Here is a 57,351-nt window from a genome sequence, read left to right on the forward strand (position 1 = left end):
GGTGCCGCAGGTCGTCCGCCGGATCAACAACGCGCTGCTGCGCGCCGACCAGATCGCCAAGGTCGAGGGCGACACCTCCATCGAGAACTGGCTCGCGCCGATCGTCGCCGACGGTGAAGCGGGATTCGGTGGCGCACTCAACGTCTACGAGCTGCAGAAGGCCATGATCGCCGCCGGTGTCGCCGGTTCGCACTGGGAAGACCAGTTGGCCTCGGAGAAGAAGTGTGGCCACCTCGGTGGCAAGGTGCTGATTCCGACCCAGCAGCACATCCGCACCCTGACCTCGGCCCGTCTCGCCGCCGACGTCGCCGACGTGCCGACCGTCGTCATCGCCCGTACCGACGCCGAGGCCGCCACGCTGATCACCTCCGACGTCGACGAGCGTGACCAGCCGTTCACCACCGGTGAGCGCACCTCCGAGGGCTTTTACCGGGTCAAGAACGGCATCGAGCCATGTATCGCCCGCGCCAAGGCCTACGCGCCGTACTCCGACCTGATCTGGATGGAGACGGGCACCCCGGACCTGGAGCTGGCGGCGAAGTTCGCCGAGGGCGTCAAGAGTGAATTCCCGGACCAGCTGCTGGCCTACAACTGCTCGCCGTCGTTCAACTGGAAGCAGCACCTGGACGACTCGACGATCGCGAAGTTCCAGAAGGAGCTGGGCGCGATGGGCTTCAAGTTCCAGTTCATCACGCTGGCCGGCTTCCACGCCCTGAACTACTCGATGTTCGATCTGGCCTACGGCTACGCCCGCAACCAGATGAGCGCTTACGTCGAGCTGCAGGAGCGCGAGTTCGCTGCCGAGGAGCGCGGGTACACCGCGACCAAGCACCAGCGCGAGGTTGGCGCCGGCTACTTCGACCGGATCGCCACCACCGTGGACCCGACCTCGTCGACCACCGCCCTGGCCGGCTCCACCGAAGAAGGCCAGTTCTAAGCTAAGTTCGTCTGACAGAAGCCGATTGGTGATGTCACCCCCCGTCGTGCTCGGGCAAGAAGAGGGTGAAAGTTGTGGGCGAGCGCGAGGTGAGGAGCAGGCGCCCGCCCTCGGCTTCGGCCAGGCTGCGGGCCAGCGGGAGCCCGATTCCGTGTCCGTCTGCGGGTCCGTCGGCGGCTTGGTGGTCGAACCTTGAGCTGTGCTCGATGGTCGGAGCGGTTCCCTCATCGGTGACGTCGATTGCCACGGTGTTGCTGGCTTCTCGCGCATGGACGGTGACTTGACCGGTCCCGTGGCGTACGGCGTTGTCGACGAGTACGGCCAGGATCTGGCGGACCGCGGCGGCTGATCCGCCCGACCGGCGAAGTTGCGGGTCGGCGCTGACCTGAAGAGACCGCCCGACCGCGGCGAGTGGACCCTGCCACGCGGTTTGGAGCTCGTTGAGCAGCGCGGCGATGGCTAGCGGCTCGGTCCGGTGTTCGTGGGCGCGGGCCAGGGTGACGAGGTCGTTGATGGTGCGCTCTAAACGGTCTGCGGCTTCGAGCGCTTCGCGGGTAGCTGTCTGGTAGTCGGCGCCGGGTGTATCGAGTGCTGTTTCCAGGCGCAGGCGCAACCCGGCCAGGGGGGTGCGGAGCTGGTGTGAGGCGTGGGCGGTGACCGCACGTTCACGGTCTACCAGGGTCCCGATTCGGGCCGCGGCCCGATTGAGGGCCGTTGCTGCAGTGTCGATTTCGGGGATACCGGTGGGGTGGGTCCGCACGGTGAAGTCGCCGTCGCCCAGCCTCGCGGCGAAGGCCGCGAGGGTTTCGACCGGTCCGGCAAGGCGGCGTGCCTGTCGGCGGGCGATTTGCCAGATTGCGACTAGAATGACCACTTCCAGAGTCGCCATGGACAGCCACGTGACGGCGATTCTGGGATAGACCATCCGGGGGGAGGCGGCAGCGCGCACGGCGTAGGAGGCGCCGGGGGGGCCGACGATCGGCACGGCCACGATCAGGTTGTCGATGTCGGAGTCGCTGTGGACGGCGTTATCGGCGAAGGACCGTCGGACGAGTGGGTCGGCATTGTTGGGGCCGCGGCCTTTGACGAGCCGGCCGTCTGCGCTGTACAGCGCGACGTCGGTGCCGGGCGTGTGACGCCCCACGTCGCCGGGCGGGCGGTCGTTGACGAGGTCGGTCGCGACATCGACGGCAGCGATGTGTGCGATCCGGTCGAGCTCGGTGGACTCGTCGATGAAGAAGTAGCGCGCGGCGGCGATCGCCAGCGGCACAGCGAACAAGCTGGTGGCCAGGGTCGCCGACAGCACTGCCAGGGTGACGATGCGTTTACGCATGCTCTGGCCGCTCGGGCGGGTCGTCGGCGTGCTGCGGCGCCGTCGGCGGCCGGGCGGGTGAATCGAGGCGGTACCCGTACCCGCGCAGTGTGGTGATCGTGGGAGTCGCGTCGGGCGTGGCGGCGTAGCGGGCCGCCGCATCGGCGAGTTTGCGGCGCAGGATGCCGATGTGCACGTCGAGGGTCTTGGTGGGCCCGTACCAGTTCTCGTCCCAGACCTCGGCCATCAGCGTCTCGCGGCGCACGGCGGTGTCGGCATCGGCGGCTAACCGGGCCAGCAGGTCGAATTCGCGGCCACGCAGCTCAAGGCGGTGCCCCTGGTAGGCGGCGGTGCGGGCAGCAGGGTCGACGACCAGCTCACCCACCACATGGGCCTGCGCCGGGTTGGCCTGGGTGGGGCCGCGGCGCAGATGGGCCCGAATACGGGCGAGCAGTTCGGTGTAGCGGAACGGTTTGGTCAGGTAGTCATCGGCTCCGGCGTCGAGACCGACAACGATGTCGATTTCGGCGTCGCGGGCGGTCAGGACCACCAGGACGGCGCCGGGCAAAGCGCTGCGCAGTTGTCGGCACACCTCGACACCGTCGAGGTCGGGCAGCCCGAGGTCGAGCAGCACCAACTCGAAGTCTCCGGCGGTCGCCTCCCGCAACGCGCCGCGTCCGGTACGGGCCCAGCTGACCTGGTGACCATGCGAGCGCAGGCCGTCGACGAGGAGCTTGCCGATGGTCTGGTCGTCCTCGACGACCAGCAGTTGAGCCATTCCTCCAGTCTATCGACGGCAGGTCACCGGCTTTGATCTGTGATGAGCGTGGCGGCACTGCAACCGCTTCGACGCGGCATCGCTGCGTCCACAACCGCCCCGGTACACGCCGATCCGACAAGCGCGGCAACCCGAGTCGACTGATGAACTGGGCGCGGCCGTTGTTGTTTACCGTGGGCCGTTGCGGCAGCAAGTTCGCTGCTCGAGTCGCACTTTTCCGAGCGGCCACGGCCGCGACGGTGTTGGTATCCGGCGGTGGCCGCGACTGCGGCGACCGGGACCAGCATGAACAGCGGCACGGCGGCCGGGACGGTAGACAGCACCAGGGCCCCGCAGGCAGCCCCGCCGATGAGCGCGATCAGCGCGGCGACCGCGGCTCGGTCGGTACGTGTGCGCGGTGAGCCAGTGAGCGCGGCGATCACGCCGGTCAGGGTGCCGGTGAGGTAGGTGGTTGCCACCGTCACGCCGAGCCCGCGCATGGCGGCGCTTTGCAAACCCATCGCCGCTGCCGCCGCGCCCAGCAAAGCCAGCTGCCCGGTACCGGCCGGTGCGGTGCCCGTGGCTTCCCAGCCGACGGCGAAGCCCAACAGCACGCCGAGTTGGACGGCGAGCGCGGCGGTCACCGACCGTGGCCACGACGACCCATCTGACCCGCGGCGGCCGGTGATCCGGGTGCCGGCAGCGACGCCAAACACATAGCCCACAAGACCCACCGCAGTGTGGGTCAGCAGGGCGGCGTCCAAGCGGGCGAAACCGAGTCCGGTCAACGCGAGATTGCCGGTCATCACACTGGCGAAGACCCCGCCGAGATGGGTCAGCGTGGTCACATCCAGGACCCCGGTGCCAAAAGTCAGCACCGCGGCCACCATGGCCGGCCACCGCGGCGGCAGGTGGCCGGCCCTGGCGGGCACCATCGTCCCCGACACGACAGCCACTACTGGTGGGCTGCCGTGACCAGAGTGAGCGCCTGCTCGCAGCGTTGCGACGCCGCCCGCAAGATATCGCCGCTGCGTTCCAGGGCGGCACGCTCGTCGGGGCTCATCAGTGGTTCAACGACCCGCTCAACCCCATTGGCTCCCACAATGGCAGGCAGCGACAGCGTGGTGCCGTACTCGGGCTGATACACCGCGACCGGCAACAGCGCCCGCTCGTCGCGCAACACCGCTGCCGTCAGCCGCGCGGCCACCGCCGCGATACCGTAGCGGCTGGCCCCGGTGCCCTCGATGATGGCGATATTGGCGTAACGGACATCGTCCTCGATCTCCCTGCGAACCTCCTGCACTGGTCGGCCGCTGCGGGCGAGCAGGTCAAGGACGGGCCGGTCGGCGACCGTGGCCGTCGACCACAACAGGACCTCAGAGGTGCCGTGCTCGCCCACCACCATGGCTTGCACATCGCAGGGCTGTACATTCAACCGTTCGGCCAGGTGCACCTGAAACCGGAGACTGTCGAGCAGCGTGCCGGTAGAAAACACCCGGCTGTGACCAGCCAGTCGGCGAGTGATCTCAGCCAGCGGATCGGGCGGGTCGGTCACCACCATCAGTACCGCCAAGGGGGCCGCATCCACGATCTGGGGAACGATATCGGCGTAAATGAGGGCGTTTTCGGCGGCCAACCGCAACCGTCCCTGCGGATCGGCGCGGTCGACGGCGCCACCGGCGCGTTCGTTGACTCCGGCTGTGATGATCACCAGCGCCGCGTCAGCGAGGTCCTCAAAGCCGCCGGCCCGAACCTGGGTGCCGGGCGTCAGCGGGGCCCCGTAACGCAAATCCAACGCCACCCCCGCCGCTCGCGCCCGGTCACGGTCGACAAGCACGATCTCGCCACCCAACCCGTGCTCGACCAACGCCAGGCCGGTTGCCGCTCCCACTTCTCCCACTCCAACAATTCCAACCTTCATCTCTGCCTCCAGTTCAGTGGAACGCGAATTTGCTTACGGGTCCGACGCTAGGCAGCGCTCGGTTATCGGCTGCCGAGGAACGGGTAAGGGGTTGCTTTACCTTCTGAGAGCACGATGCCGTTCGACAGGCACTGGTAATGCGATTCATGCCCGGACTGGTCCGACAGCCCGAATGACCGGCCCGATCAACACAGCCACCGCGAATCGGTTACCTGCCAAGAAATGGCGTCGGCGGCCTGCATCACCATCACGACTTGAACTGAGTAATTGCAACGTGGATCGGGGCTTAGCGTGACGGAAGTGCAGGTGTTGAGGTAAGGCTCCGCCTCTCGGCGGCTACAAGTACGTCGCTGGCAGTGAAGCCGTCGGCAGCTCAGCGAGCCGGCCAACCTCATCGCGCGTGGCCCGCCGTTGGCAGTAAGTCGTTGTCCACCGCCCTGCCTCACCGCGTCGGACGGCTCGTTGCGCTCGTGGTAGATGGCGTTCCTGCGGGCAGGCCGCTAGTACCGACGTAGATCAGCAGCTCCGCGCGTTGGTGGCCCCGCGCGCACAGACGCCGGTCACCCTGCGGCAGATGAGCCTGGCCGTTTCAACGAAGACAACGACGTCGGCGCTCACTAGCGGCGCATAGTGGACCGATCGCGGCGGCTGGGACATCGATTCATGCCGTCACCAGCCGCCATAGGCCCGGTGCGTTCGCGCGGCTTTGCGAGACGGTAGGTACCCGCATCCCTTGTGCGACCGAAGGAATCACGTCCGGCGCGATCAGCGAAGTCCTCGCTGACAGCGGATTCGACAAATCGCCGTCCGAAACCCTCGACGACAGCGCATTCGACCCGGCGAGCAGGCGCCGAACACCACGCCAGCCAGGATCCCTGGGCAATGCCGCGAAAGAGGCTCGCGGAAGTTGAGGATGGTCAGTCGAACAGACCGTGCATGAAGCCTCGACGGCGGTACCCGTGATGCCCGTAGTCCTCGTCGTGGTCGTGGTCGTAATAACCGTGATGCTCGGAATAGCCGGTCGTGGGGTAACCCTGCTGGGGCGGATAGCCTTGCGGCGGGTAACCCTGCTGGGGATAGCCGGGGGCTGGTTGAGGTGCAGGCTGCTGGTAGTGGCGCTGCTCAGCTTCCATCAACTTTTCGAGCTCGCCGCGATCGAGAAAGACGCCGCGGCAGTTCTGACATTGGTCGATCTCGATGTCGGATCGTTCGTAGGTGATCATGGTTCCGGAGCATCTGGGGCAAGTGAGCGCGGTGTCAACCATCGATTTCGCCTTCCGATTGTCGATAGCCAGGAAAGGAGCGCCAGCGATTATGAACTAATCAGTGATGTCCATTGTGACCGTAGCCGCCGTGGTGACCGTGGTCGCGTTGACCCCGCGGCCAGGGGGACGGGGTGTAACTAGCTGCCGAACTCGGGCGCGGTGCGGCGGCAACAGCGGGTTCCGGGACAGCGGACAGCTTCGCCAACCGCGGTCGAGCCACGACCTGGCCGAGATAGAACGCGGTCGTTATGGCCTCCCGCAACGCCCGCTCTGCTCCGTCGTGCACCACGGTGGCCGAGGAACCTCCGGCGAGCATGGCGCCGGCATAGTCGAGCAGGCTACGCACGTCCACCGCGTAGCCGTGCAGCCGCGCCGAGTCCGGGTGTTGCTTGGCCGACGGTAGCCGGTCGAGATCCGCCAGGGCTGCTTCAATCCGTTCGAGCATGATGGCGCCGGCCGACCGCATCGCCTGCAGGTGTGACCGGGGACAGGGCTCGACCATCACCCATTGCGGCAGCGGCGCTGGCAGCGCCACCTCACGGGCGACGTCCAACCCGGGGTCCATCGCGGCACGTCGTGCTCGGGCCGACCACTTAGGCACCTCGCGCAGGAACCGCAGCGCCTGATCGGCGGTCACTCGGGGCAGGAAGCCAGCAGTGCCCGGTGCCAGTCCCTCGGCATCGACGAATGCTTGCCCCAGTGACTGCAGTGCGTATGCGTTCCAGGTGGCCAGCAGCTGACTACTCTCGGCCGGCGAGGTGGACCACGGATCGATTGCGGCCCGGGCGAGTTCCTCCCGCAGCTGATCGGCTGCCAGATAGTCCTGGTAGGCGCCGCCGCCAACCGACAACAGCGCAAGTACCTCATCGGCGGGCACCTCGCCGCGCAGCTTAGCACCGATACGGGCGCCGAAACCGGGCTTGGGTAATGGCATACGACCACGTTACGCCAGAACGCAGGCGGTATTCGGGTGCACCGCGCCGCCCGCCCTCTCCACCAGAACCCGTTATCTTGCCAGCAGATTACGCCGCGCTGCTGGCTGCACGAGCGGCTGCGGCCGCCCGCTGGCACACTCGCTTTCCGCGTTAAACGGGTGCTCGCCGCCCAGCGGCGCGGTGATCACCCCTGGTGAGTGCCGGCCGTGTCAGCGGCAGCTGACCGATTCCCGTAAGGGCTGACCGCTGCAAGTGGTGGTGGCTCCAGCCAACCGGCGAGGCTGTCTGCGGGCTCGGGTGTAGGCGCCGCGTGTGCCGCGAGCGTGCGACGCCGGCGGTCGTGCCGGATGCTGGCGACCGCGACAACCACGCACGCGACGGACGCAGGGATCAACGCATGGTCGCCGAGGCGACCGCCGACTATCACCCCAACGGCAGCACCGGCGACGAACAGCACCACCGTCGTGGTCAGCACCGCGGCCTTCCACTTGTCCACACCATGACGGAACCCGCGGGCCACCAGGAGCCCGAGGTCGGTGATAGTTCCGGTGAAATGTGTGGTGCGAATCGCCATCCCCGGAAAACCTGACGTCATTCCGTTCTGCAACCCGCACGCGGCGGCGGCAAGCGGGGCTCTGACCAACGGATGTTCGAAACCGGCGGCGGCCACCAGCAGCACTGCCTCGGCGAGCAGCACCGCGGCGTGGCGCGGGCCGGTATGGCTTCGCGCGGCAGCCAGCACCACACCGGCAACCATGACACCGGCCAGAAATCCGACCACGATGACCGCGATCATGCGGCCCGAATACAACAGCGGATTAGTGCTGTGCATGCCAACCTGCGTGGTCAAGGCGGTGAGGTTGCCCACCGGGAACACCCAAACCAGTAGCGCCACCGAATTCACATAACCAGCGACCGCCGCGAGTACCCCGCTGTAGCCGAGCACGACAACTCGCGCATCCCGAGCCTGTGCGTCGATTGTCTGCGCCATGGTCCGTCCCTTCCGTCCAGATCATCGTTGCGGGCGCGAGGCTACACGGTGTTTGTAACAACTCGTGGATATCGATTGAGGCCACCGGTAAATGATTAGAGTTCGTGGCGGCCGACCGGCAAGCTTGTAATCATACGCGTTGGGCTCACCCCACACCGATCGGCGTTCGGTGTGCGGAATCGTGGCCGACGTCAGCACTGTGCTGAAGTACTACAGCCCAGCGAGCCGGTTCCAGCGACGGTCGCGCCATGTCATAACCGACGCCTCTTGGCAGGCCAATCCCACAAGCGGCCGAGATCACTGAAAGTGAATGTTGGATCAGTTGCTATGTCTTTCATTGCGCACAGAACATCTCGGCGCCGAACTTTTCGTCGCGCCCGGGTGTTAAACGCAATCATCGCTCATTCGGTTCGGCACGAGTTGCTCGACGAGGCAAAAGTTATCGTCACTATGGTGGCACCGCGATCAGCGTCTGACGGGCTTCGCACCGTCAGGTGCAATCGCCCCCTTACCGCTCGCCATCGGGCTCCCAGGTGCCCGGCACCATCGGCATAGTCGGACCGCCGCCGAACTCGTCGCCCGCCAGTGAGGTCAACCCCGCCGCCTCGGCGGCGGTCTCCTTGCGAACCATGCCGGCAAACCCCAACGGCCCCGCAACCCAAGCGGAGTCCGATCTCGATGCCGCGGCCTCCTCACCCGGCGGCGCGCCCCAGTCCGGGTCGAGCTCGATATTCATATCCATGAACTCGTCGCCGTGGCCGCGCAGCTTCACTGGCCGGCGTCGGTGCGCCCGCGCCTGCCTCCGCACGGCCGCCGCAGCCGCGGCCGTGGTGGCATCGGGTTCCGGGGCCTTGCTTCTCGCGCTGAAGCGGGCGCTGGTGCGCATCCCCGATTTGAACTCGACGCCGGGGCCGACCAGGTAGGGGTAGCCGAAACCGCCGGCGCCGGTGGCAGGCGGCGGCGCCTGGGGCGCAGGCGGCGGCGCGGAGCTGGCGACCGTGCTTGTGGCGGGTGCGGTCGTTGGTGTAGGGGCCGTCGCAGACGCCGGCAAGGGCGCGGCAGGAGTCGGGGTCATCCCAGCGGCCGACAATATCTCGGGCGCAGCTGCGACCGGTGCCAGCGCCGGCGCGACGGGTGCCGGTTCCGGCGCGACGGTGGTCGGGGCAGTTACTGCGGCGACCGGCCCAGCCAGGCCCGCCGAGACGCCCACAGATGTGACGGAGCCGATGGCCAGGCCGGCGGAGGCCGGCAGAATCGCAGAGCCGGCCGGGAAGAACGCCTCGTCGCCGTCGAAGAACAGTGAAAGCGGGTTATTCAGCGCCGCTAACGGATTCGCCAAAAGTCTTTGGATTGCCTGCGCGGTGAGCTGCTCGGTGAACCCGATCGGATTGTTGAAGTCATATATTTCGTGGAAGGCGTACGGATCCTCCAGCGACTTCAGCCCCAACTGTTCCACTAGGGCCTGTAGCCGGTCGCCTAGCCCCGTCGAAAACTCGGATTGGGCGGCCTGGGCGGCGTTGCCAGTCTGCGAGGTGGAGCCTGCGGATTTCGAGATCTGCGGTGCCGGGTCGGTTGGTGGCGTCGACGCGACCGCAACGCCGGAGACCGCCTGGTAGGTCGCCATGGTGGTGGCGGCCTGGATCCACATCCGCACATAGTCGGCTTCGTTGAGCGCGATCGGAATAGTGTTTATCCCAAAGAAATTGGTCCCTACCAACACTCCGTGGGTTCACATGGTTGCCGGCTAGTTCTGCCAGGGTCGGCATCGCGGCCAACGCGGCGGTGTAGGCCGCCGCCGCCGTTTCATGCTGGGCGGCCGCGGCCGCGCTGTTCGCGCTGGCCTGCATCAGCCACGCCAGATATGGCGCGTGCGCGGTCACGTACGACTCCGCGCTGGGCCCCTCCCACGCGCCGGCCTGCACGGCCGCCAGCATCGCATTGAGTCCGTCTGCGGCCGAAACATATTCAGCGCTCAGTGATGACCACGCCTCCGCCGCCGCCAGCAACGACGCCGGCCCCGGCCCGCTGCTCAACAAAGCCGAATGCACCTCCGGCGGCAACGCCATCCAGGTCGGCGCCGGCATCACTAGCCACGCCCCATCACATACGCCGCCGTCGCGTCGCCGATCGCATTGCTAGAGAGTCGGGCTCAGACATCTCGACCCCCGCCAGCGCGCCGGTATCGCATCTGTGCGCGCTTTGCTCCTAGGTTGCTAAAGGTTACGTTGGATAGCTTACGTTAGCATTGCCTAAGCTACCTTGGCAGGGGGCTGAGTGCTACTGCGGCGGGAGGCCTAGGACGCCGCCAGCCCGGCCGCGCGCGTGGACCTACATCGCTGGACCTGTCGGAGGTTCATTGGTTGGGTAGCACGTTGACGGTGTGCAGGCGGATCTTGCGATCAGTCCGCAATGTCACTGGCACATGCGCGTCGGGAGCGCACCTTCGAGAGCTGTCAAGGTGGGGTCAAGCACCGGCAGATCGGGCAGGTGGCTTTCGGTTGAGCCGGGATCTTTCAACCCGGTCGACGTCGACAACACCACCACGCTCTCATCGGGATCGATCCACCTCCGCGCGGCAAGATGTTGCGCGGCCAGCACCGTCAACACGGACGCCCCTTCTGCGTAAATGCCTTCGGCCGAGGCTAATTGGAGTTGCATGCCGGCGATCGCGTCATTGCTTGGTTCGGCGACTGCCGTCCCGTTGGTGGCTGTCAAGGCGTCCAATCCCTGATAGGTGGCTCGCCGCGCGGCCACTGAAAACGCCATGGACGGCTGTGTGGTAACCGTCGGCTGCCCGCCTTCTTGAGCGCAAAGCCCGGCGGCGTAGGCGCCGAACGGGTCGACCGCAACCAACCTGGGCATGCGGCGGGCAAGGCCCAAACCGACGAGGTCGGAAAATCCCCGGCAAAGACCGGCTAACCCGTCACCGTGGGCGGTTGGGACCACGACCACGTCGGGCGTTTCGCCGAGTTGGCGCCACAGTTCGTAGGCGATCGTCTTGTATCCCTCGATGCCAAACGGATTGGAGCCGATCGGGGGAGTGACAAGTCCGGATATCGGCATCCAGTCGAACGCCTCAACCGCCGCCCGCAGAACCGACCACCGGTCCGGCCCGCTGTCGTACGCGACGACGCTGGCGCCGTAGGCCTGCATGAGAATGCGCATCTCGCGTGGTACCGACGAGACGGTGAGCACTACGCAGCTAAGCCCGGCGGCGGCGGCGTAGGCGGCGACGGCTGCGCCGTGGTTGCCGGTGGAGGAGACGACAACGGTTGACGTCCCAGACGTCGCCGCCTTGGTGATGGCAAGCGCTGCCAGCCTGTCCTTGTATGACCATGTTGGATTGCGCGTTTCGTCTTTGAGCAGAAGTCTGTGCAAGCCCAGTCGAGGCCCCAGGCGGTTCAACGGAACCAGAGGCGTCCCGCCTTCGCCCAGGCTTACCGGAACCTCGTCGGGCGCCAACGGCAGCAATTCGCGAAAGCCGAAGATGCCAGGCTGGGAGTCCTCCCACGGCAACGGGCCCGGCGTCAGCGCGTAGGCAGGCGCCAGGTTGACTCCGACACCGTGGCGGGCGCAGTCGGGGCATCCCATCGATGCCCGCTCTTCTGGTGCATGTCCTCCGCACCGGGGACAATAGAGACTTCTGAGGTAGCGTCCGGTCATATTCTTGCGATCGCGAGTACTCGGTCGAGCATTGTTGAAGGTTTAACCCACCTTAGGTGACCAACCGTGCGTATTCACCAATCACTCGGGTGCGCCGGCGGCGTCGAACCCAGCGGATGGGGACATCCGCTCGACCGTCGCGCGGCAAGGGTCGAATTAGGATTTCGATTCTGAAAAAAGCGACTACTTGCATACCCTAGGGGGGTATGATACAAAGGCATTGTCCCACGGCACGGCTTGATACGAATAGGAGAGCGATACGAGCACTGTGACAGTCAGCGTTGCTGGGATGACATGCGCTCACTGCGCGTCCTCAGTACGCGAAGAGGTAGGCCATATCGCCGGCGTCCAAGGTGTGAACGTGGATCTGGCCAGCGGCACGGTGAGCATTGACAGCGACCGCCCGATCGACACGGATGCGATCAAGGGCGCGGTCGAAGAGGCCGGTTACCGACTCGTCGGCCAGTAGCCCTGCGTCACGCGATTTTCAATACTGAGAGGAGTCCCGTTGTGGACGTCGTGACCGAAGCTGCGCAGCGGATCGAGCTGAAGATTGCCGGGATGACGTGTGCTTCGTGCGCGGCCCGAATCGAGAAGAAGCTCAATAAAATCGACGGGGTCAACGCCTCGGTCAACTTCGCCACCGAGAAGGCCAGTGTCGCGTACGTCGGGGATGTTTCACCGGATCAATTGGTGGCGACGGTCGAGCAGGCCGGCTACACCGCAGAGCTGCCCAAGCCGAGTCGGTCCGCCGCCTCCGATAGCGACTCGGTGCCGCCAGATCCGACCGCGTCGTTGCAGCAACGGCTGCTGGTTTCCCTGGCACTGACCGTGCCGGTGATTGCGATGGCCATGGTCCCGGCGCTGCAATTCGCCAACTGGCAGTGGCTGTCGCTCACTCTGGCCGCCCCCGTGGTGGTGTGGGGTGGGCTGCCGTTCCACCAGGCCGCGTGGGCTAACCTGCAGCATCGCGCCGCCACCATGGACACCCTGATCTCGATGGGTACAATCGCCGCGTTCGGTTGGTCGGTCTATGCGCTGTTTTGGGGGACCGCGGGAATGCCTGGCATGCGGCACTCATTCGAGTGGGCCATCACCCGTAGCGATGGCAACGGCAATATCTATCTGGAGGCCGCCGCGGGAGTCACGACTTTCGTCCTTGCCGGCCGGTTCTTTGAGGCCCGCGCCAAGCGGCGTGCCGGCGCGGCGCTGCGTGCGCTGCTCGAGCTCGGCGCCAAGGACGTCGCGGTGCTCAGAAACGGCGTAGAGCAACGAATTCCGATTGACCAGCTTGCCGTCGGCGACGAGTTCGTGGTGCGGCCTGGGGAGAAGATCGCCACCGACGGTGTCGTGATCGAGGGCGCCTCGGCCGTGGACGCCTCGATGCTCACCGGGGAGTCCATGCCGGTCGAGGTTGGTCCCGACGACCAGGTGGTGGGCGCCACGGTCAACGTCGGCGGGCGAATCGTGGTGCGCGCCAACCGGATCGGCTCGGACACCCAACTGGCGCAAATGGCAAAATTAGTCGAGGAGGCGCAAACCGGCAAGGCTTCCGCGCAACGGTTGGCCGACAAGATCTCCGGAATCTTTGTGCCCATCGTGATCGCGCTGTCGCTGGCGACGCTCGGGTTCTGGATCGCCGCCGGCGGATCGATCTCGGCGGCTTTCAGCGCCGCAGTGGCGGTGCTGATTATCGCCTGCCCGTGCGCCCTCGGATTGGCGACTCCGACCGCGTTGATGGTCGGCACCGGCCGCGGCGCACAACTGGGGATCCTCATCAAGGGGCCTGAGGTGCTGGAATCCACCCGACGCATCGACACGATCGTGCTCGACAAGACCGGCACCGTCACCACCGGCGCAATGACCCTGCTCGACGTGATCACCGCCGACGGTGAACATCCCGACGAGGTGCTGCGGTTGGCGGGCGCGCTCGAAGACTCCTCGGAGCACCCGATCGCCAAGGCGGTCGCCAAGGCGGCTCGCGACAAAGTCGGTGGGCTGCCGACCGTCGAGGGTTTCGCCAACCTGGAAGGGCTGGGCGTGCAGGGCATCGTCGACGGTCACGCGGTCGTGGTGGGCCGGCGGCAACTACTGGCCGATTGGTCGCAGCAGCTACCGGAGGATCTGGCGCGTCCAATGCGCCAGGCCGAATCTGAAGGCAAGACGGTAGTCGCGGTCGGCTGGGACGGCCGATCGCGGGGGATACTCGTGGTCGCGGACGCGGTCAAGCCGACCTCAGCCGAGGCCGTCGCGCGGATGCGGTCGCTGGGTTTGACACCGATCATGCTCACCGGCGACAACGAGGCCGCGGCCCGCACCATCGCCGGGCAGGTCGGCATCGAGCAGGTCATCGCCGAAGTCTTGCCGAAAGACAAGGTAGAAACCGTCAAGCGGCTGCAGACCGCGGGCAAGATGGTGGCCATGGTCGGCGACGGCGTCAACGACGCCGCGGCCCTGGCCCAGGCCGATCTCGGACTGGCGATGGGCACCGGCACCGATGTCGCCATCGAGGCCAGCGACCTAACACTGGTACGTGGTGACCTGCGCGCGGCGCCCGAGGCGATCCAACTCTCGCGCAAGACGCTCGCGACGATCAAGGGCAACCTGTTTTGGGCCTTCGCCTACAACATTGCCGCGCTGCCGCTGGCGGCCGCAGGGCTGCTCAACCCGATGCTGGCCGGTGCGGCGATGGCCGTCTCATCGGCGTTCGTGGTCAGCAACAGCCTGCGACTGCGCCGATTCAAGCCGCACACGTAACTTCGTCGCGAAGACAACGGCACCGGCGTCCGCACTGACAAAAAGGGCAGGGCCGCGCGCGGTTTGGACGCCTGCCTGGGTGAGGGATCAAGTAACCGCGACTGGAGGAACATCTGCGAGAACACCGGCCGTGTCGGCCCGCGGCACATAACGCCAACCTGGCCGCAGCAGTGCTGGATTGCCTGCGCTGAAACGTGCTGAGGAGCGGCGGCTCAGCTGATCACTGTGCGACGTCGGTCCTCGACCCGCTCCTGCACCGCCCGGCAGCCGTTCAAGCAAACCCCCAACCTGATTGATCAGGACGTCGCGTCGATGGCGTTGCCGCCCAGCCCGATCGACACCGACCCCGGCGGCAGGCCCAGCGCCGCCAGGCAATCCCGGATCACGTCACCATCCTGCGGAAAGTAGCGCAGTGTGGTGGTCAGCGCCGTGGTCAGCTCGTCGGTCGACGTCCTGATCTCGTGCGGTCGCAGCCGCGAGATCGACCCGGCTCCGCCGGTCACGGCCGGGTCGGCCACGCGTACCGGGTCGACCCGCGAGGATCGAAAGCGGCACACCCGCCATTGCGCCACCGTGGGGACACCCGCGGACAGATAGGCGGCCAAGGCTCGTCGCGCGCCGATCCGTATCGCGCTGAATACAGGTCGGTCAGGACATCGTTGTCGTCGGGCCGAAAATCCCGGGTGCTCACTAGCCGCGCAGAACCCAGACCATCCAGCCGCGTAGCAGTCCGGTGATCTCGTTGTAGGGCACGAACCCGCCGGCCTCGCCGAGCGCCGGGCCGCGCACGATCAGGTTGCTGCTGTGTGCGATCGACTCCGCGTGGTACCGAAACTTCTCGGCCTGCTCCGGAGCTACGGCGAGGGCCGCCTGGCGGCGAACGAACTTGGCGGCAAGCAGTGCGCGCAGCGCGTCGGCCGCGCAGAAAACCGGCATGGTCGGGGCGGGCGCCTCGGGGCTGTCGAACAGCACGGGTTCTGCCGCCAGGTCCGCCCGGCGCCAAAACACCGTTGCCCGGCCAGCCGCCCCAGCGCGTCGTCGAGCACGGCTCGGTTCTGCTCACCGACCTCGACCGTGGGCATCAGCACCGGCAACGCGGGGCCGGGCGGGAGCTGGTCGGCCAATTGGTCCACGACGTGCTCCAGCGACGCAGTACGGTCGGGCCCATGGTCGGCTAGACGGCCGGTTCCGTTTCCCGTCATCGGCCATCCTCCTGTGGCTCGCCTACAAAGGGCGCGGCGATTCGAGCGATCTGGTCGGCGCGTACCACTACCTCGCGGAAGGTGTCGGGTGACATCGGCTTGCGCAGCCCGTCGCGAACCGGGTCCCACCGCGGGTCGCCGAAGGGGCGGTTACCGACGCCCGTCTCGGCGGTGGGTGTCAAGGCGGGCGCCGCGGCAATCACCAAATCCCTGACCGTGCACAGCATCTCGACCTGGGCGGCCTGCTGGCGGGACAGCACCGGGATGCTGGTCCAGCCAAACAGTTGTTCCTCAGCGTCCTCGACGAGCACCGTGACGGTGAGCAGCCCCGGCTCGTCGGGGACCGTCACATCGCACCGCAATCCACCGTCGACCGGTTCGGCGGGCCGATCGCCCACCGACAACGTCCAGCTGAACCGGGTGCCATCGTCGACCGGCCGGGCTACTGCGACGTAGAAAGTGGCGGGCTGCCCAGCCACCGCCAGGCAGTGACGATGCCGGGCCGCGGAAGGCCCCAGCACCCGGACTCCGCGGTTGACCAGTCGGCGCAGCACGTTACGCGTCACCCCGGCCACCACTTGATTGCCCCGGTCGAGGACTCGGGGCCAGTCGGTGGTTCCACAGGTGACGACCGTCCCGGTGGCACTGTAGGCGCCAAGTACGGCGTTAGCCTCGGCCCCCGCCGGGCGGTCCTGCCAGCCCTCGCCCAGATGCGCGACGCCCAGCACCGCCAGCTGCGGCGGAGTGCCGTCAGTGCCGGCCGCCCGCAGCTGGCCCCCTGGTCCCCGGTCAAGTATCGCCCCGTCGCACTCGTAGCCGACCAATCGTTCCTGCGCGCCGAACGTGTCTCCGGTGTGCAGACCCAAGCCCTCGTACACCCAATGTCCGGCGTGCTGGACGGTGAATCCGACCGGATCTCGGGGGCCGTCCCACCAGCCGCCGCCGTGCCGGTAGCTGACACCGGTCATGGCGTTCTCCGGCGCACGCCGCCACCACTGCCCGCCCTGTGGATGGCTGACCGGCGGATGCACACAGGTCATGTCGCCGTTGTCGGCCAGATCGATACGCCACCAGCTCGTGTTGCCGCTAAAGAACGCGACGTTGCCGCCAGTCGCGACGAACTCTTGGACGGCCTGACGCATCGGCGCGCTCCAGTATTCGTCGTGGCCCACGCTGAGCAAAAGCCGGTAGCCTGCCAGCAGATCGGGATCGCGGTCGAGGTCGAGGTCGGTGCAGAAATCGATCGCGACGCCTTCGCGCTCCAACCACCGAATCATCGGCAGATCCCAATGCGCGAATCCTTCCCGCGGGCTGCTGGGATCGTAGACGTCGACCGCCCCGGGAAACGAGAGCTGACCACCGGTGCCGCCGCCCGGGCGCCGCGTGGTCAACCTCGTCGTCGTTGTCGCGGGCACGAACGATGCGGTGTGGTACATACTGCCGCTGCCCGACGCGTTGTAGGCGTGGTAGGTGGCCCAGGCCAGCTTGTATAGAATCGGTGGCGCATCACCGGCATCGCGGCGGACCACGAACAGCGTCCGGCCAGATCGTGCGTCGATCGGCGGTGGCGCATCCGGCGGCGGTTCGATTTCGGCGTCGGCAGCGGTGATCACCGCCAGGTAAACGCCGTTCGGCCAGGAGTGGGGGATGTCGAATTCCTCCGGCGGCCAGCCCCAGTCCAGGTCCGATGGCCCTGGGGGCACGTCGTACCCGCGGCGCGCAGAACTAGTGCCCATGTGAACGGTCTGTGATCCGACCCTGAAAAACGCCACCCGGTAGCGTGATTCGGTGGTAGACACATGCAGCACAAGCGGCTCGTCGACGCGGACCGTCGGCTGGCAGGGGTACACCCACGCGGAAACCTCGGCCGTCCAGCCGCCTCGCGCTGCTGCCCCGTCGAATTTTCCCTCCACCGCGTACCCTCCCCTATGCGGACCTTAGCCCGCCGCTGACCGATCGGCGGATCATCCGACCTGCCGGGTCAACTGCAGTCGTACGCGGAACCGATTCGCCAACTCCGTCTACAACGATACCGGGGCCGGGTATGAGTTGAGAGAAGCTCGCCGAAGAGACGAAGGAACGAAATGGGTGACACCGCCGACGTAGTTGTGGTGGGAGCCGGACTGAGCGGTCTGGAATGCGCCAGTGCGGTCGTGGCGGCAGGGGTGCACGACGTTCTGGTCGTGGACGCCGCCGGCGCGGCGACCGCAACCCCGCCGGCATGGGGCAGCACCGCGCCGCCGCATTATGTGGGCGTTGGGCGCACGCCGGAGGTCGGCGGGCGATCGCTGCACTGGCACGGGGTGGTCCTGCGACTCGAAGAGTGGGCGCTTTCCGACCCGGCCTGGCCGGAATCGGCTCGGTCAGCGCTGCGCGGAGATGCAGCCGGTGCCGCAGGTCTGTACGAACAGGTTGAGCGAGAGCTCGGCGACTGGGCGGGCGGCTCGCTGATTCGCGAACGCGCCGACGGCTTCGGGGTCCTAGCTTCCGGCCGGCCGGTGCCGCAGGCCGTGCGGCCCGACGGCAACGGCGGCCGGCGCGCCTACACGCCGCTGGACCGGTGCTTGAGTTGGGTGGCGCCGGGCGAGCGAGCGGGTCGGCCCCGGGTGCGCGCCGGGTGCCAGGTGCTGAGCGTGGTGGCCCGGGCGGGCCGGGTTAGCGGGATTGTGGTGCGGGATATGGGCACCGGTGACACCGCGACCATCACCACCCAGACCGTCGTGCTTGCCGCGGGCGCCTTAGACAACACCAGACTGGTGGCGCAACTGTCGGGGACCGACCGGCCGCCGACCTTCAGTGGCCTGAACGACCACCTGGTGCAGGGCTTTGTAGTTCGTCTGCCGGCCGCCGCACTGGGCTGGCCGCGACCAGTGGACGCATTCGAATACGTGCCCGACGATGGGAGCCGCTTCAGCGTGTTCGCCCGCACCCGTCTGCTGCCCGAAAGCCCCGACGAGGTGCTCCTCGACGTCTGGGCGATGGGCGAGCAGGTCCGTTCGGAAGGCAACGTTGTCTCGTTTCCCGACACCGAACGGGTTCCCTGGCGCGCCATGGTGACGCCGGCCCTGACGGAATCAGACCGAGAAGTGCTGGTCGCGCAGCGACGTGAGCTGACCGAGCTGTGGGCACGCCTGGGCGGACGAACGGGAACCCGATTGCGTTTTCCGGACTTCATGGGCGCACCGTTGGCTTTCGATCGGGCATTGACTCGGTTGAGGGGTGAACCGCGCGGGGCTCCGGTCGGGTACTGCTGGCCGCTGGGCACGGTCGAGCACGAATCCGGCACGCTGCCGCTGGGCGGGGCGGACGTCGGCGAAACCGGTGAACTGGCGGCCGCGGCCGGCGGGTATGTAGTCGGGCCTGCGACGTTTCCGCGCTCGGGTGCGGCGAACCCGTCGCTGACCACCCTGGCCCTGGCCCGGTGGACGGCGGTCAGGCTACTAGCAGGGTAAAACTCTGCGTCATAATGACTCTGCGTGTCTGGCGACCTTGTCGAACGCGGCCACGACGGCCTCCAGCCCCGCCGCAGTGCTCAACAGCACCCGGTGCGGCAACAGCATCAGGGTGTCGTACAGCTGTTCGGAGTGCGGAAAGCGCGTGCCCGGCGGGGGCCGCAGTCGGTCGCGCAGCCAGCGGTAGCGTGGCTTGGTCTCGGGGCAATACAGCGGGTTGTGGTGCAGGGGACGGTCGGCGCGGTGCACCCGCACACCCAGTTCGGCGGCCACGGCGGCACACACCTGCTCGGTGGGCGCATCGGCGAAAGCCTCGGAATCTCGCCGCACGCCGTAGGCGAACACGCTGGGCAGGTCGAGTTGCGCTGGCCGCGCCAGCGGCCGCAAACCTGGCAATCTGGCCAGCTCGGCGTCCAGCAGGTCACTGGCGTGGGCTCGCTGTTGCAGCTGCGCCGGTAGCCGCTCCAGCTGGTCGAGCAACAGCGCCGCTGATAGCTCCGGCAGGCAGTGGTTGGTGCCCATCACCTCACAGGCCTCGGCGAGGTAGGGGTAGCCGACCGCCGGGTTGGCCTGGGGGTAGCGCCGGGAGTCCGCCCGCAGCTGCTGCAAGCGGTCGTACAGCCGCGCGTCCGACGTGCTTACCGCGCCGCCTTCTCCACAGGTCAGCACCTTGCCCTGCTGCATGCTGAATGCGCCCACGGTGCCCAGCGAACCCGCGGCGCGACCCTTCCAGCGGGCGCCGTGTGCTTGTGCGCAGTCCTCGACCACGGCTACACCGTGCCGCTGGGCAAGCGCGCCGACGGCGTCCATGTCAGCCATCCGAGAATGCAGGTGCACGACGATCAGCGCCTTGGTGCGTTTGGTGATCGCCGCCGCAATGGCCGCCGGGCTCACACAGCCGGTGTCGGGGTCCACGTCGGCGAAGACCGGCACCGCGTTGACGTTGAGGACCGCGCTGGCGGTAGCGACCCAGGTGAACACGGGCACCACCACCTCGTCTCCGGCGCCCACCCCGACGGCTTCCAACGCGATGGCAAGGCTGCTGGAACCGTGGTCGGTGCTCACGCAGTACGGAACGCCGAGGAACTCGGCGAATCGGTTTGCGAACCGGCGTTCGTAGGGCTCGACTCCGGTCCAGCCGCCGGTCAGCGTCCAGCGGCCGCTGGTCAAGGCCGCAGTGACGCGCTCGATGGTGGCTTGGTCCTGCTGCGGCCACTCGGGCCATGCGCCCGACCACACCGGGGAGCCCCCGTGTAATGCCAGTTCCGCCACCGCAGCTCCCGCCAACTCGATACGGCCACTTTACGTTCAGCGGCAGGGACCGTCGTCGGGCCCTGTCAATGTCCCGCTGGCGCACGGAGGAGCGCCAGGATTCTTGCCAATGAAAATCATAGTCGTTAGCATATCGATGTTCAGGTTGGCCCATCAGCGCAGGGAGCTTCGCTATGACATTGTGTGCGGCGAAGCGTGACCGAGTGCAGTGCTTACGGCGGCCAGCATGCGGGATCCGTCGTCGCTGTGTCGGAGGCGGATTGATTTGACCGCACCCATCTGGATGGCCCTTCCCCCAGAAGTGCATTCGACACTGCTCAGCAGCGGACCGGGGCCGGGACCGTTGCTGGTCGCTGCCGGCGCTTGGTCGTCGCTGAGCGCCGAATACACGAATGTGGCCGACGAACTGAGCATGTTGTTGCCGATGTGCAAGCCGCGATGTGGGACGGTTCGGCCGCGGAGTCGTACGCCGCCGCAAATGTGCCGTATGTGGCGTGGTTGATGCAGGCCAGCGCTGATAGCGCGGCCGCGGCCACCCAGCACGAAACTGCCGCTGCGGCCTACACCGCTGCGTTGGCTGCCATGCCGACCATGGCCGAACTGGTCGCCAACCACGCGACCCACGGAGTGTTGATAGGGACCAATTTTTTCGGGATCAACACCATCCCGATTGCACTCAACGAGGCCGACTATTTGCGGATGTGGACTCAGGCCGCTACCACGATGAGCGTCTATCAAGCGGTCTCCGGAGCCGCGGTGGCTTCGACGCCGCTGACCGGCTCGACACCGCGAATCCAGAAAGCCGACCCACAGCCGGCGGCCTCATCGCCCTCCGATTCCCCCTCCGGTTCGTCCGAAGGCAACCCGAACCCGCTGGGGCTCCCGCAATGGCTCGTGCAAGTTTTGCAAAACCTCGGCATCGGAGACAGCCAGCTCACGCACGACCCGATGGTCGTCAACCCATTCAATGACTTCGTGGCGAACATCCTGCAGAACTTCGGGGTGAATTGGAACCCCGGCGCGGGCACCGTCAACGGACAACCTTACGACTTGTACACGGATGTTAGCCAACCAATCTGGTTGGTTGTCCGATCCGTCGAACTTCTTGAGGATCTTGAATATTTCGGCGAGTTGCTGATGCAAAATCCGGTGCAGGCTTTTCAATGGCTGATTAGCTGGCAACTGTTCGACTTTCCGCTTCACGTACAGGCCGTTGCCAGCTTTCTGAACGTGCCCTTTCAGGTGCTGTACGCCCTCCCCGCCGCAGTCGCGGCGGCGCCCTTTGCGTCGGTGGGCGGCTTGGCGGGGCTGGCCGGATTGACCGCGCTACCGCAACCTTTGGTCCTACCGGCACCCATTGCGGCTGCGCCGATTGTTTTGCCGGCCGCCGGGATGGCCGCGACTTTCGCCGCGCCGACCACGGCCCCCGCCTCGGCACCACCTCCTGCGCCCACTCCGACGGCAAGCACAGTGACCAGTTCCGCGCCGCCGCCACCGGCCGCGGGCGGGCCGAGTTTCGTGCCCCCCTACGCGGTCGGACCTCCCGGCATCGGATTCGGCTCAGGGATGAATACCAGCGCGGGTTCTGGCGCCAAAAGGAAGGCGCCAGGGGCCGATACCGCCGCGGCGACCGCCACAGCAGCTGTGGCCCGAAAGCCGGCCCTGGCAGGCCGTCGCCAGCGGGCGGGGCAACGCCGGTACGGCGATGAGTTCATGGCCATGAATGTTGACGTCGATCCCGACTGGGGCAGGCCGCCGGGGGAGCAGCCCGCCGCACCAGCGGTGGCCTCCGATCAGGCTGCGGGACCGCTGGGATATGCCGGCGCCAGGCGTAGAAACTCTCTCGCCGAGGCGGCGGGATTAATTACGCTGGCCGGTGATGAGTTCGGCGACGGGCCCGCTGCACCGATGCTGCCCGGCAGTCGGTAGCACGACCAGATCGATGGCCGAAAGCTCCGGATGAACCATTTAACGCCATCGTCAGAGCCACACCTCGTCACGTCTCAGCCCCGCTTTTCTCCGGGCACCAATTCTGCTCAGCCCGGCCTTCGTCGAACGGATTCACTTCAGCGCGCGGCACGCGCCGAATCACGGCCACGCGTCAAAGCTCACGCATTTGAGGCGGGCGGTCAGCCGGTTCCGGTGACAACCAGCGACCTGACAGGATGCGGGCGCCGACGAAGACCAGTCGCAGCACCGTGAATGTGGTCAGGCCGGACCAGATCCCCACGAGCCCCCAGCCGAAAATCAGCGACAACCAAATCAGCGGCAGAAACCCGACGGCTGCGCTGATCACGGTGGCGTTGCGCAGGAACTTCGCGTCCCCGGCGCCGAGGAGCACCCCGTCGAGACCGAAGACAATCCCGGCGATCGGAAGTTGGGCGGTCAGCAGCCACCACGGCACGTGGACCGTCGTGAGCACCGAGTGGTCGTGGATGAACAGCCCGGGAAGCACCGGTTCCCCGACGCCGAGCAGCACTGCCAGCACCGTCGCCGCCAGCAGTGAGATCGCCGCGATGCGCCACGTCACCGACTTCGCGTGCGCGGCATCGCGCGCACCTAACGCGGCGCCGACCAGCGCCTGTGCCGCGATGGCCAGCGAATCAAAAAGCAACGCAAGGAAATTCCACAATTGCACTACCACTTGATGCGCGGCGATCGCTGCTGTGCCGAACCTGGCGGCGACCGCCGCGGCCGAGACGAAACAAACCTGGAAAGCGAGAACGCGGACGAAGAGGTCGCGTCCTAGCTTTAACTGCGCTCGCAGCACGGCATGATCGATGCGCAGCGAGAGTTGCTCAGCCAGCAGCGCCCGGCCAAACAGCAACGCGGCCAGCCACTCACCGGCCAGGTCGGCCACAGCCGAGCCCGGCAGGCCCAAGCGGGGAAATCCCAGCCAGCCGTAGACCAGCAGCGGACACAGCAGTGCCGAGAACCCGAAACCGGCGCAAACATAACGCAGCGGGCGCACGGTGTCCTGCACGCCGCGCATCCACCCGTTCCCGGCGAGCGAGACGAGAATCGCCGGGGCGCCCAGGATGGCGAGCCGCAACCAGGGCAACGCCGCGGCCACGATGTCACCGCGGGAGGCGATCATCGACACCAACGGCACAGCAGCAGCTTCCACCACGATCGTGATTACCGCGCCGAAGGCCAGCGCCAGCCATGTCGCCTGTATCCCTTCACGGACGGCCGCCGCGCGATCGCCGGACCCGAAGCACCGCGCTGCTCGCGCCGTGGTTCCGTACGAAAGGAACGTCAACTGCGATTCGCTGAGCACCAGCCCGCCAATGGCCAGACCCGCCAGCGGCAGCGCGCCCAGGTGGCCGATCACCGCGGTGACGAATAGCAGATAGAGCGGCTCGGCGGCCAGTACGCCGAGCGCTGGCAACGTTAGGTCAGCGATCTGTCGGCTCCCGGCGCCGCGCCGGGTTGTCTCAGGCAACGCTGGCGGCGTGTCCCAGGCTGGTCTTTTCGCCTCGCTCACACGGTACGGTCCGAATCCGGACTGCGCCCACGAAAGCCCAATGCGCGGACGACCGCGACACGAGGCAGATGCGCAGCGCTTGGCGCGGATAAACGGGAAAGAGCGGCAATCTCACACCGCCGCAGTGGAAGAGCCCCTGCGGCGGTGTGAGAACCGGAGAGCCGCGCAGCTGCGCACACTCCGGATATTTCGCGTTGACTCGTAAAGTGCGTGTGCACCGCGCGACACACTCAGGTGGTGAAGGCCGTGTAGTTGAGGGCGGTCATCATGCCGGCTTCCTGGTGATAGGAATTGTGGCAGTGAATCATCCAGGTGCCGGGGTTGTCGGCGATCAGCAAAGTATCGACCTTTTGTTTGGGCAGCACGTTGACGGTGTCTTTGCGCGCGCCCAGGCTGCCGTCGGCCTTGATCACCTGGAACGTGTGGCCGTGCAGGTGCATCGGGTGATACATCGTCGTGGAGTTGGTGAAGGTCAGCGTGCCGCGCTGCCCTTGTTTGATGCTCAGCGTTGGGCTCTTCGGGTACGGCTTGCCGTTGAGGCCCCAGTCGAAATTCGTCATCGAACCGGTCAGCTCCAGCGCCAGGTCGGCGTCTGATTTCGTTGATCCGAAGCTGGCGGCCGGGGTGGCGGTGAACATGTCGACCGTTCCGACGCGGCGGTTGAGTTCGGGCGGCGCGAAGTTGACGTCGGGTGCGCTGCCGGCACCGGTGGACAGCAGGGCCCGCCCGGGCTGCGCCTTTTTGCCTTCCGGCATGGCGACCAGTGGGAAAATACCGTCACCGGCGGTGACGACGACGTCGTAACGCTCGGCCATCCCGAGCAGCAAGGCGTCGACGACGGTGGGGACGACCGGAAAACCGTCGGTGTGAGTGACGGTCATGGTGTGCCCGGCCAACGCGACCCGAAAGGCGGTGTCGGCGCCAACGTTGATGAACCGGATACGGATCCGCTGCCCGGGTTTGGCGTCGAAAGTGGTTGGTGCTGTGGGAACGCGGCCGTTCACCAGGTAGTACGGGTATTCGACGTCGCCGGAGTCTCCGCCCAGCAGGCTGCTGCTGCCGACGGCGGTCATACCAGGCATCGCGCTCATGCCAGGCATCTCGGCCGGCATGCCTTCGCCTTTCTGCTCGTCGTAGATCTGCTGGGGGCTTTTGCCGATTCCGTCGGTCCAATCGTCGAGGACGACTATCCATTCGGCATCGTAGTGAGCGGCCTCGGCGGGATCGTCGATGATCAACGGCAGGTAAAGCCCATAGTCGGCTTGCAGGCCGACGTGGGGATGGGCCCAGTAGGTGCCGGGATGAGGGGAAGAGAACCGGTAGGTGAAGTCGCTGTTGGCGGCGATGTTCGGGGTGGCCGGGAAGACGCCGTCCATGTCGTTGCGCAGCGCGATTCCGTGCCAGTGCACCGAGGTCGGGGCGTTGAGCCCGTTCTTGACTGTAATGGCGAGTTCATCGCCGACGTTCGCGCGGATCAGCGGACCGGGAATGACGTCGCCGTAAGCCCAGGTGCGCGCGAGCTGACCGCCGAGGTCGACCGTTGCTGGTTGCGGGATGAGTGTTGCGGTGACTGTACGGCCGGTGTGCGGGCGGGCTGCCTCGACGGCAGCGATGGCCTGCGCCAGTTTGGGCGCGGGTTCAGTCGTCCGACCGCACGCGGCCAACGCCATACTCACCCCGCCGGCAACCGATGCGGCGACGAATTCTCGTCGATTCAGGTGGATGTTATTCCATGCGGATTTAGACACCGGAGTCCGTTCGTCCATAGTGCTGATGGTGTCACAGCTTCAGGTCGGGCCGCTCATGTCACAAATTAGGTTAGGCATACCTATTGTCTCTTAGTTGGCTCTCAGTTAGTGTCGAGCCCTTGTCGTGCTCGTCCGCCGCCGTTGGCGCTCACTTAGGAGATGCTGTGCAGCTAGCCCTTGGTTCCGATTCAACCGCCGACGTCTGCGGCTCTAGGCAGTCCCGGTCGACTACCGGCTTACACCCTGTCGTGGTCGCTGCCGCCGCCGTAGCGGGTGCCGGCCTCATCGCTGTCAATCCGGTGGCACCCACCTGGCCGACACTTCAGGAGCGAGCGGTCCAATTGGTCAACAGTGCGGCCACTATTGAGGATTTGGTCAGCAGTTTCGGTCAAGTGGCCGGCACGGTGAGCGATCCCGGCGGATCGTTGAGCGAATCCGTGGCCGGAGCATTGCCAAGCGCCGGGACGGCGCTGTTCGGGCCCCTCGGCGACCTCAGCAGCCTGTCAAGCCCAGCCGACGAGCTGACCGACGTTCTCATGACAGCGTTCAACAACATCAACACGATCGGCCAGCAGCTTGCCGCCGACCCCTTCCCGGTCCTGACGCAGTTTCTCGCTAACCAGCTCGGCTATGGCCAAACGATCGCCACCGGATTTCAGGGCGCCGCCAACGGCTTTGCGCAGTTAGTGGCCGCAATGCCAGCGGCACTCCAAACCATTTCGGACGGCCTGGCCACCGGGAACGTCACGGGGATTGTGCCGGCTCTGGGCGAACTTTTTGTCGGCGGCGGGGAGGATATCGTCACCCCGCTGTTTCCTATCCTGGATATTCCCGGACAGATGGCGCAGAACTTCGCCGACGTCGTCAAGGCTGTGATCAACACAACGACGTTCCTGGGTCTCACTGATGGAGCCCTGAGCCCTCCGGTCAGCGCAGCTCTTGCTTTTGCCGACAGCGTTCAAACGATTATTGACGCGGTCGGGGATGGGAACACCACGGTCGCGGGCGACGCCCTCGCCAACGTACCCGCCGCACTCCTCGGCGCCGTCCTCAACGGCTTCGGCGGAAATCCGGGGCTGCTTACTCCGGGCACCGGCCTGGAAGGATCCGGAATTCTTGCCGGCCTGCTCGTGTACTTGCCGCAATCGATCGCTCAGGCGCTGGGCGCATCCTCGACGGCCAGCTCCGCTGCTGCGGTACCGGAACTGGGCGCACTGCTGGATCCCGCGACGGGAGCCGCGGGCTTGAGTGACCTGTTGAACCCTGGCGCAGCATTGGCCGATTTGACCGCGGTGCTCGACACCAGCACTGTGGCAACGGATCTCACGTCGCTGCTGGATCCCGGCGCGGTCTTTGGGAACCTTACCGCACTGTTCGAGTCGAGCGCCGTAACTGACGTGACCGCCTTACTAACGACGGATCTCGCACCGAATCTGAGCGGATCGCTGCTCGATGTATTGCAGTTCTGACTGGATCAAGGAGCGACGGTATTCTTCTCGATTCTTTCGGAGATGGCGTAGGTGGAAGGACTATGAGCCGATTTCGGGGCTGGCGTGAGGTGACCTGAGCCGTCTCGCTTGAGCGAATACCGACAACGTCAAGTTTTACACACTGCAAGCATCGTCTGCAGCGGTCTACATGGTGCCGGTCGGCTCAGCGGCCGCCTTCGGTATGCCTCTAGACAATGACGGCTCTAGGGGTTTATCCAACGGTCGACCAGCTCGGCACCATCGGTGGGCGTTCGAGGAATCGGGCATCAGGTACGCCGCCAGGTATGCCGCGCGGGGCCGCACCCGCGAGTGGCAACCCGCCCAACATTCCTCCCGGATTGGCTGCGAGGCTGTCCGGGACAGCACCCGCGGTGGTGCCCGGCAACCCGGTAGCGGCAGGGCTGACCGCTGGGACTGCCGCGCCCCAGCCGTGTGGCACCGACAGCGCGCCCATCGACGCTGCCCGGCCCATTTCCGCGGACACCGCCGCACTGGTACCGCCGGCGCCCAGGCTCGCTAAACCCACGGGACTTGCCGTTCCCAGCGCGCCCACTCCCGAGCCGAGCCCTTCAGCCAGGGCCGGCGCTGTGTTGGCGGCGCTTACGGCCGGCACCAGATTTTTCAGCTGGTTGGCGTTCGATAGCAGCGAGCTCGATAGATACCCGATCGAACTTGTCACGGATAAACCGGGACTTAAGGAGCTCAGTGATGAGCTCAGCGACGATAGCGGCGACTCGGACGACGTCGTCGACGCCGATAATAGCGGCGACGCAAGCACCTGCAGCGCAGTCGGCACCGTCGAAGTCACCTGCGACAGTGCCGCCTGCGTATTCGTTGCAGCGGAGGTGCCGGTGGCCTGCGCGACCGCTATTCCCTGCGCCGCCAGCGCGGTTGGATTGGCCGTCTGGGGGGGCGGGGCAAATGGCGTCAGCGTCGCCGCGGCCGCCGACGAGCCGGCATAGCTGTACATGGCTGCGGCGTCCTGGGCCCACATTTCGCCGTAGTGGGCCTCGGTGGCCGTAATCGCCGGTGTGTTTTGACCCAAGATGTTCGTCGCGATCAACGACATCAGCAGGGCCCGGTTGGCGGCGATCACGGGTGGCGGCACCACGGCGGAAAAAGCCGTCTCGTAGGCGGCCGCCGCGGCGCGTGCTTGGTTGGCCACCTGCTCGGCTTGGGCGGCGGTGGTGTTCATCCAGCCCACATAGGGGTCGGCTGCCGCCGCCATCGAGGCCGACGCTGCGCCTCTCCAAGGGCCGGCGGCCAGCCCTGAAACCACCGATCCGTAATTTGTTGCCGCCGAACTCAATTCGGTGGCCAATCCGTCCCAGCCGGCCGCGGCGGCCATCATCAGCCCCGAGCCGGGACCGAAATATATTCTGGCCGAGTTGATCTCCGGTGGAAGCGCCCCAAAATCCATTTCCTTTTCTCCGTTCGCCTTAACCGGTCGCGGTCGCGTTGGCGGCCTCGGTGGCCGCATACGAACCAGCGCCGGCCGCCAAGGTGGCGACAAACTGGTCATGAATTGCGCTGGCCTGGGAAGCCACTGCCTGATATATCTGAGCGTGCGCGGCGAATTGGGCCGCGGTCAGCGCCGACACCTCGTCGATAGCCGCAGGAACCACCCCGGTGGTCGGGCCTGTCGCGGCAGCGTTCCCGGAGCTGATCGCTGAGCCGATGCCCTGCAACGTGCCGGCCGCCGACGCGAGCATTTCCGGCTGCGTGGTCACGAATGACATATGTTGTCTCCTATAGCAATATCGTCACTAGCTGCAGATGACGGTGTTCTGACGCGATGTTGACTTGTCTCGAGTTGTCGCACTTTGCGATGTGGCCCCAGTAATCAGTTCGGCTGAACTGCCGCTGCGGACAGGACTTTTCGCAGCCGTCGGTGTCGACGATGTCGACGTAGCCTTTGCGGAGTGACGTTCGGGCGCATGCCGGGACCGGAAGTAATTCATGTGATCGTCGCTTCATCATCAGCGCCGCAAACGAAGGCGGCAGTGCCGGTAGGTCAGCAGTCACCGGCCGTCGTCGCAGAAGACAACGACCTGACGCTAACCGGTCAGCGACGAGACAGACAGAACCGCGTCAAGAGGTCTTGACCGGTCAGAACAGCGGCCAGTCCGCGAGGCGGGCCGCGCCCAGCTGGCACCACCAGTAGAGCCAGCAAACCGGTGATAGCTACTACTGCCGCTGCGGCGCCGAACGCAATCAGGTCAGTCGTGGCCGGCGGCAGCGATGCGGTCCCAAACACGTGGTTGCATGCGGCAGATGGGCGGCCGGGAAGGGGTGCTTGTTTGGCGTTGACACCGAACTCACCGCCCAGCGATGAAAACGACGGCTGGGATGAACGAAGCACCTGCCGCTCGTATGGCTGCGGCCCGCAGTGGTGGCCAACAAGCACGAGCAACAAGGCCGCAGCCGCCACGGCGGAAAACTGGTCGCCACCGTGGCCGTTTGCCTGCGTCGCTCATCCGCTTAATGCATCGATCCTAGCAGCACGCACCCCGGGGGGGTATACCGAAAGTTCAGGCGGCGAAGCGGTCCGCGTCGGGCTGCGAACAGACCGATGAGGCCGGCGTTCATGGTCCGCGAAATGAAATGGAACAACGGTCAGGATCGGCAGCCAAAGTCTGCGGCGCGGCAAGGGCGGTCGATCAAATCACGAGCGCACGAGTCGAGCGATGGCGTCGGCGGCTTCTTTCATCCTGAGGTCTGCGTCTTCGCCGCCGCGTTGGGCGGCGTCAACGACGCAGTGCTTGAGGTGATCGTTCAACAGACCGAGGGCCACAGCTTGCGCCGCGCGGGTCAGTGCGCTCACCTGCGTCAAAATGTCGATGCAGTACTTATCGTTTTCAACCATCCGCTGGACTCCACGAACCTGCCCTTCGATGCGCCTAAGCCGGTCCAAGTAGTGGTCTTTGTTGGAGATGTAGCCGTGCGGCTCTGCGTGCAAGCCCGCTGCTTCCGATTTGGTTGGCATATTCGCCATTATTGCTTTCTTTGTGATCGCCGGCTGAGTATTTCCCGGCAATGGCAGCACCCGTGGCACGGTTTTGCCGGCATGACCCTCTGGAGCAGGTTATTGGCAATTGTCTTGCAAAACCGACTGGTGTAGTGGCAGAGGTTGCCCTCGAGAGTCGTCGCCTTCGGCGTCGGCCCGGTGAGCAGTGGACGTCCGGTCGTAAGACGGGATTCTCTAGTCAATACCAGTGGGGGGTAGACCGGATGGTGATGCGAACAGGGCGGTAGGTCGTCCGCCGGTGATGCTTTACTCGACCGTGGCGGTCAGGCTAGATCGGCGTCGCGCGAAGACATTGGCTATTGCACACGGGTATTCGACTGACTCAAGCCTGGTTGATGGCGGCCGGGTATCGCTGGTCGATCTTGCGGATTTTGTAGTAGAGCACGGCGCCGATCCAGACCACGAAGAAGATGCCGACGATTGCCCGGCCGGCGAGGTTGATGTCGATCGCGTCAAGGGTGTCCCAGGGCGGGCCGGTGAAACCGGCCTCCTTGCTGAGCAGGCCGAGGAGTTCGATGGTGCCGATGACGAACGCGACGAAGATCGACAGTCCGGTGGTGGTGATGTTGTAGTAAATCTTGCGGATCGGGGTGACGAACGCCCACCCGTAGGCCTTGGACATGAACACCCCGTCCAGGGTGTCCGCCAGTGACATGCCGGCCGCGAACAAAAGCGGCAGCGCGATAATCGCCAAAGGTGGCAGCCCACCGGCGATTGCGCTGGATCCAGCGATGGCGATCAGGCCGACCTGGGTGGAGGTGTCGAAGCCGAGACCGAACAGCAGACCGACCGCATACATCTGCCACGAGTTGTTGATGAGCTTGTTGTAGCGGCCTCGGAATATCCGGTTCATGAAACCGCGCTTGGCCAACAACGCGTCGAGAGCTTCCGGGGAGTACTCGCCGCGTTTGGCTTGGCGCCAGGCCCGCATGATGCCGGCGAGCACGGCGAAGTTCAGTGCCGCGATGAGATAGAGGAAGCCGCCCGAGACGAGCGTGCCGATAACACCGCCGGTGCCCTGGAACGCCCGCTGGAAGCCAGTGGCTTTCGCGGCCACGAGCGCCAGGGCCGTCACGAATGTGAACACCACGGTCGAGTGGCCGAGGGAGAAGAAAAACCCAACCGCCAACGGACGTTTCCCCTTCTGCAGCAGGTAGCGGGTGGTGTCATCGACGGCAGAGATGTGATCGGCGTCAAACGCGTGCCGTAACCCGAAGGTGTAGGCCAGGGCGCCGGCGCCGGCGTAGACCAGTGTGCCGTCCCTGCTGGTCAGGTCGTGCAGCTTGGGGATCGAGTTGTAATGTGCGAACAACCCCCAGCCCAGCAGGTGCAGCAACGCGATGAAACCGAACATTCCGAGCAGCCGGGGCACTTCGTCACGAGTGAAGCGAATCCGCTGCTTGTCGCTGACTGAGCCCTCGGGGACCAGCCCTGAACGGGTGTCCGGCTTCATCGCATCTCCTCGGGAGCCCGCGCACAAACACAACGCGCTGACGGTAAACCCGTATCGAATGTATATGCAATCACTTCGCAATACAGCGGCGACTGATCCGCAAGGAGTGCTTGGCTATGGACACCGATCGGCGGGACATGCCCAGCTGGTACCACCGGCGGAAGAGGATACCGACAAGACCTGCCGTGAACTCGACCTCCGCATCCGGTCGATGCTTCGCGAGCACGAATTACGGTGCATCACACCACGCATAGCGGTACTCGCAGCCCTGCTCACCGATCCCGACGCCAGGCATCGCAGCGCCGCGCAGATCCAGTAGCAGCTCGCGACCGACCGCACGGCGTGGTCGCCGCTGCAAATGTGTAGGCCCCGCCGTTTTCGGCCTTCGCTACATGTAAACTCTGAGCGCGATCCTCGAGCAGATCGCACATGCTTGATCGGGTTTGTGGCCCTCTCCGCCTCGATCACCCGGTAGGCCTCTACCGGTTGTGTTCGGAGACGAAGAAGGCCGCGGCATTTTTTCAAAGACTCACGGTCTAAACGTAATTCAGCGTTCTCACTGAGCAGACGCTCGAGCTCCGCGCCCTCATCGGCACCCAGCACCGTGCCAGTATCGCCAGGCCGCTTGGCGTTGAAGGCGCACCCAACGACCCAGCACCTGTTCGCCAGCACCGATCTCTGCAGCCACATGGGCGACCGGACGGCCAGTCTCAATCACCAGGCGGGCAGCCTGCTCCCGAAACTCCGGGGTGTATTTCCGACGCTTGCCCGACATAGGAACATCCTTCCCGTGAGACCAGCAGTCCCACCAGTCAGCTGTCCACCATCATGGAGTCAATCCCAAATTCGAGGGGCGTCAGGTATCGTTCGCGAAGCGAGCTGCTTGTGGAAACATCGAACACCACGATCGTCAACCAACTGAGGTGATGCGGTAATGGCGTTCATCGCGCGGTTTCGCAGTTGCCCCAGAGCTATTCGGGTACTGATGGTCAACCAATTTGTCATCAATGTCGGCTTCTACATGCTGATGCCTTACCTGGCCGGGTACCTCGCCGGCCCGCTCGGGCTCGCAGCGTGGGCTATCGGGCTGGTCATGGGTATCCGGAACTTTTCCGAGCAAGGCATGTTCATCATTGGCGGCACGCTCGCCGACCGAGTCGGCTACAAAGCGCTCATCGTTACCGGATGCCTGTTGCGCACCGGCGGGTTCGCCTTGCTGGCGATTACCCAGTCATTTCCCGCTGTGCTAATCGCTTCAGCGACAATCGGTTTGACGGCCGCGCTGTTCAACCCCGCCATCCGCGCCTACCTCGCCGTCGACGCCGGTGATCGCCGCGTGGAAGCTTTCGCGATGTTCAACATCTTCTACCAGGCAGGGATTCTGGTCGGTCCGCTGATCGGGGTCGCACTGGTGGCCATCGATTTTCGGATCAGCGCGCTATCCGCGGCGGCGTTGTCCGCTGTGCTAACGGTAGCCCAACTGCTGACACTGCCTAAGCGAGACGCTGATCCCGACACGGTGCAGACGTCGATACTGCGGGAATGGCGGGCCATTATCGGCAACCCGCCCTTTCTGCTGTTCGCCGCAGTGATGACCGGCTCCTACATATTATCGTCCCAAATTTTCCTTGCGCTGCCGCTGCAGGCATCGTTTCTCTCGCCTGCCTACGAAAAATACTTAGTAGCAGCGCTTTTCGGCGTTTCAGGTCTGGTCGCGGTCGCCGCCCAGTTGCGAATCACCCATTGGCTCGCCGCGCGTTGGAACCGCGGACGCAGCCTGGCCGTTGGCATGACCATCTTGGCCGGTTCATTCCTGCCGTTGATCATTGCACCTGACGCTCAACGTTTCGGTATTTTTCCAGCACTGGCCGCGCTCCTGGTGTCCGTCGCCATGCTGGCCGTTGGGGCAGCCGCGGTCTTCCCGTTCGAGATGGACACGGTCGTCTCGCTAGCAGGAGGCCGGCTGGTGGCGACCCACTACGGGTTCTACAACACCATCGTCGGGACCGGAGTCCTTGTCGGCAATCTGGCCACCGGCGCCCTCATGGGTGCCGCACGCGAGGCTGGCTCCAGCGAACTCATATGGGCTGGAATGATTCTCGTCGGCATCATCGCCGTGTTGGCGCTGCGCGGCCTTGACCGCCGTGACTATCTGGAGGCGCCGACTGGCGCCCGACGGTGAAGAGATCAAAGCTTTCGGAGCGTGATTCGATCGTTTTCCGGGCTGCACCGACGAGACACCAAGCTGGCCGCAATGGCGGCGGCCGAGGCCGTGGCAGCCCATTTTCGGCGGCGAGTGCCCACGCGTGAGCGGACCCAGCGATACCGCAGCCGTCGCACGCACGGCCGTTCCACAGCGACGCAATACCGTCGCGACACCGGTACCGGTGACAACGTCCGTGCGGTGCTGATCAAAGACCCTGTGCAGCTTGGTATGACCGTGCGCAACGCGGGCGAGCCGCGCCAGGATCGCAATGCTGGACGGGCCGATAGCAGCGATAAACACCCGCCCACCGACCGCAAGACGCGAAACATCACGCAGTTCGGTGGGGTGCGCGGCAGCCTATCCAGCGCCGCCTGTGATAGATCGATCCAACGACCGCACCAGCAGGACGGACAACGAGGGCGATGCGGCGAGCGAAATAGCGGGTGCCGCACCCCACATCGAGTGCCCGCTCGCCAGCTCCGGGCACTCGATGCAGCGACGAGCTGTTCCCATATTCGGGCGCGCCACCCCCAAGTACCAGACTTTGGCCAGCACTTCATAGTCCGCTGGATACAACGTCATCCTGGCGCAGCGCGGAGGTTGTGGACGGGAAATTTGCGTGTCAATCCCGGCGGTGGGCTCCCTGAGTTCGGGTCGATCAACTGTGATATCGCTGGTACGTCATACCCGTACGTAGTATCTACCGGGAAGGCCGAGCGCATCGTGGGCCGCGGGCGAGGAAAGGAAAATTTGATGAGGCGACGGTTACTGATTTTGGCTGCCGCTGCAGTCGCGGCGCTGCTGAGTATGACCGCGTGTGGCGGCGCAGCCGATCAGGGACCCTCCAGCGTTACCGAACGGACCTCCGGCGTATCGCGTTCGCCGGCAGATGCACAAGCGCACAACAGTGAGGACGCCAGGTTCGCCCAGCGCATGATTCCCCACCACCAGCAAGCGGTCCAGATGAGCGACATCATCTTGGGTGAACAGGGCATCGACCCTCGCGTGGTCGATTTAGCCAACCAAATCAAGGCGGCGCAGGGACCCGAGATACAACGGATGCAAACCTGGCTGAGCCAGTGGGGTCAACCGACAATGCCGACCATGCCGGGCAGCATGACATCTGCGATGCCTAACCAAGGTGGTATGCCTGGCATAACCGGAATGAACGGGATGATGTCCGAACAGGACATGCAGGCTCTGCAAAACGCGCAGGGCATTGACGCCAGCAAGCTATTCCTGACTCAGATGATTCAGCATCATCAAGGCGCAATCACCATGGCTCAAGACGAAATCAAAGCCGGTCAACATTCGCCGGCCGTTGCCCTCGCGCACTCGATCGTCACCGACCAGCAGCGCGAAATCAACACCATGCAAGGCATTTTGAGGACGCTGTAAAAGCTCACTGACCCCGGGGCGGCGCCTTGAGCGCCACCTGACCCCAGCCCGAGCCCGTCAGCGGAAGACGAACGTCGAAGCAACGCAGAACCGCCAGCTGACTTGAAGAAAACTATCGTGTACCTGAGCAACCATCACGATTGCGTGACAGGCAGCGTCAAGCGAGCCGCTCCGCGTGACGCGGTACGGCCCGGGGGTATAGACTCAGCCGCGTGGACATCCCGCACGTGGCATCCGGCTTCGCAACGCGCGTTGCCAGCGATGCTCGTCCCAGCGCGGGCCGCCTTGCTAGGCCCACCAACGCGGGTTGGTCTTGGTTGTGGTCGGTGTTAGTGGCGGCGGCGATGGTGTGGGGGCTTACGGCTGTGGCCGCTCACGGTGGATCGTTGTCGGCGGAGCACCATAAAGCCCACCAACCACATGCGTTGTTGACGTCGGTGGGTGCTGAGTTCGCTGTCGCTGTCGACCACGCGCATCTTGTGGACGGGTCGTCGCATGCTCCTAAGCAGTTCGCGTCCGCGGTGTTGCCGCGGTCGGCTACCGCGTTGACCGCGTTGGGTGTGGTGGTCGCAGTGCTCGCCGCCATCGGTGCGCTCGGCGGCTATGCGGTGTCGGCCGGGCGGGGTCCGCCGTCTGGGCTGGCGTTAGTTGTTACGGGTCGAGATCGGTTGACCCGGCTCTGCCTCGCACGTCGCTGACTGGTCAGCGTTAGGCCGTTGTGTGCTCTTGGCACCGATGGCCGGTGACCGCTGACCCAAGTCAATTGCCGCCCCTATCTTGCGGCGCCGACGCTCATGCGAGGAACTCCATGACTCACGTCCTGTCCATCGACACTTCGCACATCTCGCGAAATCACAACTCCTGCCGGTATCCCGTTGCCCCCGATAGGTTTCGTCCCACCCCGCAGCAGTGTCGCCACGCTCCGGATCGGTATCGCCGGGTGGGCGCCATGGTGGGTAACACACCAGTGCTGTGGATCGATGAACCGTTCGGCCGCAGCGACCGCGGATTCTGGGCGAAACTCGAAGGAGCTAACCCCGGCGGCATGAAGGACCGCCCGGCCATGCACATGGTCGAACGCGCCCGACTGCGGGGCGAATTGCTGCCCGGCGCCCGCATCGTCGAATCCACCAGCGGCACCTTAGGTTTGGGGCTGGCCTTAGCGGGCATGGTGTATCGGCATCCGGTCACTTTGGTCACCGACCCAGGAATGGAGCCGATCATCCAGCACATGCTGGCCGCCTATGGGGCACAGGTGGACGTGGTCACAGAGCCCCATCCCACCGGGGGCTGGCAGCAGGCCCGTAAAGATCGGGTGGCGCAGCTGTTGGCCGCAGATCCCCAGGCCTGGAATCCCGACCAGTACAACAACCCCGACAACACCGACGCCTACCGGCCGCTAGCGCTGGAGTTGCTCGACCAGCTCGGCGGTGTTGACGTGCTGGTGTGTTCGGTGGGTACCGGCGGGCATTCGGCCGGGATGGCCCGTGTGCTGCGCCGACACAACCCGGAAATGCGATTGATCGGCGTGGACACCGTCGGCTCGACGATCTTCGGGCAACCCGCCGCCTCACGGCTGATGCGCGGACTGGGGTCGAGCATCTATCCGCGCAACGTCGACTACGGCGCCTTCACCGAGGTGCATTGGGTAGCCCCGGCCGAAGCGGTGTGGGCGGCACGCACCTTGGCCGCCACCTATTACACAAGCGGCGGATGGAGTGTGGGTGCGGTCGCCCTGGTCGCCGGCTGGGCCGCGCGAAACTACCCGCGTGGCACCCGCATCGCCGCGGTATTTCCCGACGGCCCACAACGCTACTTCGACACCATCTACAACGACGACTACTGCCGCCAACACGGTCTACTCGACATGGCGGCGCCCAGCGGGCCCGAGGAGATCAGCGCACCCGCCCAGGCCGTCGTGCAACGCTGGACCCGCTGCACCACCGTCGTCGACCCCACGACAACTACGCTCCACGACTACAACAAAATCCCCGCATAAAGGCGAACTCAACACTGAAACAGTCCAAGGCGCTTGTTTAAGATTTGACCGTGAACGATATGCAGAACGGAACCCGACATATGCAATCTCCCGCAGCAAGCCAACCGGTGCAGCAGATCCTCTCGCGTGAGGATGTGACGCTGCCCGTGCTTACCCGCAGCGACATCGATGACCTCCCAATCACTCCCCGCGACGTCATCGAAGCCGTCCGGGGCGCGTATCTGCGAGTGGCACAAGGCTCTTCTGTAGCCCCGGCGAAAATAATGATGCGGTCACCGCACAGAGATTCAGCATCGTATGCGATGCCCGGTTATGACGGCGGTTTGCAAATCTTGGCCTTCAAAGACTATTACATGCAAAATGACGAAGGGAAAAAAGAATACATCACCATCACTCTGTACGATGATAAGTCCGGCGTGCCGTTAGCGTTTATGGATTGCACCCGAGTCACCACGTTGCGCACTGCGGCCAGCACCGCACTGATCGCCGCCGCATGCGGCCCCGAGGGGGCGCGGACCGCGCTGGTGAGCGGTTCTGGTGCGCAAGGAAGGGAAACTTTTCCGTTCCTGCTCAGCGCTCTCCCCGACTTGGAACGGCTGCTACTGTTCGCCACCCATCCCGACGGAATCGCCTCGGTGCGCGCGTATGTTCGCGAGCAGCACCCGGACCGAGACATCGAGGTGGTGACCGATCCGGAGCAAGCCGCCGGCGAAGCCGACGTGATGGTTGCGACGTCGGCCGGCCCGGCCACCGACGTCAAGCTGCGCACCAGCTGGCTGAAACCCGGGGCGCTGTTCATCTCGGTGAACGGCACAGGGGTGCATCCGTCGTCGCTTCGCGACGCCGACTACGGAGTCGCGACCACCGCGGGTCAGCTTGCAGTAACGGGTACCCGCTTCGCGAACGAGGACGGTTCGCTGCCGCTGGACGCCGAACTGCCCGACATCCTTGCCGGGACAGCGCCCTCCCGGCGGGACAAGACCGACCGGGTCTTCGTGTTCAACAGCGGCATGGCCATCACCGACATCCCGGTGGCCCATGCCCTAGCCACCCAGGCGATCGCGCTGGGGCGCGGACAGGAGATCCGACTGTGGAGCTAGCACCTGATCCCTTGTCGTTGCCCGCTATTGCGCCATCATGGTTCGGGCAGCTCGCCGCCCATCCTTCGTTGTTAGCCGATATGGCTCATGCGATAGGCGGGCCGTTTCACGTGCTGTTCCCTCCGCGCTTCGAGCGCAACCTAAAAGCCTTCACCCACGCTTTTACGTCATCAGGGGTAAGTGGACAAGTGCTGTTCGCCAAGAAGGCGAACAAGGCGGGATGCTGGCTGTCGGTGTGCGCCGAGACCGGCGCGGGCGTCGACGCGTCCAGCGCCCCGGAACTGATACAAGCGCTGTCGCGCGGTGTGCGCGGCGCCGATATCGTCGTTACAGGCCCGGCCAAAAGCGAGCGTTTGCTCTGGCTGGCATCTCGACACGGCTGTTTGATCGCCGTCGATGCCCTCGACGAGCTGGACCGGGTGATCGCGCTAGCCCGTCGTGGCGAGGGTGCCCGCATCATGCTGCGGGTGCTCCCGGACGCCAACCCCAACAGCCGATTTGGCCTCGACTCGGCCGAACTGGACATCGCTCTGCAGCGATGCGCTCAGCAGCGGTCCCGCGTGTCCATGGAAGGATTCTCCTTTCACCTCAACGGATACGAGGTCAAACCGCGCGCCCAGCTAGCGGCCCAACTGGTCGACCGTGTCGTGCAGGCGCGAGCACAAGGGCTGGCGGCGACGTCCATTTCGATCGGCGGCGGCTTCGCGGTGAGCTATCTTGATGCCGACACGTGGGCCCGGTTTTTACGCGACGCTGATGAGGCCGACTTTCACAGCGGAAAGACCTTCAGCCATTTCTATCCCTATCATCAGTCGCCGACCGGCGCGGAAATGTTGGCCGCGATCTTGTCCAGCGAAACGGACTGCGGCGCAGGCACAGTCGGCGAAAAATTCGCGAAGACCGAAACCACACTGCTCGTTGAACCAGGACGTGCGTTGCTGGACGGGGCAGGGCTTACGGTTTTCCCGGTCCAGGGTTTCAAGCGGCGAAGCGACTACGGGATCGTCACCGTTGACGGGTTGAGCATGAGCCTGTCGGAGCAATGGAAGTCCAGTGAATTTCTTCCAGATCCGATGCTGTGGCCACAAAAAGACACCGACGAGCTCGATCCGACAAACACTGTGCGGGCCTGTGTCGGTGGGGCCAGCTGCCTAGAATATGACATGCTGACCTGGCGCAAAGTCGTGCTGCCACGGGAACCGCGTCACGGCGACCTGTTGATCTACCCCAATACGGCCGGCTACCAGATGGACAAAAACGAATCGGAGTTTCACCGACTCCCGTTACCTCCCAAGATCGTGGTGAGCACCGACGACCGAGGCCGGTTCCGCTGGCAGCTTGACGAAAACGGCTCTGGTCAGTGAGTCATCCGCCCGTCGCTGAGACTCGCAGAGCGCGCCTTGGTTACTTGGTGCGTACCAGTCGGCAACTGACTGCGTTGGCGGCACCGATCGCCGGCGTCCAATTCGCCCAGGTCGCCTTGACTGCCACCGACTTGGCCATCATGGGGCTCATCGGGGTGCAGGCCATCGCCGCTGGTGGGTTGGCCGCCACCTTGTACAACCTGATGCGCACGATGTGCGTCGGCGTCGTCACCGCGGTGGGAAACCTGGTTGCGGGTGCGGCGGGTCGCGGTGAAGCACGCTCGGGCACTGATCGCCCGGATGAGCAGGCGCAGAACGAAATACGCCAGATCACCCGGTCAGCTTTCTTGGTGGCGACGGTGGCCGCTGGGCTCCTCGGAGTCGCGCTGATCGGCTTGGGTTACGTTTTGCCACTCTTTGGGCTCGACGAGGGTGTGCTGAGACTCGCGCGACCCATGATGATCGCGCTGGCTCCCGGGCTTGTTCCGATGGTGTGGCTGAACGTTTTACGCCAGTTCAGCGTCGGGATGCGCCGACCAGGCCCGCTATTAGCTGTCAGCATCGCCGCCATCGCGATGAACGCCGCACTAGACCTGGTGTTCATCTACGGTCTGCTAGGGCTTCCCAAGCTCGGACTCGCCGGAATCGGGCTGGCCACAACACTGGTTCAGGTCGCTACCGTTGTCGCGTTCTACTGGATCGTGAGGCGCGACAGTCAACTTGCCCCGCTGTTATCCATCCACGGCTGGAAAGCAGACGCTCAAATGGCGCGCAACATCGCACGGCTGGGCATCCCGATCTCGCTGACCTACGGCTCCGAAGCCGGCATCACCTCGCTGGCTGCCGTGGTGATGGGGACGTTCGGCCCGATCGCGCTAGCCGCCTACAACGTGGTGAACCAACTGACACGCATCGCCTTTCAAGTCAGTATCGGCTTGTCTCACGGGGCATCAATTCTCATCAGCCGCGCCGTCGGCAGGGCCGACAAAGAACATGCCCAGCAGATCGCCACCGCAGCGCTCGTCCTGGGATGGCTGACCACGGCCCTTATCGGGCTGGTGTATGTGTCTGCGCCAAACCTGGTGTTGCGGCCATTTCTCAATCCGGCCGACTCGTCAACCATGATGCTGGCCAAGCTCTTTCTGCTCTTCGCAATAGTTCAGCAGATCGTGGACTTCACGCAAAATATTTCGGTCGGCTTGCTACGAGGCATCGGAAACACTACGAGTGGATTTCGTGTCACGTCGATCGGCTATTGGATGGTGGGCTTGCCGACGATGCTGTTGCTCGCCTTCCCAGCGCATCTGCACGGTCCAGGAGTGTGGATCGGGCTCAGCACAGGCTTCGCCGCGACAGCGGTGTTGCTCCTGCGCCGGTTTCATCGGGACCTGCCACAAACTGTCTGGCCAGCGGCACGCGAATTTTGAACGCCCTTCAGGATCTCTGATCAGGCGGACAAGGGGCGGCCTGCATTGTCTGGTGGCCCGGGGGGCCGGTGCCTTGCATTACTATCTACGTACGGAGCAAGTATGTTGATCGAGGTCGGTTTCGGCCTTTACGTCGGGCGACGGTGACCCGGCACCGGTACGCGGGAGGCCCAGGGTGCGGATTCGAGGTTTTGGGGAGCTCGAGGCGGTCGTCATGGACCGCATCTGGAGCCGCGATCCGGCCACCGCGACAACGGTGCGAGAGGTGTTCGACGGCTTGGCGGCCGAGCGGACCATCGCCTACACCACGGTCATGTCGACGATGGACAACCTGCATACCAAGGGCTGGCTGGCCAGGGAACGTGAGGGCAAGGCGTACCGCTATTGGCCGACCCTGTCGCGAGAGCAGCACAGCGCGCGGCTGATGCACGAGGCACTCGATGGCGGCGGCAGCCCTGATCTGGTGTTGCACCACTTCGTCGAGCAGATCGGTCCCGCGGAATCCACGCGACTGCACGCCGCACTGCAGAAGCTGGCGAAACGGACGAAGCAGCGGTGAGCATCGCCGTTTGTCTCTTGCTCTATAGCCTGGCGGTGCTTGTCGCGGCACCGCCGCTGTTGCGTGCGTTGACCCGGCATGGGCATGCTCCCCGTTTCGGGGTTGCGGCGTGGCTGACCGCGATCGGCACCGTGGTGCTCATCTGGTTGGCTGTCGTGGGGATCGTCATCGTCGAGATGATCAGTCACTGGAATTACCCGCGCGCCCTTGCCGCGTCGTGCCTAGTCCGGCTGCGTGGCGTCGTGACGGTGCTCAGTGACAGTGCTGGGCTGGCACCGCAGGTGACGGTGGGCGCGATGATTGTGGCGGCGGCGTTGATGGTGGCCCTCGCCGGCGGGCGATTGGCCAGAACCATCTCAGGAATGCAGGTGCGCGCCCACGAGCACGCCGATGCCGTGCGCCTCGTCGGTCACCGCACCGGCGACCCGGACGTCGTGATCGTGGAGGCCAGCGAACCCGCCGCCTACTGCGTGTCGGGCCGGCCCTCAGCGATCGTGGTGACCAGCGCTGCGGTTGCGGCACTCGACGATCACGAGCTGGCGGCGGTACTTGCCCACGAACGCGCCCACCTCTCCGGACATCATTCGCTCGCGGTCACTATCGTGCGCGGCCTGACCGCGGTATTTCCGAGGCTGACCCTGATGCGCCAGGGCGCCACGGAGGTGCCGCGGCTGTTGGAGATGTGCGCCGACGACGCCTCAGCCCGCCGACACGGCAGTGCGCCGTTGCTGTCTGGGTTGATCACCCTGTGCCGCGCAGCCCCAGCTGGATCACTTGCGGCTGCCGATGTCGCCGTGTTGGCGCGGGCCGAACGGCTCGCTGTACCAACAGCAGATCCGGCGATAGCCCGGGCTCGGGCGGCACTGACCAGCGTCGTCGCGGTCATGGTTGCCGGGCCTGTCATGATCGCGACGCTGGCTGGCTCGGGCATCCTGCTGTGCGGAATGTAGCGATGCCCATCCGCTCCGACCCCCTGGTGACGACATCAAGTCGATGACATCAGCCGCGGTCGATGTCAACTGCGTAGACGGCGCTGTCGAACGAATCAATGAGGTACCCGATGATGATGCACGGCGGCAACTGGGCATGGGGCGGCTCGACCCTCATGGCCGTAGCACTGGTGGTGTTCGGGGCATTGCTGATCACCGCAGTCGTCCTTAACGTGCGGTACCTGGTCTCATCGCGCGACACCGGGTCAGCCGAAGATGCCGGGCCGAGCACAGCGGAAAGGCTGCTCGCGGAACGTTATTCGCGCGGCGACATCGACGAAGATGAATACCAGCACAAGCTAACGCGGCTACTCAAGCACCGGTGAGAGTTTCTACTTGCACTCGCGCAGTTCTACTGTTCTACTAAGTAGGCCAGTAGCACGTACGTGATTATCCCCATCAGGAGGAACCCGTGACAGACACCGCGCCCGCCACCCGGTCCAACTCGAGGTGGACTCGCTGGCTTTACCCAACCCTGGCCGTTACCGGCATCGCGGTTGGCATATTCGTCATAGCCGCCGGCGTGTATCTCCTCTTTGTGCACCCAAGCCCAGGGCATTCCGCGCAGCAGGACTGTTGTAAACCCATGGAAGCCGACATGAAGAAAATGATGGACGACCCGAAAATGCCGATGAATAAACCGTCGATGCCGCCGATGTCGCCCATGCCGAGCATGTCCCCGATGCCGGGCGCGCCGACGCCGGGCGCACCGATGCCGAGTATGCCCATGCCTACCCGCACGCCCTAGCACGCTTTACGCGGGCCGCAGTCGGTCCGAATAGTGGCGACGGAACTCTCGGAAAGGAGCCAGGATGATGATGGGGCATTGCGGTGACGGGGGGTGGGCTCATTGGGTGTGGATGGCCGAAACGTTTCTGCTGTGGGCGCTGCTTATCACCGCTGTAGTGCTGATAGTGCGGCATCTAGTCTCGCTAGGCGGTGCTGGCGCGTCCCTGGCCAGCGGCGCTCCCCGCGAGGAGGGCCTGCTTGCCGAGCGCTACGCGCGCGGCGAACTCGACGATGGTGAATACCAGCGACGAATGACAGTGCTGCGGCAGAATCGGTGAGGGTGCGAGTTCTCCACCGCGCCAGCGCTGAATTTTCCGCTGACCGGCCGCCGGCGACGATCAGAACAAGCGCCGCCGCCAGGCCGACCGTGCTGGCGCGGTCAGCTATAACCCTGCCCGCAAAGCGGGTTTCCTAACTATCTCACCCGTCGGGTGGGAATGGCTTGAGTCATGTCTCGAGGTCCAAGAATTGGAGAGCGATGAGCCTGGAGTTGACGACGAAAAAACACGCGGCGCTAGACCACGTTGATACCGTGCGGGTGCAGCTGGATGAGGTCACACGGATGCTGGAATCCGACGCACAATGCGTGGACGTGATGAAACAGATCCAGAAGGTTCAGAGCTCACTGGAACGCGCGAGCCGCGTGACGTTGCACAGACACCTGGAGACCTGCGTTTCGGACGCGGTGTTGTACGGCCGGGGACATGCGGCCATCGAAGAACTGGTTGACGCCGTCAAGTTCATGCCCGCGTTTACTGGCCCGCAAGCTCAGCTCAACAGCTCCGGGATCCGTCGGGGCATTGCAGGCGACACTGGCCAGCTCCTGGCGGCTACAACCTTGTCGCTACCCGGGATCTCTTCGCAAAGATGCGAGACCGCGATCGAAGGCATACTCGCCCCCATCGCAGGTGTCGGCGCGGTGGAGGTCGACGTAGCGACGAAGACGGTCGTCATTCATCACGACAACCGAGCGCCCGCCCGGCGGCTGATCGAGGCCATCGAGGACCAGGGCTACCACGTTGTCGACGCGAGGATGACGACCGCAGGAAAAAGGACTGGCAATCATGACCCGCGCTGGAAACGTGGCCCCGGGGCCACAACGCACGGGTCTTGTCCGGTGTCGGTTACGCAAGCGGCTGGCCAAGCTGGGCTTGGGTTCGTCGACGGTGATGGCATCTGAATCCCGCTACTTGACGTCCAGATCTGCCGTTGCCTTGAGCACATGCAGCCCTCAGCAGGGCCCGGGCATTGCTCCGCCTTCAAATGAGTTTGCCGGCTCTGTACATTCGGCTACGTCGTCTCGAACTCGTCAGGGCGGGCTTGGGACTGCACGTCGACGCGGCGGCTGTCACGTGCGGAGGCATATGTGCGTCGAGGCCTGATCCGAGATAGCCGGGGCGTGTCGTTCCGGGGGATTAGAGGCGGCATGTGCTCACAGTCTGTGTCGGAAGGGCGGAAACCCGTCTGCCTGGCCCGCGTCGAATGACCAGGGGAATAGGCAGGTGATGAAATCTCTTGTAGGGCAGCGGGAGTCCTAGCGGGTACTCAAATAATGTAATTACTCCGTACGCAGTTCATAATGCAACCGCAGGGGGAGCGAAGGCTCGTCGGGTGGCGCGGCCGCACCGCCGGCACGCGACACTGCGCGTCGCGCCCATACCCTCCCAACAATGGGTGGAGGGGCTACATCGACACCTGCGGATGGTTCTACTAGCCTACTAAGTAGAATAGTACATTCGTCGTAACTCGTTGATGCGCCGCACGAAGGATGCGCAGCCATGACTGACACGATCTCCACCACCACGACTACCGAAATGGGGCTCGCTGGCTCTGCCGGGTCCTGGCCATCACCTCAATCAGTGTCTTCACGATCATCGTGGCCCGCCTCAAGTAGTTCCCCACCGGAGATGGCGAGACCAGGAGTAGGTGTGTCACGAGGTCGGCGTTCGTTCACCCCCGAGTATCGGGTGAACGCTGCGCACTTGGTGATCGATGAGCATCGGCGTGTTGCCGAGGTAGCCGGTGAATTAGGCCTCCACAAGAACCTGTTGTACACCTGGGTGCGCGATGAGCGATGGCGAATGGCCGAAGCCCGCGCAGGCCAGCAGACAGATTCCCATGGCGTACAGCCATGTTCGGCGCTTGAGCGTGCGGAGTTGGTGCGACTACGAGCGACGGTTGCCCAGCAGGCCACAAAACTTGCCATTCTGGAAAACGTCTCGGCGTATTTTGCGACGGCAGTATCGAAAGCGAGCCGCCTCGAGCTCATCGCCGCGAACTGCGCCAGCCACGACCTGACCCGGCTAGCCGAGCTGCTCGGCGTATCACCGGGCTACCACAAACAACTGGATGCCCAGTCGGTGAACCGTCGCCCGCCAGCGTAGCGGCGCCGTGACTTGGAGGTGAACTCATTTTCATCACAGGGTCACTCACCGCTCGCCGGAGATCACCGCCGACTGAGTCACAGGTGACGTCCGGCGATTAAGTTCGGGCCAAAAGGCCCTTATCGAGACACTGAGCCGGCGCGGAAAGTATTGAGTAGGAACGCCACCCGAATGATTAGGAGGAGTCGTCATGTTCGCCAAGATTAAGCAAGTGGCCGTTATCGGGGCCGTTGTCGGCGCCGGATGGATGCCAATTGTGAGTCCGGCTGTAGCCCACACGCAGCCGACGCACATCTCCCCGGGCGATAACATCACCTGCCCGAGCGGCGCAGACGCCGCAAACGCCCAGTATCTGCCGGACCCCGAGGATTCAAATGCGTACTACGTCTGCGCGGGTGGAGTGGAGCCGCAACACATCCGATGTCCGTCGATTGCGAAATTGATCATGAGCACTCCGCCCAAGTGTTCTCCCCGAAGCAATCATCACAATGCCTTAGCTGACCGCGATTTGGCGATAGCGGCCTCGGTGGTCACATAGGCCCGGCGCTGGTCTGCCCACCGTATGCGTTCCAGAGACTGGGCAGCACAATATCGCACCCGAATTCTTTCCCCGGCAAACCCCTACACACTTCCTATGAAGTCGGCATGCCAAGAGATTGATCGACCTGGACGATGAGCTCCTGGCGGCGGCGCAGCTAGAACCAAAGAGACCGCCGCAACGGTATTAAGCTTCGAGCACCGATGCGTGTCACCACGAGGCAGCGCCTAACCACGAATGTATTCATGTGTCCGTTCTCACCAAATCTGGGGCATGTTGCGGGTGTTGAGCTGGGGTGCCCTAGTTTGAATGGGAATCTGAGGCAGGCATTTTCTCACTGAATTTGGGGCAACTTCGATTTTGAGGTGGCCTTGCTGTCGATGAGATTTGACGGTGCGACTACGCGATACCGCCCTACAAATGAACCGTTTCCCACCCATTTCCCGTGATCCCCCGGCGGCTGGAAGACGAGCACGTGGCGGAATGCGTTGATTGGTAGGCGAAACGACGGGCTTGCCGAGTATCCGCACGCCGAGCCCTGAAGCGGTGTGCCCGACGAGTCATCGGTCCCTGTGCAGCCAAGTTGCAGCGGCCACCAGGGCGACGATGCCCAAAATGATCACGGTGCCGACGATGCCCGCGGTGTGACCGTAGTGGGGTAGGTGTGTTGGCTCGACGGCCAGCCACACCTCAGGACGGGGGCTCATTGCGAAGCGCAGTCCGAGGTGTGGGTGCCCAGGCGCGGCGGGCTAATAGCCGCATTCCGTTGAGGCCGACTAGGACGGTGGAGCCCTCGTGGCCAGCCACGCCTAGGGGTAGGGGTAAATGGCCGAGGAGATCCCACAACACCAGCACGGTGATGAAGGTGGATGCGATGACGAGGTTGGTGATCACCACCCGCCGGGCGTGCCGTGACAACGAGATGACCCTAGGGATGGTCGCCAGTTCGTCGCGCACGACGACGGCGTCGGCGGTCTCCAGGGCAAGGTCAGATCCGGCCCGGCCCATGGCGATTCCGGTATGCGCGGCGGCCAGCGCGGGGCCGTCGTTAACGCCGTCGCCGACTAGCAGCACTCGGTGGCCGGTGTCCTCGAGTTCGTGAACGACATCGACCTTGTCCTGGGGCAGCAATCTAGCGCGCACGTCATCGATCGCGACTCGCATTGCCAGCGCGGTGGCCGCGCGCGGGTTGTCTCCGGTCAACAGCACCGGGGCCGCGCCGGTCAGGCCCCTCAGCGTGTGTACGGTGTCGGCGGCGTCGGGGCGCAGTTGATCTTCGAGCCCCAGCACGCCGGCCACCGTGCCGTCGACGGTGACGATGACCGCGGTTTTGCCGCTGTCTTCGAGCCCGGTCACCACCGCGCCGGCTCGAGCGGTGTCCGCCTGCCCGGGTGTTGAGCTGGCGGGCAGCAGCTGGGTGGGGCTACCGACGGCGACCTTGCGGCCGTCAACCGTGGCGCGCACGCCGCGGCCCGGTGCGGAGTCGAACTGCTCGACTATCGGCAGCGTGAGGCCGCGGTCGGTGGCGGCGGCCACGATCGCGGCGGCCAGTGGATGCTCGCTGGGGTGTTCGGCGGCCGCGGCCAGGGTGAGTAGGTCGTCGGCGTCGAGGCCGCTGCCGGTGAGGGGTCGGACATCGGTGAGTGTCGGCGTACCCCGGGTGAGGGTGCCGGTCTTATCGAACGCCACGGCGGAGACCCGCCCGAGTTGTTCCATCACCACCGCCGACTTGACCAGCACCCCGTTTCGGCCTGCGTTGGCCATCGCCGCCAGCAGCGGCGGCATGGTTGCCAGCACCACTGCGCACGGTGAGGCGACGATCATGAACGTCATCGCCCGCAGCAGCGCCGGCTGGACCGCTGCGTGAAGGGCCAGCGGGATGAAGAACACCGCCAAGGTGGCGGCCACCACGGTGACCGAGCAGTACTGCTCGACTTTCTCGATGAACAGCTGGGCCTTGGCCTTGGTGGCCGATGCTTCTTCGACCATGGCCACGATGCGGGCGATCACGGTGTCCGCGGCGGCCCGGTCCACCCGCACCCGCAGCACCCCGGTGCCATTCAGGGTCCCGGCGAACACCTCGTCGCCGGGCTCTTTGGTGACCGGCAGGGGTTCGCCGGTGATCGAAGCCTGATCGACGTCGCTGGCACCAGAGATGACTTGACCGTCGGCGCCGATGCGTTCACCCGGGCGCACCACGATCACATCGCCCACCGTGAGGGCCGCCGCATCCACGGTCTGCTCACCGACGCCGGTGATCAGGGTGGCCCGTTCGGGTGCCAGGTTGAGCAGGCTGCGCACCGAGTCGGCGGTACGTTGGGTCAAAAATGCTTCCAGCGCACCAGATGTGGCGAAGATGACAATCAACAACCCGCCGTCAAGAACCTGGCCGATCGCGGCCGCGCCGATCGCGGCGACGATCATCAGCAGATCGACATCAAGGGACTTGGCCCGCAACGCTCGTAGCCCGGCCAACGCGGGTTCCCAGCCGCCGGTGACGTAGCAGACCAGATACAACACCCACCACAACCAGGCCGGGGCACCGAAGTACTGGGCGGCCAACCCGAGCGCGAACAACCCCGTGGCCACCGCCGCCCAGCGCACCTCGGGCAGCGCGAAGGGCCGCGTGCGGATCGACGCCGCCCTGGCATCGGTGGTCCGTCCCTCGGCGTGGTCGAGAAGCTGAGACGACATGCGTTACCTCCGGGGATCAGGGCAGGAGAACACGGAACACGATACAGGAACGAATGAAGGTGTCTTCATGCCTGCACGTTGATAGGATCCCCGTATGGGTCATGGAGTTCAAGGCCGGGTCGCCCCACCCGCACAGCTGGACGCCGACTCGGCGGCATCGGTGGCGGCCACGCTGCAGGCATTGGCGACACCGAGCCGGCTGCGGATATTGACCCGGCTACGACACGGCGCCTGCTCGGTCTCCGAACTCACCGAGGCGGTGGAAATGGAACAGTCCGCGGTCTCGCATCAACTGCGGCTACTGCGGGCGCTGGGCCTGGTGACCGGTACTCGCAAGGGCCGCACCGTCATCTACAGCCTCTACGACAACCACGTCGCGATGCTGCTAGACGAGGCCGTTTACCACACCGAACATCTTGGGCTCAGCGTCCCCGACGAACCCTCCGCCACGGCCTAAAAGGTGTTGCCGGATTTAGTGGCGCTTCGACCGCCGAGGTCAGCACACACCAACGCTAAACGCTCTCCCAGATTCAATGAGAATGCCCCAACATCGGAGACAACGTGCTTCATGGATATTAGAGAATATCCATGGATATGACGGAAGATGCTGACGCACAGCGTCGTTCGATCTATAAGCCGTCACCGACAGGTATCACTGTGTGCCAGGGCGTTCCATGCCGATCCGGGGGAAACGCAAGGATCGGGCTCTCCGGGGGACGGCCCATTTTCAGGGCGCGTTGCTAATCCGACCAGGCGAGGTGGTGCAACCGCATGGCGTCGAGTAGCCGCGGGTCGTCCGTGGCGATTCGGCCGAAGGAGTCCTGGTCGACTTCTGGGGGGCTGGCCGCGGCGGGATCTCGTTCGTAGACCGCCCACAACATCAAGCCATCGCCGTGGCGTGACTGAAATTGTATCCCGTTGAGTGGCTTACCATCTGGTGTCCGCAGCGTGTAGAGCCAAGCCGCGATGGCCTGAGTCAGAGCACGAGGCCGGCTGTCGCGGATGGCGGCAGCATCAAGATCAGCCAGCGCCAACGACCGCGCCGTTGCCAGGAACCCTCTACGCACTGTGGCGAGCGACTCCTGATGGCCGGGCACGGCAAAGACTCCGCTCAACCTCCCGGTGCCTAGGAGGCGCGGTGCGCACCAGCTTCGGGGCAAACGGCCGGCGGCAGCGGTGGGGTAGAGGTGGCCGTCCTCGTCGTTGTCGACGATTTCGCCCATCTCAGCGCTCATTCGTGGATCGGGCCGGAAGCGGGCGAGCACCTCGAGGAAGCACGCCAGTGGCGAGGCGCCCAGGTAGAGGGTGCGCCAGGTGCCATGGGGGTCGTCCCACCGGCCGTGAAACCGGCCGTCGGCCCCGGCGTACTCCCAGGGCGTCCAGGCCCACGGATCAGGCTGGTAGCCCACGCGGTACACGCGCACGCGGTGCTGGCGAACGGCATGCAGAACACCGTGAGGTGTGTCAACACGAACCCGATCAGACATCACCCCACGGCGGCGAACTGGCGGGCCGCGGTGAGCACCTCGGGCCCAACGGTTTCCAGCTCACCCTCGCGCAACAGCCGGGCCGGGGCACAGTCATCGAGCAACGGGTTGAGGCCCTGAAACCAAGCCTGGGCGACCTCCTTGCCATCACGCTGGGTGATTATGCTGGCGGCGCGGTAGGCAACGCGGAGTCGATCAACGTCAGCCGAGTTGGCGATGCCGCGCGTGCCCTCCGCCCATTGCCGCACTGCGCGGGTCTCTTTGACGTTGCCCAGGTAAGCGACCAGTTTGGCGCCCAGCAGCTCGCGCAGGCTGCTGACCAGTTCAGCGGTGCTCATGGTCAGTGCGGCGTTGTATGCGTCCAGGTCCGGTCGCGCGGACGTCAGCATGGTTGACACCTCCGATGACACTCTACATCACACCTATCATCACAGTCTAGTTTTGGCCTTATCGAGCACAACTCGTTTGTTCCGGGAAAATCGTCGGCGAATAGCGTTTGACGCGTACATGCCAAAAGGATCGTCACGTCGGCTGCATTCGTTAGATCGCCGACGGCAAGATCCAGCGGCTTCGTTGCCAATACGGCCCGGCGACTATGTGGCCAAAGGTGGAGCGCTATCGAACCGGAAGGCCGGGATGACACATGCCGGCGAGAAGCGCGCCGGGCACGTGGTGGCGGGTCGCGTGATTCGCCAAATGAACATGGAGCCTAGAGTTCATGGATAATGGCAATTGTCCATGAAACACGGTGAAAGACGATGTCGGGCAGCTTGATTGGTGTTGAACAACGACAGGGTGAAGTATTCACGTGGGCACCGCGGGTCCGGTCAGCGCGACACTCGTTCGCTCACCGCGAGAACTACGTCGGCTCTAGAGATTCGCCGCGAAACAGCTCGCCTCCGATGCATGCAAGCTGTCGTGTCTCTCGCTGCACAACACGTCATAGTCGCTGCTGCTGGCGGTGGGGCGGATCGTATCGAAACCGCTTGGTGCCGAACATCTTTCGTCACAGTGACGTATTACGCTCTGATAATGGTTCCACGAAAACATCGGCAGTACAGTACCTCTCATGCTCTTAGTTGCTGATAAGCGTAGGTGCTCTACCTCAAGATTGACACCGTTGACGCACGGGAGGACGCAAGCCGGTCGTCGGCGATATGGCGCGGCCCGTCCAAGTATTCGCCGGCGCCAGTCAGGCTTGTCCGGCTTGCGGTTTTTCTCGCTGATGCCTCGCCGACCTTGACCGTTGACTAACGTAAGCCTACATTGTTAGGTATCGTTAGTCGTATGGAGGTGTGTGACTGATGACTGCTGACGAGCTCGACGTCTTGTTGTATCAGAAGTTCCGGCTTCGCCGCGAAGACATGCTCGCCGCGCTCAAGACACTCCCGGCCATCCGACCCTGGGCTGCCGAGCTTTCCCCGGATGAGGCGCGCCTCCTCGATGACGCCGGTTTCACGGAAGACCCGGATGCATACGCGCGGGTGGCCGCCGACACGGTGGCCCACATGGCACTGCTCGTCAACACCGCCTACTCGGCCCGCGAGGTGTCGGCAGCGTTGAACGTCAACGAATCGCGCGTGCGCCAGCGCCGGCTCGCCAGGACGCTATGGGCGATCAATGACAATGGTGCCTGGGTGTTTCCTGCGCTGCAGTTCGAGACTGACCCGCAGACATGCCTGCCCCACAAGCAGATTCGGGGTTTGGACAGAGTATTCGCCGCACTGGCACCCAACCTGCACCCGGTGGCGGTCGCGGGATTCCTGCGTACCCCCCATCCGGATCTGGCGCTACAAGGTCGCCCGGTACATCCATTGGAGTGGCTTCAAAGCGGCGGCGACATCGACCCGGTCCTGAGCCTCGTTGAGGCGGCCGACTGGGCCAGCCGATAACGCCCGACCCCACCTTGCCTCATTCAACCCTGCCCGATCCGCCGCCTGGATCGCAGCTACGCAAGATCGGCATCCGCGACGCGGAGCTTCACAGCGTCTCTCCGTCGGAGACCTGGTGGCGAGTGCACCGCACCGAAGGCGATTTTGTGTTGACGTGGAACGAATTCCGCCACTACGGACCAGTGCTGCGCTTCGATCCGCATCCCAAGCCCGCTCGGGAACACGCCGACTGCGCGGTGTGGTACGGAGCAGGCACACTCGATGCAGCGATCGCCGAGGCCTTCCAAGGCGATCGCACAATCGACCGCGTTCGCGACCGTCCGTACCTGACCGGACTCGCCTTCACCCGGACGTTGCACCTGCTCGATCTGGCCGTCGACAGTGACGGGGCCTGGGCAACCAGGGCCGGAGGAACCTTCGCGATCTCGACCGCTCCGCACCCGACCACACAACGGTGGGCGCGCGCCATCGTCGAAGCCTTCCCCGATCTCGACGGCGTTCGCTACAACAGCCGATTCGCTGGCCACCCGTGCGCAGCCCTGTACTTGCCCGCCGCCACCGCCATGCCGCAACGCCCGACAATCTCCCTAACCCTGACCCATCCCGCCTTGGTCTCGCGGCTCGCCGGCACCGCGGAACGGCTCGGCTACTCCGTCATCTGACCGGGCCTCCTCCTCCGACCGGATAACTCGCCGGCCCTTCGGCGGCATTTGGTTGACCATACGTAGATTATCGGTAATGCCGTATTACCGCTTTACCGCTTTACGGCCATGTGCGACCATGAATTCATGACTTTCCATGGTTTCGTGGCGGTCCAGGGCCGCGGTGTCGTTGCCCTGCCGGCCGAGGTGCGTCGGCGGCTGCACCTCGACGAATCGGGCGCTCAAGTCGAGATCACCGAGCGTGACGACGGGGTGCTCGAGCTTCGACCAGCGCTACCGATTCCCGCCGCCCAGCGGTGGTTCTGGGAGGACCGCTGGCAGCAGCGGGAAAAGCAAGTCGACGAGCACGTGGCGGCCGGACGGGTCACCGTTCACGACTACGGCGACGCCTTCCTGAATCACCTGAATCACCTCGACGCGCAGGCCCAGGCCGACCACGCCGCGTCTCAGCCGTGAAATTCGAGACCACCCCTGCGTTCGACGCCGACTACCGCAAACTGAGGGCCGAGCACCGAGTGATCTTCCAGGACGTGGTGAAAACGAAGTTCGTCCCAGCCTGCGATGCCCACGCCGCCGATCCGGCAACTCGGTGGCCGCGCTCGCTGCGCGTCAAGCCAGTGCAAGGCGCGCCCGGCATCTTGGAGATGACGTGGTCCTTCGCCAGCCCTGACGGGCGGGTCACATTCGAATTGGTTACGGTCGCTGGTGAATTGCGCTGCCGGTGGCGTCGCATCGGAGACCACGACGTCTTCAAATCCCCCTAGATCGCGACCGGACGTTCTCCCCCGGTCGCGCCCCAACCTCGAATTTGTCCCGTGACGACTAACGCGGAGTGCAGCTGTCGCCCCTAGGAGCTATGAGATCGCAGTGATACTAATTGATTTCGGAATACTGAGCCAGCGTCGAACTTTGCACTCCAGTGTTGGGGCGTCCGTCGAGCAGCTTCCGGCCTGCCCCGCCGACCCGTTTCGACCAGCCCAGCGTGACGCAGCTGGGTCGGTCCCTTGCGGCGTCGGGTCAGTCCCATGCGTGGACCATGACCGCGGGGTCGTCGAGATCGCGAATGAAGTCGGCGAATCTGCGCCAGTCCGCACCCGTCACCCGGTGACGGTCGGCCACGGCATCCGAATCCGCGCTTTCCTTATCGGTCGCGCCCGCCAGCGTAGTACGCCGCAACCGGCAGCGACCCGGCCCGCGGGATTAAGGCTGGGGTACGGGGCGCCTGTTCTCTGCGGAAGTACGTTTTCCCGATCTGCGCGGAGTTTGACTGTGGAGGCGAGGCCTGCAGCCGCTACGACGCCGTGATCAGAATCGATGACATGTTCCGCGCACAAGAGCCGAGCAACAGTGCCGCCATTTCCCGAATTTGCCGGGGGCTGTTTAGCCTCCTAAGACCAGACCAAACGCACAACGAAAATTAATTAGAGGGTAGCCATGGTGGATTCGGCAGCCGAGCAACCGCACGTCATCTTGCACCGCTCGCAGCTCGAAGAATGGGCCGGCAGGACATTGACCGACGATGAGGTCGATGCGATAGCACTTGCAATCCCGCGTTCCTCTATCCCTTCTGCGATTGAAACGATTGCCAATGAGGGCATTTTTTGTGAGCGTCGCACCCGCGCGATCATGAAACCCCAGCAGTAGGTGTGTTGTGCCGGTAGATCTCCGCGGCGACATGTCTATCGGCTGGCCGATGCTGCCCGGCGGACAAAAGGATTCGCCGCCCTTCTTGATGTCGCCAGTCCGGACATCTCCAGCGCACACATATACGTCCTGAAAGAGCTGGCGGTGGATCGCTTGCAGGTAAGTGAGATCGTCTGTCCGCTCCCCGAGTAGGTCGGGAGCTTCGCGGAGTTCGATAATTCGCACCTCGACGAGATCTTTCTCCGCGTCCTGCAACGCCTCGGTTGTCTGTGCTGCCCGGTATGAAATACCCCTGCCAGTCCTGTTCAGGATCGCCAGTATCCAGGGGTGCGACACTCTCTGATCTGGTTACTTGACGTTATACCTACGGCGATACGATCGCCCAGCTGAGCAGCGGTTATGGACCCGCGGGCATAGCGAACCTGGTCGGCACGGGTGGCGTCGGTGCTACGCGACCCTTCGAGCTCACTGCTACGGCGGATCGCGCGGATGGCCTTAACCCGACGCTTGGCCTTTTGCAGCTCGCTCACCTGGACACCACCCTTCAGTCGAATCACTCCAGGATAATCGACGAAACAGACATCGGATGAAAGCGCGACTAAGCGGACTTTATCCCGTGAATGCATCCCGGCAGCGGCGGGACAACGGTTGGCCACGCATTTGGACACAAAACGCGGCGGAACCGATGCGTACGGGCGAGACGGGGCGAAACAGGTTGGATGGCTGAAGAGCGCTGATCTGTAGCTATGAGACGAGGCGTACCGGGGGAGACAGCTACCAGTTGGCTCATAACTTAGAGATCGACAGGCGCCGCAGGGTGGCAGATCTCGCTATTGGTCGGCTCCGAACGGAATTCCCAGGGAGAGATTTGAGCATCCGTAAGCTGCTCGTCAAAATTCTCGGGCACGATGAGTCGCGGAAGCTGGCCGAACTTCCGGGGGCTGTAGCTCGCTGCGGCATTGTCCTCAGTACCCGCAGCGGTGCTATCTGACTGGTGCCCGTCATGGGCGCCGTCCCCTCGGGAGCCCGGCCGCGTGGTCATCCAGTCAATTTACGCTCCCAAGCGCGGACGCCCTGGGAATCGTGGCGAAACCATCGTGTCTCGTCGACGAACCCAATTTCGAGCGAAGTTGCTTGCGTTGGTAGCGAGACGGCCAGGAGGTATCCGATGATCCCAAGTAATCGGATACATCAACGAAGGACACTCGATGGCTGCCTCTCAGATACCGGCAAAAGTGCTTGCGGTTTCGAAACAGCCGGCGTCACAGGCTGATACGCATCAACCCGGCACCTTGCTGACGATCCAAGAGCTCGCAGAGCGGCTAACTGTGAGCGTCGGCTGCATTCGCGCTTGGCGTCTGCGCGGCGACGGCCCGCCGGCAATTCGTGTCGGAACCGCGCTTCGATGGGACTCCCGCGAGGTCGATGAGTGGCTCGACATCCGGCGTGAATCACGCTGGCAAGCAGGGTGATTGAGGGACGTGTCGGTCCAAACGGCGCGCGAGTCTACCGCGCTCGCATCTACTACCGCGGCCGATATGTAGCGTCGCGGACGTTCCAGCGGAAGCGCGATGCGCAGGAATGGGAACGGCGCCAAACGGACAGCCTCCGATCCGGAGTGTGGTCTGATCCGGCAGCAGGCGACAGGCCAGTTGGGGAGTGGTGCAAGATCTGGCTGGACGCCCAGCCGGCTCGGCAGCCGGCCACTCTTCGCAAGATTCGTGGGGTGATTGCGAAGCAGATCGCCGGTACCTTTGGGCGCCGTCCACTCGTCTCGGTGCGACCGTCTGAGGTACAGGCCTGGGCCGCCGAACTATCGCGAACGCAGTCCGTTGCGACCGCCCGCCATGCGCTTGGCGTTTTGCGACGGGTGTTCGACTATGCCGTGCGCGACGGCGCAATCCAGCGCAATCCTGCCGCGGGGATCCGTCTGTCCAAGGTGCAGGGCAATGACCCACGGCCTTTGACCCATGACGAACTTTGGCGGCTTGCGGAAGTGGTCGACGCAGCGAGGGATCGTTTGCTGGTGCTCGTCGCTGGTTATTGCGGGCTGAGATGGGGCGAGCTAGCGGCATTGCGATGGTCCGATGTCGATTTGGAAAGTAGGACCTTGCGCGTTGTTCAGGCGTATTCGGAGGAGGCGCCGCGGGGTGAGTTGTCGCCGGTGAAGAATCATCAGGCCCGCACAGTGCCTGTCCCCGAGATCGTGTCGGGAGAGCTCGCAAACTACAAAGCGCTCCAGACCCGAGGCGAATTGGTCTTTCCTTCCGCGTCCGGCACACCGCTTCGCAACCGGAACTGGCGACGCGACGTTTTTGATTCCGCGGTCGCGGCGCTCGGCTTGAAAGTCACTCCCCACAATCTGCGCGACACCGCGGCGTCGCTGGCTATCCAGGAAGGTGCGTCGGTCGTCGCGGTCGCGCGCCTGTTGGGTCACGAATCGGCGGCGACCACGCTCAACCACTACGCGGGTCTTTTCCCGACGGACCTTGATGACATCGCTTCGCGACTCGACGCTGCCGCGCGACTGACCATCGCCAGCCAACGCG

At 64.7% G+C, this 57,351-nt stretch carries 56 protein-coding genes and 5 pseudogenes (1 of these 61 only partly in view); 32 read left to right on the forward strand and 29 right to left on the reverse strand.

The window, feature by feature from the left end; all coding sequences use genetic code 11:
* The coding region (gene aceA / locus CYU59_RS05030; protein ID WP_292976599.1) for an isocitrate lyase at positions 1-937 on the forward strand (937 nt) is incomplete at its 5' end.
* Between the two features lie 34 nt (positions 938-971).
* On the opposite strand, the gene CYU59_RS05035 is transcribed toward aceA, so the two are convergent.
* From CYU59_RS05035 to CYU59_RS05080, 10 genes and pseudogenes are all read right to left on the reverse strand, one after another.
* Positions 972-2,270, reverse strand: a complete 1,299-nt coding sequence (locus tag CYU59_RS05035; protein WP_292976600.1) for a HAMP domain-containing sensor histidine kinase — start codon at positions 2,268-2,270, stop codon at positions 972-974.
* Entirely contained in the window at positions 2,263-3,027 is a 765-nt protein-coding gene (locus CYU59_RS05040) for a response regulator transcription factor (protein WP_292976601.1), read from the reverse strand. Before CYU59_RS05040 ends, CYU59_RS05035 begins: the two co-directional genes overlap by 8 nt.
* Before the next feature lie 23 nt (positions 3,028-3,050).
* Positions 3,051-3,962, reverse strand: coding sequence for a YoaK family protein (locus CYU59_RS05045; RefSeq protein ID WP_292976602.1), 912 nt, complete (start codon positions 3,960-3,962; stop codon positions 3,051-3,053).
* A complete protein-coding gene (locus tag CYU59_RS05050) occupies positions 3,962-4,927 on the reverse strand; it encodes a lactate dehydrogenase (RefSeq protein ID WP_292976603.1) in 966 nt (321 codons plus the stop codon). The genes CYU59_RS05045 and CYU59_RS05050 overlap by 1 nt, the downstream gene beginning before the upstream one ends.
* 917 nt (positions 4,928-5,844) lie before the next feature.
* Positions 5,845-6,192: a zf-TFIIB domain-containing protein gene (locus tag CYU59_RS05055; protein ID WP_292976604.1), complete on the reverse strand. Its 348-nt coding sequence runs from the start codon at positions 6,190-6,192 to the stop codon at positions 5,845-5,847.
* 58 nt (positions 6,193-6,250) lie between these two features.
* Positions 6,251-7,126 (reverse strand): hypothetical protein, encoded by an 876-nt coding sequence (locus tag CYU59_RS05060; protein WP_292976605.1) that lies wholly within the window; start codon positions 7,124-7,126, stop codon positions 6,251-6,253.
* 185 nt (positions 7,127-7,311) lie between these two features.
* Entirely contained in the window at positions 7,312-8,118 is an 807-nt protein-coding gene (locus CYU59_RS05065; RefSeq protein WP_292976606.1) for a YoaK family protein, read from the reverse strand.
* Positions 8,119-8,626: 508 nt separating this feature from the next.
* Positions 8,627-10,124: pseudogene (locus CYU59_RS05070) on the reverse strand (PPE family protein).
* On the reverse strand, positions 10,084-10,212 hold the full coding sequence (locus tag CYU59_RS05075; protein WP_292976820.1) for a hypothetical protein: 129 nt from the start codon (positions 10,210-10,212) through the stop codon (positions 10,084-10,086). Before CYU59_RS05075 ends, CYU59_RS05070 begins: the two are co-directional and overlap by 41 nt.
* Before the next feature lie 318 nt (positions 10,213-10,530).
* Positions 10,531-11,580: a pyridoxal-phosphate dependent enzyme gene (locus CYU59_RS05080; protein ID WP_292976607.1), complete on the reverse strand. Its 1,050-nt coding sequence runs from the start codon at positions 11,578-11,580 to the stop codon at positions 10,531-10,533.
* A 469-nt stretch (positions 11,581-12,049) separates the two neighbouring features.
* On the opposite strand from CYU59_RS05080, the gene CYU59_RS05085 reads away from it, so the two are divergent.
* On the forward strand, positions 12,050-12,250 hold the full coding sequence (locus CYU59_RS05085; RefSeq protein WP_292976608.1) for a heavy metal-associated domain-containing protein: 201 nt from the start codon (positions 12,050-12,052) through the stop codon (positions 12,248-12,250).
* Positions 12,251-12,291: 41 nt separating this feature from the next.
* Positions 12,292-14,538 (forward strand): heavy metal translocating P-type ATPase, encoded by a 2,247-nt coding sequence (locus CYU59_RS05090; protein WP_292976609.1) that lies wholly within the window; start codon positions 12,292-12,294, stop codon positions 14,536-14,538.
* A gap of 296 nt (positions 14,539-14,834) precedes the next feature.
* On the opposite strand, the gene CYU59_RS05095 is transcribed toward CYU59_RS05090, so the two are convergent.
* Complete coding sequence (locus CYU59_RS05095; RefSeq protein ID WP_292976610.1) at positions 14,835-15,143, reverse strand: hypothetical protein; 309 nt, start codon at positions 15,141-15,143, stop codon at positions 14,835-14,837.
* A gap of 85 nt (positions 15,144-15,228) precedes the next feature.
* Complete coding sequence (locus tag CYU59_RS05100) at positions 15,229-15,510, reverse strand: hypothetical protein (RefSeq protein WP_292976612.1); 282 nt, start codon at positions 15,508-15,510, stop codon at positions 15,229-15,231.
* A 38-nt stretch (positions 15,511-15,548) separates the two neighbouring features.
* On the opposite strand from CYU59_RS05100, the gene CYU59_RS05105 reads away from it, so the two are divergent.
* Entirely contained in the window at positions 15,549-15,716 is a 168-nt protein-coding gene (locus tag CYU59_RS05105; protein ID WP_292976614.1) for a hypothetical protein, read from the forward strand.
* 20 nt (positions 15,717-15,736) lie between these two features.
* Here the strand turns inward: CYU59_RS05105 and CYU59_RS05110 are convergent, their stop codons facing one another.
* A complete protein-coding gene (locus CYU59_RS05110; RefSeq protein ID WP_292976616.1) occupies positions 15,737-17,476 on the reverse strand; it encodes a N,N-dimethylformamidase beta subunit family domain-containing protein in 1,740 nt (579 codons plus the stop codon).
* Positions 17,477-17,824: 348 nt separating this feature from the next.
* On the opposite strand from CYU59_RS05110, the gene CYU59_RS05115 reads away from it, so the two are divergent.
* Positions 17,825-19,192, forward strand: a complete 1,368-nt coding sequence (locus CYU59_RS05115) for a GMC family oxidoreductase (RefSeq protein ID WP_292976618.1) — start codon at positions 17,825-17,827, stop codon at positions 19,190-19,192.
* 9 nt (positions 19,193-19,201) lie between these two features.
* Here the strand turns inward: CYU59_RS05115 and CYU59_RS05120 are convergent, their stop codons facing one another.
* Complete coding sequence (locus tag CYU59_RS05120) at positions 19,202-20,464, reverse strand: DegT/DnrJ/EryC1/StrS family aminotransferase (RefSeq protein WP_292976620.1); 1,263 nt, start codon at positions 20,462-20,464, stop codon at positions 19,202-19,204.
* Positions 20,465-20,747: 283 nt separating this feature from the next.
* On the opposite strand from CYU59_RS05120, the pseudogene CYU59_RS05125 reads away from it, so the two are divergent.
* A pseudogene (locus CYU59_RS05125) lies at positions 20,748-21,160 on the forward strand (PPE family protein); the annotation flags it as partial.
* A gap of 1,023 nt (positions 21,161-22,183) precedes the next feature.
* Positions 22,184-22,393, forward strand: a complete 210-nt coding sequence (locus tag CYU59_RS05130) for a hypothetical protein (protein ID WP_292976810.1) — start codon at positions 22,184-22,186, stop codon at positions 22,391-22,393.
* A gap of 172 nt (positions 22,394-22,565) precedes the next feature.
* On the opposite strand, the gene CYU59_RS05135 is transcribed toward CYU59_RS05130, so the two are convergent.
* Entirely contained in the window at positions 22,566-23,909 is a 1,344-nt protein-coding gene (locus CYU59_RS05135) for an MATE family efflux transporter (RefSeq protein ID WP_292976622.1), read from the reverse strand.
* A 272-nt stretch (positions 23,910-24,181) separates the two neighbouring features.
* On the reverse strand, positions 24,182-25,717 hold the full coding sequence (locus CYU59_RS05140) for a multicopper oxidase family protein (protein WP_292976624.1): 1,536 nt from the start codon (positions 25,715-25,717) through the stop codon (positions 24,182-24,184).
* Between the two features lie 323 nt (positions 25,718-26,040).
* On the opposite strand from CYU59_RS05140, the gene CYU59_RS05145 reads away from it, so the two are divergent.
* Positions 26,041-27,168 (forward strand): hypothetical protein, encoded by a 1,128-nt coding sequence (locus CYU59_RS05145; RefSeq protein WP_292976626.1) that lies wholly within the window; start codon positions 26,041-26,043, stop codon positions 27,166-27,168.
* A 232-nt stretch (positions 27,169-27,400) separates the two neighbouring features.
* On the opposite strand, the gene CYU59_RS05150 is transcribed toward CYU59_RS05145, so the two are convergent.
* The 6 genes from CYU59_RS05150 to CYU59_RS28955 all read right to left on the reverse strand — a co-directional run bounded on the left by CYU59_RS05150 (position 27,401) and on the right by CYU59_RS28955 (position 32,445).
* Positions 27,401-28,609 carry a PPE family protein gene (locus tag CYU59_RS05150; protein ID WP_292976628.1) on the reverse strand — a complete coding sequence of 403 codons (1,209 nt, stop codon included), beginning with the start codon at positions 28,607-28,609 and terminating at the stop codon, positions 27,401-27,403.
* 19 nt (positions 28,610-28,628) lie between these two features.
* Complete coding sequence (locus tag CYU59_RS05155; RefSeq protein ID WP_292976630.1) at positions 28,629-28,928, reverse strand: PE family protein; 300 nt, start codon at positions 28,926-28,928, stop codon at positions 28,629-28,631.
* Positions 28,929-29,254: 326 nt separating this feature from the next.
* Positions 29,255-29,620, reverse strand: a complete 366-nt coding sequence (locus tag CYU59_RS05160) for a hypothetical protein (protein WP_292976632.1) — start codon at positions 29,618-29,620, stop codon at positions 29,255-29,257.
* Positions 29,621-29,854: 234 nt separating this feature from the next.
* Complete coding sequence (locus tag CYU59_RS05165) at positions 29,855-30,175, reverse strand: metal-sensitive transcriptional regulator (RefSeq protein ID WP_292976811.1); 321 nt, start codon at positions 30,173-30,175, stop codon at positions 29,855-29,857.
* 364 nt (positions 30,176-30,539) lie between these two features.
* On the reverse strand, positions 30,540-31,670 hold the full coding sequence (locus CYU59_RS05170) for a HoxN/HupN/NixA family nickel/cobalt transporter (protein WP_292976634.1): 1,131 nt from the start codon (positions 31,668-31,670) through the stop codon (positions 30,540-30,542).
* Between the two features lie 586 nt (positions 31,671-32,256).
* Positions 32,257-32,445 carry a transposase gene (locus tag CYU59_RS28955; protein WP_363113906.1) on the reverse strand — a complete coding sequence of 63 codons (189 nt, stop codon included), beginning with the start codon at positions 32,443-32,445 and terminating at the stop codon, positions 32,257-32,259.
* 159 nt (positions 32,446-32,604) lie between these two features.
* On the opposite strand from CYU59_RS28955, the gene CYU59_RS05175 reads away from it, so the two are divergent.
* From CYU59_RS05175 to CYU59_RS05200, 6 genes are all read left to right on the forward strand, one after another.
* Positions 32,605-33,852, forward strand: coding sequence for an MFS transporter (locus tag CYU59_RS05175; RefSeq protein WP_292976636.1), 1,248 nt, complete (start codon positions 32,605-32,607; stop codon positions 33,850-33,852).
* A gap of 777 nt (positions 33,853-34,629) precedes the next feature.
* The gene (locus CYU59_RS05180; protein ID WP_292976638.1) at positions 34,630-35,274 is read left to right on the forward strand and encodes a DUF305 domain-containing protein; all 645 of its coding nucleotides are present in this window, start codon (positions 34,630-34,632) and stop codon (positions 35,272-35,274) included.
* A 212-nt stretch (positions 35,275-35,486) separates the two neighbouring features.
* A complete protein-coding gene (locus CYU59_RS05185) occupies positions 35,487-35,972 on the forward strand; it encodes a hypothetical protein (protein ID WP_292976640.1) in 486 nt (161 codons plus the stop codon).
* Between the two features lie 251 nt (positions 35,973-36,223).
* Positions 36,224-37,273, forward strand: a complete 1,050-nt coding sequence (locus CYU59_RS05190) for a PLP-dependent cysteine synthase family protein (protein ID WP_292976642.1) — start codon at positions 36,224-36,226, stop codon at positions 37,271-37,273.
* 59 nt (positions 37,274-37,332) lie between these two features.
* Positions 37,333-38,373 (forward strand): ornithine cyclodeaminase, encoded by a 1,041-nt coding sequence (locus CYU59_RS05195; RefSeq protein WP_292976812.1) that lies wholly within the window; start codon positions 37,333-37,335, stop codon positions 38,371-38,373.
* Positions 38,364-39,737, forward strand: coding sequence for a Y4yA family PLP-dependent enzyme (locus CYU59_RS05200; RefSeq protein WP_292976644.1), 1,374 nt, complete (start codon positions 38,364-38,366; stop codon positions 39,735-39,737). The genes CYU59_RS05195 and CYU59_RS05200 overlap by 10 nt, the downstream gene beginning before the upstream one ends.
* A 40-nt stretch (positions 39,738-39,777) precedes the next feature.
* Here the strand turns inward: CYU59_RS05200 and CYU59_RS28960 are convergent, their stop codons facing one another.
* Positions 39,778-39,969, reverse strand: a complete 192-nt coding sequence (locus CYU59_RS28960; RefSeq protein ID WP_363113930.1) for a hypothetical protein — start codon at positions 39,967-39,969, stop codon at positions 39,778-39,780.
* Here CYU59_RS28960 and CYU59_RS05205 point away from each other — a divergent pair.
* The 10 genes and pseudogenes from CYU59_RS05205 (at position 39,878) to CYU59_RS05250 (ending at position 46,423) form a co-directional block, all read left to right on the forward strand.
* Complete coding sequence (locus CYU59_RS05205; RefSeq protein WP_363113928.1) at positions 39,878-41,164, forward strand: MATE family efflux transporter; 1,287 nt, start codon at positions 39,878-39,880, stop codon at positions 41,162-41,164. The genes CYU59_RS28960 and CYU59_RS05205 overlap by 92 nt on opposite strands.
* A gap of 175 nt (positions 41,165-41,339) precedes the next feature.
* A complete protein-coding gene (locus CYU59_RS05210) occupies positions 41,340-41,723 on the forward strand; it encodes a BlaI/MecI/CopY family transcriptional regulator (protein WP_292976648.1) in 384 nt (127 codons plus the stop codon).
* A complete protein-coding gene (locus CYU59_RS05215; protein WP_292976650.1) occupies positions 41,720-42,673 on the forward strand; it encodes a M56 family metallopeptidase in 954 nt (317 codons plus the stop codon). Before CYU59_RS05210 ends, CYU59_RS05215 begins: the two co-directional genes overlap by 4 nt.
* 110 nt (positions 42,674-42,783) lie before the next feature.
* Positions 42,784-43,038, forward strand: coding sequence for an SHOCT domain-containing protein (locus CYU59_RS05220; protein WP_292976652.1), 255 nt, complete (start codon positions 42,784-42,786; stop codon positions 43,036-43,038).
* Positions 43,039-43,124: 86 nt separating this feature from the next.
* Complete coding sequence (locus CYU59_RS05225) at positions 43,125-43,460, forward strand: hypothetical protein (protein WP_292976654.1); 336 nt, start codon at positions 43,125-43,127, stop codon at positions 43,458-43,460.
* A gap of 64 nt (positions 43,461-43,524) precedes the next feature.
* Entirely contained in the window at positions 43,525-43,779 is a 255-nt protein-coding gene (locus tag CYU59_RS05230) for an SHOCT domain-containing protein (RefSeq protein WP_292976656.1), read from the forward strand.
* A gap of 200 nt (positions 43,780-43,979) precedes the next feature.
* Positions 43,980-44,276: pseudogene (locus CYU59_RS05235) on the forward strand (metal-sensing transcriptional repressor); the annotation flags it as partial.
* Between the two features lie 63 nt (positions 44,277-44,339).
* Positions 44,340-44,681 carry a cation transporter gene (locus CYU59_RS05240; RefSeq protein WP_292976813.1) on the forward strand — a complete coding sequence of 114 codons (342 nt, stop codon included), beginning with the start codon at positions 44,340-44,342 and terminating at the stop codon, positions 44,679-44,681.
* A 727-nt stretch (positions 44,682-45,408) separates the two neighbouring features.
* A complete protein-coding gene (locus CYU59_RS05245; RefSeq protein WP_292976658.1) occupies positions 45,409-45,885 on the forward strand; it encodes a transposase in 477 nt (158 codons plus the stop codon).
* A 190-nt stretch (positions 45,886-46,075) separates the two neighbouring features.
* The gene (locus CYU59_RS05250) at positions 46,076-46,423 is read left to right on the forward strand and encodes a hypothetical protein (RefSeq protein ID WP_292976660.1); all 348 of its coding nucleotides are present in this window, start codon (positions 46,076-46,078) and stop codon (positions 46,421-46,423) included.
* Positions 46,424-46,983: 560 nt separating this feature from the next.
* On the opposite strand, the gene CYU59_RS05255 is transcribed toward CYU59_RS05250, so the two are convergent.
* Entirely contained in the window at positions 46,984-47,130 is a 147-nt protein-coding gene (locus CYU59_RS05255; protein ID WP_292976662.1) for a hypothetical protein, read from the reverse strand.
* Positions 47,114-49,117, reverse strand: a complete 2,004-nt coding sequence (locus tag CYU59_RS05260) for a heavy metal translocating P-type ATPase (RefSeq protein ID WP_292976664.1) — start codon at positions 49,115-49,117, stop codon at positions 47,114-47,116. The genes CYU59_RS05255 and CYU59_RS05260 overlap by 17 nt, the downstream gene beginning before the upstream one ends.
* Positions 49,118-49,211: 94 nt before the next feature.
* Between CYU59_RS05260 and CYU59_RS05265 the strand changes: the two genes are divergently transcribed.
* Positions 49,212-49,574: a metalloregulator ArsR/SmtB family transcription factor gene (locus CYU59_RS05265; RefSeq protein ID WP_292976666.1), complete on the forward strand. Its 363-nt coding sequence runs from the start codon at positions 49,212-49,214 to the stop codon at positions 49,572-49,574.
* Between the two features lie 283 nt (positions 49,575-49,857).
* On the opposite strand, the gene CYU59_RS05270 is transcribed toward CYU59_RS05265, so the two are convergent.
* Positions 49,858-50,541, reverse strand: a complete 684-nt coding sequence (locus tag CYU59_RS05270) for an RES domain-containing protein (protein ID WP_292976668.1) — start codon at positions 50,539-50,541, stop codon at positions 49,858-49,860.
* Positions 50,542-50,603: 62 nt separating this feature from the next.
* A complete protein-coding gene (locus CYU59_RS05275; protein ID WP_292976670.1) occupies positions 50,604-50,993 on the reverse strand; it encodes a hypothetical protein in 390 nt (129 codons plus the stop codon).
* Positions 50,994-51,908: 915 nt separating this feature from the next.
* Between CYU59_RS05275 and CYU59_RS05280 the strand changes: the two genes are divergently transcribed.
* The 5 genes from CYU59_RS05280 (at position 51,909) to CYU59_RS05300 (ending at position 54,802) form a co-directional block, all read left to right on the forward strand.
* Positions 51,909-52,496: a DNA-binding protein gene (locus CYU59_RS05280; protein WP_292976672.1), complete on the forward strand. Its 588-nt coding sequence runs from the start codon at positions 51,909-51,911 to the stop codon at positions 52,494-52,496.
* A 14-nt stretch (positions 52,497-52,510) separates the two neighbouring features.
* Complete coding sequence (locus CYU59_RS05285; protein WP_292976674.1) at positions 52,511-53,158, forward strand: RES family NAD+ phosphorylase; 648 nt, start codon at positions 52,511-52,513, stop codon at positions 53,156-53,158.
* A gap of 126 nt (positions 53,159-53,284) precedes the next feature.
* On the forward strand, positions 53,285-53,614 hold the full coding sequence (locus tag CYU59_RS05290; protein WP_292976676.1) for an AbrB/MazE/SpoVT family DNA-binding domain-containing protein: 330 nt from the start codon (positions 53,285-53,287) through the stop codon (positions 53,612-53,614).
* The gene (locus tag CYU59_RS05295; protein WP_292976678.1) at positions 53,611-53,922 is read left to right on the forward strand and encodes a hypothetical protein; all 312 of its coding nucleotides are present in this window, start codon (positions 53,611-53,613) and stop codon (positions 53,920-53,922) included. Before CYU59_RS05290 ends, CYU59_RS05295 begins: the two co-directional genes overlap by 4 nt.
* A gap of 673 nt (positions 53,923-54,595) precedes the next feature.
* Complete coding sequence (locus tag CYU59_RS05300; protein WP_292976680.1) at positions 54,596-54,802, forward strand: hypothetical protein; 207 nt, start codon at positions 54,596-54,598, stop codon at positions 54,800-54,802.
* A 33-nt stretch (positions 54,803-54,835) separates the two neighbouring features.
* Here CYU59_RS05300 and CYU59_RS05305 read toward each other — a convergent pair.
* Positions 54,836-55,127, reverse strand: a pseudogene (locus tag CYU59_RS05305) (cell filamentation protein Fic); the annotation flags it as partial.
* Positions 55,128-55,150: 23 nt separating this feature from the next.
* A pseudogene (locus tag CYU59_RS05310) lies at positions 55,151-55,332 on the reverse strand (hypothetical protein).
* Between the two features lie 678 nt (positions 55,333-56,010).
* Between CYU59_RS05310 and CYU59_RS05315 the strand changes: the two are divergent.
* Positions 56,011-56,274 (forward strand): helix-turn-helix domain-containing protein, encoded by a 264-nt coding sequence (locus CYU59_RS05315; RefSeq protein ID WP_292976682.1) that lies wholly within the window; start codon positions 56,011-56,013, stop codon positions 56,272-56,274.
* A 254-nt stretch (positions 56,275-56,528) separates the two neighbouring features.
* Positions 56,529-57,351: the 5' portion of a tyrosine-type recombinase/integrase gene (locus tag CYU59_RS05320; protein ID WP_292976684.1), read on the forward strand. Its footprint extends 65 nt past the window's final position; only the first 823 of its 888 coding nucleotides appear in the window; the start codon lies at positions 56,529-56,531; its stop codon lies off the right edge, out of view.

It is taken from the genome of Mycobacterium sp. (genome assembly GCF_002863225.1).
Taxonomy (GTDB): Bacteria; Actinomycetota; Actinomycetes; order Mycobacteriales; family Mycobacteriaceae; genus Mycobacterium.

Excerpts from the sequence above, each read along its gene's own strand:
- CYU59_RS05035 (WP_292976600.1), bottom strand. The coding sequence starts at position 2,270 with ATGCGTAAACGCATCGTCACCCTGGCAGTGCTGTCGGCGACCCTGGCC.
- CYU59_RS05040 (WP_292976601.1), bottom strand. The coding sequence starts at position 3,027 with ATGGCTCAACTGCTGGTCGTCGAGGACGACCAGACCATCGGCAAGCTC.
- CYU59_RS05050 (WP_292976603.1), bottom strand. The coding sequence starts at position 4,927 with ATGAAGGTTGGAATTGTTGGAGTGGGAGAAGTGGGAGCGGCAACCGGC.
- CYU59_RS05055 (WP_292976604.1), bottom strand. The coding sequence starts at position 6,192 with ATGGTTGACACCGCGCTCACTTGCCCCAGATGCTCCGGAACCATGATC.
- CYU59_RS05060 (WP_292976605.1), bottom strand. The coding sequence starts at position 7,126 with ATGCCATTACCCAAGCCCGGTTTCGGCGCCCGTATCGGTGCTAAGCTG.
- CYU59_RS05065 (WP_292976606.1), bottom strand. The coding sequence starts at position 8,118 with ATGGCGCAGACAATCGACGCACAGGCTCGGGATGCGCGAGTTGTCGTG.
- CYU59_RS05110 (WP_292976616.1), bottom strand. The coding sequence starts at position 17,476 with ATGGGCACTAGTTCTGCGCGCCGCGGGTACGACGTGCCCCCAGGGCCA.
- CYU59_RS05115 (WP_292976618.1), top strand. The coding sequence starts at position 17,825 with ATGGGTGACACCGCCGACGTAGTTGTGGTGGGAGCCGGACTGAGCGGT.
- CYU59_RS05130 (WP_292976810.1), top strand. The coding sequence starts at position 22,184 with ATGAATGTTGACGTCGATCCCGACTGGGGCAGGCCGCCGGGGGAGCAG.
- CYU59_RS05140 (WP_292976624.1), bottom strand. The coding sequence starts at position 25,717 with ATGGACGAACGGACTCCGGTGTCTAAATCCGCATGGAATAACATCCAC.
- CYU59_RS05150 (WP_292976628.1), bottom strand. The coding sequence starts at position 28,609 with ATGGATTTTGGGGCGCTTCCACCGGAGATCAACTCGGCCAGAATATAT.
- CYU59_RS05155 (WP_292976630.1), bottom strand. The coding sequence starts at position 28,928 with ATGTCATTCGTGACCACGCAGCCGGAAATGCTCGCGTCGGCGGCCGGC.
- CYU59_RS05165 (WP_292976811.1), bottom strand. The coding sequence starts at position 30,175 with ATGCCAACCAAATCGGAAGCAGCGGGCTTGCACGCAGAGCCGCACGGC.
- CYU59_RS05170 (WP_292976634.1), bottom strand. The coding sequence starts at position 31,670 with ATGAAGCCGGACACCCGTTCAGGGCTGGTCCCCGAGGGCTCAGTCAGC.
- CYU59_RS28955 (WP_363113906.1), bottom strand. The coding sequence starts at position 32,445 with ATGTCGGGCAAGCGTCGGAAATACACCCCGGAGTTTCGGGAGCAGGCT.
- CYU59_RS05175 (WP_292976636.1), top strand. The coding sequence starts at position 32,605 with ATGGCGTTCATCGCGCGGTTTCGCAGTTGCCCCAGAGCTATTCGGGTA.
- CYU59_RS05180 (WP_292976638.1), top strand. The coding sequence starts at position 34,630 with ATGAGGCGACGGTTACTGATTTTGGCTGCCGCTGCAGTCGCGGCGCTG.
- CYU59_RS05190 (WP_292976642.1), top strand. The coding sequence starts at position 36,224 with ATGGTGGGTAACACACCAGTGCTGTGGATCGATGAACCGTTCGGCCGC.
- CYU59_RS05195 (WP_292976812.1), top strand. The coding sequence starts at position 37,333 with ATGCAGAACGGAACCCGACATATGCAATCTCCCGCAGCAAGCCAACCG.
- CYU59_RS05205 (WP_363113928.1), top strand. The coding sequence starts at position 39,878 with ATGGGGCTCATCGGGGTGCAGGCCATCGCCGCTGGTGGGTTGGCCGCC.
- CYU59_RS05220 (WP_292976652.1), top strand. The coding sequence starts at position 42,784 with ATGATGATGCACGGCGGCAACTGGGCATGGGGCGGCTCGACCCTCATG.
- CYU59_RS05230 (WP_292976656.1), top strand. The coding sequence starts at position 43,525 with ATGATGATGGGGCATTGCGGTGACGGGGGGTGGGCTCATTGGGTGTGG.
- CYU59_RS05245 (WP_292976658.1), top strand. The coding sequence starts at position 45,409 with ATGGCGAGACCAGGAGTAGGTGTGTCACGAGGTCGGCGTTCGTTCACC.
- CYU59_RS05250 (WP_292976660.1), top strand. The coding sequence starts at position 46,076 with ATGTTCGCCAAGATTAAGCAAGTGGCCGTTATCGGGGCCGTTGTCGGC.
- CYU59_RS05255 (WP_292976662.1), bottom strand. The coding sequence starts at position 47,130 with ATGAGCCCCCGTCCTGAGGTGTGGCTGGCCGTCGAGCCAACACACCTA.
- CYU59_RS05260 (WP_292976664.1), bottom strand. The coding sequence starts at position 49,117 with ATGTCGTCTCAGCTTCTCGACCACGCCGAGGGACGGACCACCGATGCC.
- CYU59_RS05265 (WP_292976666.1), top strand. The coding sequence starts at position 49,212 with ATGGGTCATGGAGTTCAAGGCCGGGTCGCCCCACCCGCACAGCTGGAC.
- CYU59_RS05275 (WP_292976670.1), bottom strand. The coding sequence starts at position 50,993 with ATGCTGACGTCCGCGCGACCGGACCTGGACGCATACAACGCCGCACTG.
- CYU59_RS05280 (WP_292976672.1), top strand. The coding sequence starts at position 51,909 with ATGACTGCTGACGAGCTCGACGTCTTGTTGTATCAGAAGTTCCGGCTT.
- CYU59_RS05290 (WP_292976676.1), top strand. The coding sequence starts at position 53,285 with ATGACTTTCCATGGTTTCGTGGCGGTCCAGGGCCGCGGTGTCGTTGCC.
- CYU59_RS05315 (WP_292976682.1), top strand. The coding sequence starts at position 56,011 with ATGGCTGCCTCTCAGATACCGGCAAAAGTGCTTGCGGTTTCGAAACAG.